We start from the raw sequence: 50,947 nt of genomic DNA, 5'->3' as shown, positions 1-50,947 counted from the left end.
GTCCCGGCTCAACCATCAACGGGTGGTTGCGGGTTCGGTCCCGGCTCAACCATCAACGGGTGGTGGGTGGTTGAGCCGCTGAGGAGCGTAGCGACGGGGGCGTGTGGAAACCTCTGTCGGCCGGGTTCGGTGGGTGAGCACCTCGGAGGTGGTTGCGGGTATTGGCGGCTCGCGGGGTTTCGACTCGGGTCCTCGCTGCGCTCGGTCCCGGCTCAACCATCAACGGGTGGTTGCGGGTTCGGTCCCGGCTCAACCATCAACGGGTGGTGGGTGGTTGAGCCGCTGAGGAGCGTAGCGACGAGACGTGTCGAAACCTCTGTCGGCCGGATGCACGGGTGACCACCACCCGACCGGCGGATGGGATCGGGGCGGACGGCGGTATGCCCCACACGCCGTCCGCCCCGATGTCTAACGAAAGGTGTTCTCCGCAGGGAGAACACCCCAGAACTAGAGAACGATCGTGACGGTCTTGGGCTCGGTGTAGGCGAGGATTCCCTCGTAGCCGAGCTCACGACCGATGCCGCTGGACTTCACTCCGCCCCAGGGCAACTGCGGGGCCAACGGCGACCAGCCGTTGACGCCGATGGCGCCGGACTCGATCTGGCCCGACACCGTATGTGCGCGAGACAGATCACGGGTCCAGATGGTGGCCGACAGCCCGTATTCGTTGTCGTTGGCCAACGCCACCGCCTGCTCGTCGGAGTCGAACGGGATCACGATGCCGACCGGGCCGAAGATCTCCTCGCGGGCGACGGTCATCTCGTTGGTCCCGGCGAACACCGTCGGCTCCACGAAATACCCCGGAACGTCGGGCACCGAACCGCCGGCGACCACCTGCGCACCCTCGTCGGCACCCTTCTTCAGGTACCCGGCGACCTTGTCGCGCTGGGTCGCGTTGACCAGCGGGCCCATCGTGGTGGCCGGATCGAAGGGATCGCCCACCACCTGCGCCTGGGCGGCACCCTTGAGACCGTCGACCACGGCGTCATAGACCGAACGGTGCGCCAGGATGCGGGTACCCGCGGCACACACCTCACCCTGGTTCATGAACAACCCGATCGCGCAACCCTGGATGGCCGCTTCGAGATTCGCGTCCTCGAAGACGATTTGCGGCGCCTTGCCGCCGAGTTCGAGGGCGGTGCGCTTGAACGTCGCCGCCGAGTTCTGCAGAATCCGGCGGCCGGTTGCGGTGGAACCGGTGAACGAGATCTTCTTGACGCCGGGATGCAGCGACAGCGCCTCACCGGCCACCGCGCCACGACCGGGCAGCACGTTGACGGTGCCGGCCGGGAAGCCGGCCTCGGCGACCAGCTCGGCGAACTTCAGGATCGACAGTGACGCGTCCTCGGCCGGCTTGATGATCACCGTGTTGCCGCAGGCGAGTGCCGGGCCCAGCTTCCATCCCAGGATCATCAGTGGTGCGTTCCACGGGATGATCGCCGCGACCACACCCAGCGGCTCCCGCTTGGTGTAGGCATGCGTGGGGGCCATCCCCATGTAGCCGTCGTTGGTGATCAACTCACCGTTGATCTTGTCTGCCCACCCGGCGTAGTACCGGAGTGACCCGATCAGGTTGGGCACCATCATGGCCGCGCTCACCCCGACCGGACGCCCCATGTCGATCGATTCCAGCGCGGCGAGCTCGTCGAGATCGCGCTCCACCAGATCGGCGAGCTTGTTGATCAGTGCGCCCTTGGCCGACGGTGCCGTGGCACCCCACTCACCACGGAAGGCTGCGGTGGCCGCGGCGACCGCGGCGTCGACGTCGGCGGTGCTCGCCGCACCCAACTCCACCAGCGGTGCGCCGGTGGCCGGGTTGTGGGTGGTGAAGGTGTCCTGGGCGGCGAGCCATTCGCCACCGATGAACAGGCCGGTCCGTACGCCTGAGATGTCGATCATGAACTGCTCCTCGATTCTGCCGGCTGGCTCAGCCGGCGATGATGATGTCGGCGGCACGTTCGGCGATCATCGCCGCCGGTGCGTTGGTGTTTCCGGTGGTGACGAACGGCATCACCGAGGCGTCGGCGATCATCAGGTTGTCCACCGCGTGGGCCTTCAGGCCGGGGGTCACGACGGCATCGGCGTCGACACCCATCCGGCAGGTGCTGGCCTGGTGGTGGTAGGTGTTGACCGCTCGGCGCACCCAGGTGGCGATCGCCTCATCGCTGTCGTCCACGTCGGGACCGGGCAGCGCCTCGGTGGCACCCCACTCGTCGGCGAGTGCGCCCTGGCGGGCCACCTCGCGGCACTGGCGCACCGACGCCACCAGCGCCGCGAGGTCGCGCTCGTCGTCGAAGAGGTTGAAGTCGATCACCGGTTCGGCGTCCGGGGCCGTACTCGACAGCGTCACGGTGCCGGTGGAGCGCGGCCGGATCAAGCCGGCATGAAGTGTGAAACCCGAAGCCGGACCGGTCATTCCCGGGTCGTAGTAGAACGGGATGCTGAAGTTGATCGGCTGGGTGTCGGGTACCGGCTGCGACGGATCGCTCTTCCAGAACCAGTGGGTCTGGGTGACCGGCTGGAACGGCTGTGGCGGATCGATCGGCTTCTCGGTGCCGAAGATCACCGGCACCAGGAAGTGATCCTGCAGGTTGCGACCCACCCCGGCCGCGTCGGCGACGACGTCGACGCCCAGCGACTCGAGCTCGGCGGCCGGACCGATGCCGCTGCGCAACAGGATGGCCGGGGAGCCCAGGGCACCGGCGGCCAAGACCACCTGGCCGGCGAGCAACTCGCGGCGGGATCCATCCGCACCGACCACCACCACACCGCGAACCGCACCGTCGGTGACGATCAGCGAGTCGATCAGCGAGTTCACCTCGAGGGTCAGCCGCGGATGGTCGAGCACCGGCCTCATGTACGCGGCCCATGTCGAAAGGCGCTTGCCGTCACGGAGATTCAGCTTCATCCGCGATGTGCCCTCCTGGACGCCGGAGTTGTAGTCCGGGTTCAGCGGAAGGCCATGGGAGACGGCGGAATCCAGGATCGCCTGCTGGATCGGCGAGAGGGTGGGCTCGACGACATCCATGTGGCTGTCGGCGTCGACCGCCTCGAGCCGCTTGAAGATCGGCGCCACCGACTCCCAGTCCCAGCCGGTGTTGCCGGCCGCGGCCCACTGGTCGTAGTCCCACGGTGAACCGTGGACCCAGATGGTGCCGTTGAGCTGATTGGAGCCGCCGACCACCTTGCCGCGCGGGATGTGGAGTCGACGGTCCTGAGCATTACGTTGTGGCGCTGAGAAATAGCCCCAGTCCTCGGGGCCGAGCCACAGTTCGCCGACCCGTGACATGTCGTGGATGGCCGGATTGGTGTCGTGTCCACCGGCCTCCACGAGGGTGACGGCCAGGCCGGCATCGAGGAGGCGGCGGGTGATGATGGAACCGGCTGTGCCCGCGCCCAGCACGAGAACATCGGGAGTCTGCATGGATTCTCCTTAGCGGTCGGGGCATGCGCGGACGAGAAGACGCCGGTGGGCGCCGACCGGGTGTAACTGGCCACAAGACATCGACCACGCTGTCAGGTCTCGGGATGGCGGCATGAGTGCCGTGCTCTCACGCTATCGGCCGAAAACACCGGCGACCACTGGGTGTTACCAACGCCGCGATAGGGGAATCCTTTACCGCGCAGCGTCGTCGGGGCCGGCCAGCGGCAGCGTTACCGCGACCGTGGTGCCGCGGGGTTCGTTCGGGAGGTACCGGATGGTACCGCCGTGTCGTTCGACGATGTGCTCGGAGATGATCAAGCCGATCCCCGAACCGTCCTGCTTGGCGCTGAACGCGCCCGAGGCCAACCGGTCCGACGGCTGGGCGGACTGCATGCCACCGCCCTGGTCACGGATGTAGACCACGGCATTGCCGTCATCGACGTCGGTGGTCACCGACAACTCTTTGACCTCGGTTCCCGGTTTGGCGATCTCGTCGATGGCGTTGACGCAGATGTTGATGATCACCTGCCCGATCAGAACGCTCTCACCCTCGATCAGCATGTCCCGGTCGAGGATGTCGGCGAAGACGCGTACGCCCTGCTCGGCGGCCCGAAGGCGCACGAAATACAAACTCTCCTCGACCGTTTCGTTGAGATCCATCAACGTCGAGGTGCTCTCGATCCGCCGCACATAGCGTTTCACCGAGCCCACGATGTCGGCGGCACGCTGCAACTGCTTCTCGATCTGGTCGATCCCGTACGCCAGGCGTTGCGGATCGGGATCGTCCCCACTCAGGCGGGCGCGCAGACCGCTGAGATAGTTGGTCGACGCGGCCAGGGGCTGACCCAGCTCGTGGGCGAGGATCATCGCCATGTCGCCCATCGCGTTGTACCTGCTCAGGTACTGCAGGTTGGCCTCCTGGTAGGCGTTTCGGCGTTCCCACTCGATCCGATCGGTGACATCACGCACGGTGAGCACCCGTGAACGCATTCCGTCGTGCGCGACGATCTCCAGCTCACCGGCCAACCACGATGTGGACCCGTCGGCCTTGGCCACCTCCTGCAGGATGCTCACCGAGCCGTGCCCGCTGCCCAGTCTGCCGATCACGTGATCGCTGGCGAGACGTGGTTCGCATCGGCCCAGATCCTCCAGATACACCCCCGACAACTCGGCGGGGGTACGCCCGAACAACTGGGCGGCCAGAGGGGAGATGTCGTCGATGCAGTTGTCCTCGTCGAGCACCACCACACCGGCCGCGGTGTGGGTCATGATGCGTTGCAGCGACGCCGACACCCAGGTCAGCTCCTCCTGTAGTTCCACCTCGTCATCGATGTTGCGGAACTCGACCATCACCACCGGTCCGTCCACGCAATGGACCAGGGTTGCCCGTGCATCGGTGAGGAACTCGGTGCCGTCCTTGGCACGGTATTTCCACTGCTTTCGGCTCGACCCGTGGACCACCGCCGACTGCAGCCACGCCACACCCACCTCGCGCCGGTATTGCCGCTCCTGCGCACTCATGTGGTGGGCCTTGAGCGGCTTCAGTTCCTCGATCGTGAACCCGAACATGCGGCAGGCGGCAGGATTGGCCCACAGGATGTTCTTCGACGCCGCCTCGTGGATGAGGATGCCGGTTCCGGTGTTGCGGATCATCTGTTCGAAGTCACGCCGCTCCGGGAACATCGCGTCTGACCTCCCATCTCGTCGCGGCCGAGGCCGACGACTAAAGGATCACTTACCCCCGGGGCAGATAATCCCGATACCGGTGGCCTCTGGATCTCCATAGTGTAGCGCTGGAGAGGAATTCCGAATCTGAACGGAGACAGTCAATGACCGCCGAGAGTATGACCGAGCGCGTGGTGGCCGAACCGGCGGGACCCGCCCGTGAGGCGGCGTTCGCCCACGCGCTCGACGTCCTGCGGGATCGGCGTGACGAGTTCGAGGCGCAGCGCCACGTCTCCCGCGACTTCATCGCCCTGCTCAAGCGGGCCGGTATGTACCGGGCGTCCACGCCCACCGAGTTCGGTGGCGAGCCGATGGCGCCGGCCGACTTCATGTCGATGGTCGAGCAGATCTCGGCAGTCGATCCGGCCACCGGGTGGGTGGCGAGCTTCGGGTCGTCGCTGGTGTACTTCGCCGCGCTGCCGCCGGCGAGCCAGGCCACGATCTACGCGTCCGGTCCCGACGTCGCCTACGCCGGCGGCCTGTTCCCGATGCAGGAGGCCGAGAAGGTCGACGGCGGCTACGTGTGCACCGGTGTGTGGCAGTTCGCCTCCGGTTGTATGGGAGCCGACATCCTCGGGATCGGCCTCGCGGGTGGACCCGACACCGCGGGCAAGCCGCTGACCGCGCTGGTCGATCCGGCCGACGTCGACATCGTCGAGAACTGGAATGTGGCCGGCATGAAGGCAACCGGTTCGCATTCGGTGCGAGCCGACAGGCTCTTCGTCCCCGACGAGATGGTGTTCGTGCGGGGCGGAACACCGCAGATCGACGAGCCCATCACCCGCTATCCGGGTCTGGCCTATGCGGCGCAGGTCCTCGCGGTGGTCACCCTCGGTGCCGCCCGCGGCGCCCTGGACTATGCCGTCGAGGTGGGTGCCGCCCGCACCTCGATCACCGGTGGACAGGTCAAGGGGAATCGGTCTTTCTACAAGACCGGCGTGGCGCGCGCCGAGGCCGAGCTGCGTTCGGCGCGTGCCTTCTTCTACGACACCACCACTCAGGTCTGGGCCAAGGCAGTTGCCGGGCAATCGATCTCGTCCTCCGACACCGCGATGCTGCGCCTGGCCGCCACCCACGCCGCCCACGTCGGACGACGCGTTGCGCTCGACGTGTTCGACCTCGCCGGCACCGGCGCCATCTACGACACCCATCCGCTGCAGCGCTATCTGCAGGACGCGATGGTGCCGGCCCAGCACGCCATGCTGCAGACCGGCACCTACGAGGCGGCCGGTGCCGTCCTGCTCGGCCTCGACGCCGGCATCCCCAGTTTTCCGTGATCGGCGTTGCACCGCCCGATCTCCGACCGCTTCAGTCCCACCATCCAGGAGAGCCCCACTCATGACATCCGAACCGTTACGCACTTTGTTCTGCGTCGGCAACAACCAGAACTTCTTCGACCTGCCCAAGGCCGAGATCGGTCCGGTGTGGGAGGCCACCCAGGAGTTCCTCGGTGCCCTCAAGGCCATGGATGGTGTCGAGGTGATCGGCACGATGGACGACGATGCCCACATGGTCGGTCCGTCGGCCGGATGGCCTTGGACGTTCTATGTGCTCGCCGACGTGGTGGATCAGCCCACCGTCAAGGCGGCGTGCAATCTGTTGCGTACCACCATGGTCGGCGAGTACGCGCTGTGGAAGTACTTCACGATCGAGGCACGGATGGGCCGTGAACTGACGATTCGCGACGACGTCGAACTCTGACTGTCGAACCCTGACAGCCCAAGTCAGGCCCGTCGAATTCCAGAACCACACCCACGGAACGCAATTCCGGTGCCAGCAAGGAAAGAACTGATCATGACAACCACCGAACGGCCCACCCGTCGATTCGCCGATCTCGCCGAGAACGATCGCGTCGCCGGACAGCTTTACACCGACCCCGAGATCTTCGCCGAGGAGATGCAGAAGATCTTCTACCGCACCTGGGTCTGGGTTGCCCACGAGAGCGAGATCCCGGAGGCGGGCTCGTTCAAGACCACCCAGGTCGGCGACCAGCCGGTGATCGTGGCGCGAGATCGCAAGGGCAACATCAATACCATGCTCAACCGGTGCCGCCATCGCGGTGCCACGGTGTGCGATCAGCGCAGTGGTAAGGCCAATGGCTTCACCTGCCCGTACCACAACTGGTCCTACACCCTCGACGGTCGGCTGCGCGGCATCCCCTACCCCGACGGCTACGAGGGCGTCGTGGACAAGAAGGACTACCCGCTGCAGACCCTGCGCACCGAGAGCTACCTCGGCATGGTCTTCGCGACATTCAACCCCGATATCGAGCCACTCGAGGACTACCTCGGTGACGCGAAGATCTGGATGGAGCGATTCCTCAAGCAGTCCAACGGATTCCCCACCAAGGTGATCGGCATCCACAAGTTCCGCTTCCGCGGGAACTGGAAGATCCAGTTGGAGAACACCACCGACGGCTACCACTTCCCGATGGTGCACAAGTCGTGGATGGCCTCGGTCGATGCCGAGACCGCCAACATGATGTCGTTCATGGACGATCCCAAAGCCGAGACGCATGCCCTCGGCAACGGTCACAGCGTGGCCGTCATGGCCGCCGCACACGCCGACCTCGACATCGACGACGGGGACGAGGAGATCCAGCCGCGATTCGCCCACCTCGTCGAAGAACTCGAGGCCGCCGGGGAGAGCCCCGAACGCATCCGCCGCTATATGCGCTCGATGCACGGCTGTGGGTTCAACCTCAACATGTTCCCCAACATCGCGATGTCGTCGTCGTTCTTCCGTCTGCTCATCCCGATCAGCGTGGACGTCACCGAGGTGTGGCACATGGCGATCGGCATGGACGGTGGCCCCGAGTCGATCAACCGTGAGCGCCTGCGTATCCACGAGCACTTCCAGGGGCCGTTCGGCTTCGGCAGCCCCGACGACGCCGAGGGCTGGGACCGGGTGCAGATCGGCGCCGGCGGCAACCCCAACATGCCGATCCTGGTGAACCGCGGGGAGAACCGCGAGTACCTCACCGAAGAAGGCTGGGCCACATCGCATGTCACCGACGAGACGGGTATGCGGGAGTCCTACGAGATGTGGAAGAAGATGATGACCGATGACTGAGGTGCTGACGTTCACCGACACCCGCGTGCAGCGGGCGATCGCCCTGATCTGGCGCGAGGCCGAGGTGCTCGACGCCAAGGACTACCCGGCATGGGAGGAGATGTACACCGACGACGCGATGTACGTCATCCCCATCGACCCGGACACCGACGACTTCGCGGCGTCGCTGAACATGGTCTACGACGACAAGCGGATGCGCCACCTGCGTGTGGAACGGATGATGCAGGGCTACGCCCCGTCGGCAGTTGCCGCGGCCCGCACGGTGCGGGTGGTCTCGCGGTTCACCGTCTCCGAGGTCAGCGACACGTCGGTGACGATCCGCTCGGCCCAGATCCTCAACGCGTTCAAGCGCAATGCCTTCTCGACGATCGGTGCGGAGATGACCCATACCATCGCGCTGTCCGACGACGGCGACAAGATCAGCCTCAAGGTGGCCCGCCTGATCGACAGCGAGGACGCCGTGAGCGCCTCCGGGTTCCTCCTGTGAGCGCCGTGATCACCGGCGAGACCGTCGCCGACACCGGACGGATCGCGGTGGTGACCGGTGCGGCCGGCGGACTCGGCGCTTTCGTGGCCCGTCGTCTGCACGCGCAGGGACATCGGGTGGTTCTGGCCGACATCGCGATCGAGGATGCCACCGCGGTGGCCGCCGAACTGTCGGCCGACGGCTCGACGGCCATGGCCCTCGAACTGGACGTATCCCACAAGGCGAACTTCGAGTCCGCCCTGGCGGAGATCGAGAAGGTCTGGGGCACACCGTCCATCGTCGTCAACAATGCTGCCCGCACCCAGACCGCGGACGTCCTGACCGTCGGTGAGGAAGAGTTCACCGAGGTGCTCAACACCAACGTGAACAGTATCTTCTTCGGCTGCCAGGTGTTCGGTTCGGCGATGGCCGACAACGGATTCGGTCGGATCGTCAACCTGGCCTCGCTGGCCGGCCAGAACGGCGGCACGGCCACCGGTGCGCACTATGCCGCGTCCAAGGGTGCGATCCTCACCGCCACCAAGGTGTTCGCCCGCGAACTCGCGGGCAGGGGGGTCACGGTGAACGCCATCGCCCCCGGCCCGCTGGATCTTCCGGTGTTCCGCAAGACCATCCCGGCCGACAAGGTGGACGCGATGATCGGCGGAATCCCGGTGGGACGCCTCGGCGACCCGGCCTTCGTCGCCGACATGGTGGCGTTGCTCACCGCAGAGAACGCCTACTTTGCCACTGGTGCGTGCTGGGACGTCAACGGCGGTCTCTACGTCCGCTGACGCACGCGCCCCGACCCCACGTGTCCTGACGATACGTGTGTACTGACCGCTGCCCCAGGAGAACTCACTCATGCCCCTCATCGACGTCGTCGTCTCACGGATCGTCCAGGAGACCCCCACGGTCAAGACGTTCTATCTGACGAAACCCGACGGCACCTCGATCGGTGCCTACACCCCGGGTGCACACATCGACGTGGTGGGGCCCACCGCGATCACCCGCCAGTACTCGCTGTGCTCGGCGCCCGACGGCCGGGAGCCGTTCGCGGTGGCAATCAAGCGTGAGGAGAACTCCCGGGGCGGGTCGGCGGCACTGCACGACGTCGCCGAGGGTGACGCACTGCAGATCAGCGAGCCCCGAAACCTGCTCGAGATCGACAGCAGTGCAGCCCATCATGTCCTGATCGCTGCCGGGATCGGGATCACCCCCATGCTCAGCATGGCGCGCCATCTCGACGTGGCCGGCGGATCGTTCGAACTGCACTACTTCGCCCGCTCGGAGCAGGAGGCGGCATTCCTGCCCCTACTGCGCGATCGGTGCCCGGACAAGGTGCACGCCCACCTCGGCGTGGGGCGTGACAGTCAGTCGCAACTGCTCGGTGACGCACTCATCTCGGCGCCGGCCGGATCGCACGTCTACGTCTGTGGCCCCGAGGCCTTCATGGACAAGATGGTGGCGGTGGCCGAGCAGTACGTGCCCGCCGAGGCCGTGCACATCGAGAACTTCCATGCCGCAGAACAACCCGACGCCTCGGCGAACACCGCCTTCGAGGTGGAACTCGACGGTGAGGTCTACCAGGTCCCGGCGGACAAGAGCATCGTCGAAGTCCTCAACGAGAACGGTTGTGACGTCGACACCTCCTGCCAGGAGGGGATCTGCGGTACCTGCATCATGTCGGTGCTCTCGGGCACCCCGGAACACCGTGACAACGTCTTGTCCAAGTCGGAGAAGGACTCCGGCGAGGTCATCGCGACCTGCGTGTCCCGCTCGCAGGGTGAACGGATGGTCCTCGACTACTACTGAGCCGGACCGCGCTCGACCTGATCGCCCGCATCCTCGATCACCCGCATCCCTGATCGCCCTCGTCCTTTGAGGGCACCGCCCTGAACGTCCGGATGCCCGGGTGCGGGCCGGATCAGGGACGGGGGTCGATCGGTACCGTCACGTCGTAGCGCAGGATGTCGCGGACCAGGGTGCTGATGCTGTCGGCGTCGGTCTTGCTCTTGATCCGGGCACGGTGCACGTCAACGGTTTTCACGCTCATGCCCAGCTTGCGGGCGATGTTCTGGCTGGGCAGTCCCTCCACCACCAGAGCGAGGATCTCGCGTTCGCGTGGGGTGAGTGACGCGACCTTCTCGGCCACCGAATGATGCGCCCGGTAGGAGTGGAAACGCTCGGCCGCCTTCTCCATCCCGGCCTGCACCGCGTCGAGCAGCCGCTGCGGATCGTAGGGCTTCTCCAGGAAGTCCAGTGCGCCGGCCTGCATCGTCGACACCGACATCCGGATGTCCCCGTGCGCCGAGACAAAGATGATCGCCACGTGCGGGGCGATCTCGTTGAGCTTCTCCTGTAGCCGGTTACCACTCATCTGCGGCATGCGCATGTCGAGCACGATGCATGCCGGGTGATCTCCGGTGTAGGTCTCCAGGAATGCGGCGGCGCTGTGACAGATCCGGGGCGAGATCCCGATGCTGCCGAGCAGCCAGTCCACCGAGTCGCACAGTTCAGGATCGTCGTCGACCACATAGACGACCGTGCCGGGGTCGGAATCGACCCCGGCATTCGGTGTTCGAGAGTCGGCCGTCATCCGGCCGGCGCCCAGTCGGTCGTCGCATCGGCGGCGACGTCATCCCAGGCCGCATCGGCCGTCCAATAGTTCATGCCGACCACGCTGACCCGGTGCTCCCACGGCGAGGTCCTCCGCAACCACGGTTCCTCGCGGCGAACCGATTCGTCGGCGGCCTCCGGGCCGTCGGCCTCCACCGTCCAGTGCACCCAGTTGACCTCGCGGCCGTACTCGTCGTGCACGAACAGGTCGACGTGATGCCACCCGTAGTTGAACGTGTCCTCGTAGCAGGTGAGGAACATGCGGTGGTGGGTGACCGGGCGTGGTTTCATGGCCATGTCGGCGCGTCCTTTCTGCTCACGCGGGTTGCTGAGCGCGATGTTCGGTGTGAGAGCGCAGCAGGGGTTCCAGCTTGCGGGCCACCTCGAAGAGGTGATCCTCGTGTCCTGGAAGTCCGATCAATTGGACTCCCAGCGGTAGTCCCTCGCGGCTCAGTGCTCCGGGCACGATCACGACCGGGCAGCCGAGCAGCTGCCACGGGCGGCTCAGGATGGGGGAGCCGGTCGCCGACAGTCCTGCGGGCGCGGGGCCGGGGGCTGCGGGGCCGATGACGATCGCGTTGTCGGCGAGCATCTCCCGGATCATCTGCTGGGACTGGTCACGTCGGACCAGCGCCGCGGAGCGTGCGTCGGCGGTGGTTCGGCGCCCCTGCTCGACCAACGCCTGCAATGGCTGACTCAGTTGTGCCGCATGATGATCGAACACGTCATGAAGGGTGGCCGCGGCCTCCACCGACATCACGGTCAGGTGGTCGTCGGCGAGCGTCCGGACGTGGTCGTCTCCGGCGAAGGTATCGGTTCGCACCCCGGCGTCGGCCAGCAGTGCGGGGAGGATCTGGAGGAGTTCGGTCATGTCGGGATGCAGCGTGTCGAGGCCGCTGCCTGCCCACAGATGGGCGGTGGTCACGGCACTCGACCCGACCGGGGCCACGGTCCGTCCGGTGAAGGCGCCGAACAGATATGCCAGATCGTCGGTGGTGCGGGTCAGGAAACCGAGCGAGTCGAGGGTTTCGCTGAGCCCGGAGATCCCCGCCATGCTGGTGGTTCCCTGGGCGAGCACCATGCCCGCCGCCCCACAATACGACGCGGGACGGGTCAGCGACCCCGCGGTCTGGGTTCCCAGGGCCACCGGGACGGTGCCGGCGCCCACCGCGGCGGCCGAACCGCTCGACGATCCGCCGGGAGTGTGGCCGGGGTCGTGAGGATTGCGCGTAGGGCCCGGTGCGAAGTATCCGAACTCGGTGGTGACCGTCTTGCCCTGGATCACGGCGCCCAGCTCACGGAGCCGCGTGATGCAGGGGGCGTCGGAGCCGGCAGGGTCGGCGGAGGTCACCACCGAACCCGATCGGGTGGGCAGGCCGGCGACGTCGATGAGGTCCTTGACCCCGACGGACACACCGCGCAGCGGGCGGGTGCCGGACGCGTGATCCTGAAGGTGCGCTTGGGTATCGAGATCGTCGGCCAGGCACACCCAGGCGTGCAGGTCGGGTTCGCGTCGTCTGATCTCCTCGCGCACCTGCAGGGCGAGCGTTTCTGCGGTCACCACACCGTCATGGACGGCGGTCACCTGATCGCCGATGGGCTGGTTCCACTGGGCCGGGGTCACCATTCCTCCTCTGATACGTACCGAACCAGTCTGCCCTTTTTGCGGCCGTCGCGACAGTAAAGATATCCCTGTCCCGATGGTAGTGAATCCCACGTCGGCGGCCTGGGCGTGACGTCGGACCGGAGGTGACGTCGGACGACCCGGGTGAGCACCCCGCGACCTCCGGCGCCCGGGTGTGGCAGGGGGTCTCACCGCGAGCCCGGTGGATTGTCCGGTCGCTCCAGACGAATTCCCGACCGAGCGGTAAAGATATCCCTTCTACCGTTGTTCTCCGGGCTGACTTAGGTTCGGTGACAGCGACATCCACACAGCGGGATGTCGGTGTCCACCGAGACCGAGGAAGCAACGTATGTCCGAGTCAGCAGTCAAGAACATCGACGGCCAGGTGTACCGCGAAGTGCTGGGGCACTATCCGACCGGCGTCGCCGTCGTCACCGGACGCGCCGACGACGGTGAGCACCTGGCACTGGTTGTCGGGACGTTCAGTTCCGTGTCGATGGATCCACCCCTGGTGTCGTTCATGCCGATGAAGTCCTCGCGCACCTTCGATCGCCTCCGTCGATGTGAATCGTTGTGCGTCAACGTCGTCGGTGAGGATCAGCAGGATGTGGTGCGCACCCTGGCCAAGCGTTGGGAGAACAAGCTCGACGGTATCGAGTGGTTTGCCTCACCGTCGGGCGACGCGGTGCTCTCCGACTCGGTGGCCTGGATCGACACCCGGATCCGCGAGACCGTCGAGGCCGGAGACCACTGGATCGTCCTGTGTGAGGTCCACGACATGGCGGTGACCAACCCGGTGTCGCCGTTGATCTTCCACCGTGGAGGTTACGGTGGAGTCGCCTGCTCCACGCCGGCCTGATACTCAGCCGCGAGCGCGCGGTGCGACGTTCTGCAGACGGAGTTTCCCGTGTGCCAAGGTCTTCCCGTCGGTCGCCCGTGTGATCAGCACCTGCCACAACTGGTGACTCGCGCCCTGCTGCAGCGGAGTGGCGAGGACGTCGGCTCGCCCGTCGTGGGCTCCACGGACGAAGTCGGTTCCGTTGTGCACACCCACCGCGATCAGTCCGCGGTCGGCGACGGCGGCACTGGCCCCGATACTGGCCGCGGACTCCACCGCGCTGAGGAACACCCCGCCGTGGACGACTCCCCACGGGGTGTGGTGCTGCGGCCCCAGGTCGATCCAGCCGACCACCCGCTCACCGTCGGCTTCGGTGATCCGTAGCCCGGCGGCCTGTACAAAGGCGCTTGCGTTCTCCAGATCGGGTGCTGGGGTGTCTGTTTCGGAACTCATCGATGTCTCCTCGTCTGCTGATGTGTGCTCACCGTGCGTTCAGTTGCGGGTAGAGCGTCTCGATCGGCGCGGCCAGTCCGGCCTTGACCCGCCTGCTGATCTCGTCGGCGAGGATCTCGGCGTCCCCGGCCTCGACGCCGTCGTAGGCGGTGCGCACGACGTCGGCCGGATCGTTCTTGGGTGCATCGACGCCGACGGTCATCGGGGTGTCGGTGTAGCCGAGATGGAGGGCTGCGACGTGAACACCCTGACGGGACAGGATGAGTCGCAGGGTGTTGGTTGCCGACCACAGTGCCGCCTTCGAGGCGCTGTAGCCGTCGCCGATCCCGATCCAGCTCAGCACCGACAGCACGTTCAGCAGTGTTCCGCCGTGGGCGCGCAACGCCGGGCTGAAGGCATCGGTGACGGTGAGGGCGCCGAAGAAGTTCGTCTCGAACATCGCCCGGAGATCATCCAGGTCGCCGGTCACGCCGGCGCCGTTGGAGATCCCCGCATTGTTGATCACGATCGTCACGTCCGGTGCCGACGCTGCCGCGGCGGCCACCGATTCGGGGTCGGTGACGTCGAGGCGCAGTGGTACCACACGGTTGTCCTCCCACTGCATCGGTCGGCGGGCCGCGGCGTAGACCCTGGTGGCGCCTCGGTCGAGTGCCTGATGGACGAAGTGGGTGCCGAGCCCGCCGTTGGCGCCGGTCACCAGGACCACGGAATCCTGCAGAGATGTCATGGTGATCAGATCCGTTCGATGATGGTGGCGTTGGCCAGGCCGCCGGCCTCGCACATGACCTGCAGTCCGTAGCGCCCGCCGCCCTGCTCGAGGTTGCCCAGCAAGGTGGTCATCAGCCGCGCCCCGGATGCGCCGAGGGGGTGTCCGATCGCGATGGCACCGCCGTTGATGTTGACCCTGGCGGGGTCGGCGCCGGTCTCACGGAGCCACGCGAGCACCACCGACGCGAACGCCTCGTTGACCTCGAACGCGTCGATGTCGCCGATCGTCAGACCAGCTCTGGCCAGCACCTTTGCTGTGGCCGGGATGATGCCGGTGAGCATCAGGACCGGGTCGTCACCGACCACGGCGAACGAGTGGATGCGTGCCCGCGGGGTCAGGCCCAGGCGGCCTGCGGCCTCCTCGCTCGTGATCAACACCGCCGCCGCACCGTCGTTGATCGGCGAACTGTTGCCCGCGGTGACGTTCCAGTCGAGGTCCGGATACCGCTGCGCCCAGTATTCGCTGCGGAACGCAGGCCGTAACCCACCCAGTGACGCCACCGTGGAGTCGGGCCGGATGGTCTCGTCGGTGCGCAGGTCGGTGACCTGGGTGACCTGCGAGTCGAATGCACCGTTCTTCCATGCGGTGGCGGCGCGCTGGTGTGAGCGAGCCGAGAAGTCGTCGAGTTCGGCGCGTGACAGCGACCACTTCTGTGCGATCAACTCGGCGCTGATCCCTTGGGGTACAAGACCTTCTGAGTATCGTTCGGACACCTTGGGGCCGGTGAAGTCGCGGCCGAGCGACTGCGACCCGATCGGGACGTGACTCATCGACTCGATACCCGAGGCGATCACCACGTCGTAGGCGCCGGCGATCACGCCTTGCGCCGCGAAGTGCAGGGCCTGCTGGCTGGAGCCGCACTGGCGGTCGACGGTCACGCCGGGGACGGACTCGGGGAAACCCGCTCCGAGCAGTGCCCACCGTGCGGTGTTCCCGGACTGCTCGCCGACCTGTCCGACCGCGCCGCTGATCACGTCCTCGACGATCGCCGGGTCGATACCGGTGCGGTCGACGAGGCTCGCGAGAACGTGGGCGTGCAGGTCGACGGGGTGGATGTGGGCGTAGGCGCCGCCGGGTTTGCCCTTGGCGACGGGGGTGCGGACGGCATCTGCGATGACCGCGGTGTTCATGGTGTTCCTCCCGGATCTCAGGTCGTGCGGAGCGACATTCTGGGGTAGGCGTAGGGCTGGCTATGCAATCCCATAGTCAGAACTGTACAGGCTGGCTATGGGATTGCAAAGTGAGCGGTACGATGGGGATATGTCACAGGGTGAACGGGGTGCAGGCGATCCGGTCGACGACGCGCGGCCGGAGGGAGCGCGCGAGGAGTCGGACGAGGTGCTGGAACTCCAGGGTGCCTACGCCGACCGTGATGCGTGGACGGCCAAGGGATTCTGCCGGATGGAGCGCGCCCTCGAGGTCATCGGAACTCGGTCGTCGATGGTCCTGGTGCGCGAATTGCTCTACGGTGCACACCGATTCGACGAGCTTGCGCGCCGGGCGGGCTTGAGCGAGGCCGTCGCCGCGGGGCGACTCAAGCAGCTCCATGCCGACGGCATCGTCGACCGTCGGCCGTATCGGGAGCCGGGCAGTCGAACACGCTTCGAGTACGTCCTCACCGAGCGCGGTCGCGAGCTGTACACGATCTTCGTGGCACTCGTCGACTGGGGCGACGGACTCCGGGACGACCACCGTACCGGTGTGCGACTGGTGCACCGCGGCTGTGGCGCACCGTTGTCGGCGGAGGTGCGGTGCGCGCACGGGCATCGGGTCCCGGTGGAGGAGGCCGCGGCCGGACTGCGCGACGAACCGTGGGCGTTGCGGCAACGCTCTCGCGCCCGGGACTGAACCGATCGGCGCCGTGCGAGCGGACCGGGAGGCTGTCTTGGTACCGCGGGGAGGAACCGGTCAGGGGAGGGCTGCGCCCATCTGGTCGGCGCGCACCGCCGCGTTCGGCCACATCGCCGGGCAGCCGACGCCCGGGATCGATGTCTCCTCGAAGTGCCACCACTCGTTGGTGAAGGTGCGACACAGTCCCCAGCGGTACCCGTAGCGTTCGAGCCAGGCCGCCCCGGCCTGTGGGCCGACGTCGATCGCCTGCCCGCTGACGTGCGTGGACTCGTGTGGCGGCAGCACCCACTTGCGGGCCTCGGCAGGACTCCCGTACTCGGCGAGCCCGTCACGCCACATCTGCTGCTGCTCGGCGTACGACCGCTTCCCCGACGTGATCCACAGGTCCACGCCGTCGGCATGTGCCGCGGTGGACGCCTGCTGGTAGGCGGTTGCCAGTGCGGGGTCGAGGCCGGCGGTCTCCGGTGCTGCGTGGGCCGGCGCGCCGGTCCACGCCGACAGCGCTCCCAGGCTGCTCAGGGCCATCGCGGCGATCAGGATGCGGATGCCGGCGGGGCGTCGGTCGGGTCGGAACACCTCGTCGACGATACCGCGCCCGGCTGCGGGGTCTCGCCCGCTTGCCGTGGTGATCGAAGCTCGGGGCGGCTGTTCGACAGCGAAGAATCTGGACACCGAGACCTGGGTTGACAGAATTACTCACCGGTAAGAAGATCTATGGCGCACATCACCGACACTCCCGTGATGGGCACCGGTCACACCCGGGGGCTGCTGTAACGGTGTGGGACACGACGCGGCGGGGTGTCGGATGGACCGAAGAACACGGGGGGTCGGGGTCAATGCACGCAGATCGGGGTTTGCGGACAGCGTCGGGGAGGTTCCGCCGTGGTGCGGTGCTCATCACCCTGCTGACGGTGGTGATCGCTGCGTTCGTTGTTCCGCCACCACCTGCCGATGCGGCACCATTGGGTCTGAATCCGTTGCAATGGGCCAAGACCCATGATTCCGAACGGCAGAGGTATGCGGGCATCTCGGTCACCCCGAGTGTGCCGATCACCATGTCGGACGGCACGATTCTCCGTGCGGACATCTACCGTCCGGCCGATGGTTCGGGACGGGCGACCCGGGACAAGAACCCCGTCATCGTCAACCTGACCCCGTACAACAAGCTGATCGCGATGATCGCGGCCGCCGGGTCGAACGTGCCGGGGCTCTCGCAGCCGATGTTCGACCTGCTCGCGAGCATCAACCTGTCCGGTACGCCGATCTCGGGCACCGAACGGCTGCTGAAGGTGGCCAACGGTGGACTGCCGAGCGTGTTCTCGGTGGACCCGAAGCTGGTGCGCAGCGGCTACACGCAGATCGTGGTCGACGTCCGCGGTACCGGTACCTCCCAGGGGGTCTGGGATGTCTTCGGCAACCGTGAGCAGAAGGACACCATCGAGGTTCTCGACTGGGTGCGCACCCTTCCCTACTCCAACGGAGACCTCGGCATGTCGGGGTACTCGTACTCCGCGATCAATCAGCTGCAGGCCGCGTCGAAGCGTCCCCAGGGGCTCAAGGCGATCTTCCCGGCCGCGCCGATGACCGACATCGTCGCCGACGTCGTCGCACCGGGCTCCGGATACGGGGCCGGCTTCCTGGCGCTGTGGCTGTTCGCGGTGAACGCCACCAAGGTGATCCCCGATGTACCGAGCCTGCTTCGCGGACAGTTCGATCCGGTCTGGTTGCGTGACCGCCTGAACAATCCGGCGGTGTTCGTCAAGGAATATCTCGAAGGGCTCACCGCCACCGACGTGAACTCGCTGAGCGGACGCACTCGTGAACTGGTGCAACTGGATTCGACCTATCGCAAGGCGCTGACCACCGACGCCGCACGGATCCGGATCCCCACCTTCGTGGTGGGTGGCTGGCAAGATCTGTTCACCAACATGGAGTGGCGTGCGCTGGACCAGCTCAGCGGTGTGCCGGCCGCGCAGAAGAAGCTGGTGATGAGCACCGGTGAGCACATGACCAACGGCTGGGACATGCGCGGCGCCCCCGGGCAACCGCCGTCGATGGCGGTGCTGCAGCGGACCTGGTTCGACCGCTGGATCAAGGGTGTTCCCAACCGCATCGACGAATATCCTTCGGCCACAAGCCATCAGCAGGGTGGCGGCTGGGTGCAGTCGCAGCAGTTCCCGCGTGGTGACCAGCAGCATCGTCGGCTCTATCTGACACCGGCACGCAGCGGCACGTCGCCGACCTCGGTGCGCGACGGCTCGCTGTCGGCGAGTGGCCCGAAGACCACTGCCCGGTGGACGGTCAGCCCCGGTGTCACCACGCTGTGCTCGGGCGACACCAACCGTGATCAGATCGGCTTCCTGAGTTCGTTCGACTTCTGCACCGGGGACAACCGGATCGCCGAGCGCGGTGCCCTGACCTTCACCTCACCGGCGGTCCCGCAGGCCACCTCGATCAACGGCCCGATCAACGTGCACCTGCGCACCCAGGTCGACGCCACCGACGGCTTCTACGTCGCCGTGGTGTCCGACGTGGCACCCGATGGAACGTCGAAGGTGCTCACCACCGGCTCGATGACGGTGTCGATCCGTAACCAGATCGACCGTGCCGCATCGCGATACGAGACCAACGGTGACCTCGTGGATCCGATCTACGCACTCGACGCCTATCGGCGCGACCTGGTGAAGCCGGGTGCTGTGCAGTACCTCGACATCGGGACCCTCGGCACCGATGCGCTGATCAAGCGTGGCCATCGGGTGCGGGTGAGCGTGTACGCGTTCAATGCGCCGCGGGCGGTGAGCTTCGGCCCGATCAGTCACGACAGTGGTCTGAAGCCCGAGCATGTGCTGCTCGATCCGGCCAACCCGAGCTGGGTGCAGTTGCCGAGTAGTCGACCCATCGGCTGAGCGGGGATCGTTCGAGAGGTGGCGGGTGCAGGTCGTGACGACTGTGGCCGCCACCGTCGGCGTCATGGGAACAGGTCGGGATTCCTCCGCGCGTCGGGAGGATCCGGCCGTGCCGACCACTCCGGTCGTGCCGACCATCCCGGGGATTCCCTCTGTGCCGGTGGAACTTCCGGTTGCGGACCTGCCCGAGGTGGGAATCGACATCCCGAGCACTCCCGCCGCGGGGCCGGACGGTGAAACCGTCCGCACGGTGCACAACACCACGGGTCAGACCGTGTACGGATACGAGAACGGATCCGGCGACTTCGTGCCGCTGTCCTACAGCGAAGGACTGACCGTCGAAACCGGCGGCGTCGACGACAACTCGGCGCCCGTGTGGGTCGCCGGTGCCGCTGCGGGCATGGCCGCGCTGGCCGGATTCGTGGCCTTCCGTCGTCGGCGGAAGTGAGCGTTCGCACCACTCGGTCCGCAGGCGGTTCTGACCGGGTGTGCGACTCCGGAACAGGCATCGATCCCTCTGGGTACCAATGCATCTGCTCCGGTAGTCGCGACCCTTGCGCGGAGTGCGGACGTACCCGCGGCCGTCCCCACCGCCATCGCGGTGCCGGCCGCGGGAATCGACACCCCGGTCACGGTGATGGACACCACGGAGTGCCCGGTCCTCGACCCGCCGGGAAGTGATGTCGCCTACCGGGTGGGATGTCGCTCTGAGGCCGGAACCGACTCCGATGGAACGGTATTCGTGATAGGTCACTCGATCGCCGGCGGCGACGCGGTGTTCGACGACCTCGGCCGGGCCCGTCCCGGGGACACGATCGTCCTGACCACCCGACGTGGCGTTCTGACCTACGAGATCGCCGAGACCGCGGTGTACGACAGGCACGGACAGGCGCAGCTGGAACCGCGCCTCCGTGGGCGGGTGCCGGGCAGACTGGTTCTGGTCACGTGCTATCTCGGACCCGACGGCACGACTCTCACCGATCAGAACTCCGTCGTCTACTCGACACTCGTCGGCGCCGTCCCCGCGTGAGAACAGGTATGACGCGGCCGGGTCAGGATACTTCGTGTCCGATCCGTGTCGTCAAGGCGATTGGTCGGTCGGAAGAGCGAATTCACCGTGGTATCAGATGATTTCACCGGAGGCTATGGTCTCGGCCAGCGAATGGACCCGACTCAGATGGTGTGCGCCGAAGAAGTCGGCCTCGGTCAGTCGTCGCCGATCGGCGGCGCCGAGTTCATCGCGGACGAGGGTGGCGCCGACGATCCGGCCATGGGCCCATCCGCCGGCGAGCAGCCCGAGGAGTTCGAGATAGGGAACGCCGACAGCGAACGCACCTCGCGGATCGGTCGAAGCATGTCCTACGAGTGCAGACGTGGCCTGTCGGGTGGCGGTGAGCGCTCGGTCGAGACGCTCGACGGTGCGCTGGGCGATCGGGTCGCTCGACGATCGCAGTGGCCGGAGGTCGTCGGCGACGAGTTGCGCGAACTTCATCACGGTGCGGGCCTGGTTCCGTAAGAGTTTGCGGCCGATCAGGTCGTTGGCCTGGATAGCGGTGGTGCCCTCGTAGATGGGGAAGATTCGCGCGTCCCGATAGTGTTGCGCGGCACCGGTTTCTTCGATGAATCCGAGACCGCCGTGAACCTGTACGGCATCCGAGGTGATCTTGACGGTCTCCTCGGTGACCCAACCCTTGAAGATCGGAACCAGGAAGTCGGCGAGTTCGCGTGCGTCGTCGGAGCCGGCGCGCTCGGCCTCGTCGAGCCACTGGGCGAGCTGGATCGACAGCGCGCGGAATGCCGAGATCCGACTCGACATCGAGAGCAACAGCCGTGTCACGTCGGGGTGCCCGGAGATCGGGGTTCCGTTGGGCCGGCCGAGTACCCGGCCCTGAACCCGATCGTCGGCATAGTCCCGGGCCTGCTGATAGGCGCGGTCGGCGACGCCCAGCCCTTGCAGGCCGATGCCGGTGCGGCTTGCGTTCATCATCACGAACATGGCGGAGAGGCCACCGTGTAGCTCGCCGACCAGGCGTCCGGTCGCTCCCTCGTATTGCAGTACGCAGGTGGGGCTGGAGTGGATGCCGAGCTTGTGTTCCAGCGACACTGTCGTGACCGCATTGTCTTCACCGACAGCGCCTTTCGCGTCGGGGATGAACTTCGGGACTGCAAACAGCGAGAGTCCGCGTAGGCCGGCGGGTGCATCCGGGGTCCGGGCCAGTACCAGGTGCACGATGTTGTCGGCGAGGTCGTGGTCGCCCCAGGTGATGAAGATCTTCTGGCCGCTGATCGCCCACGTGCCATCGGTATTCGGGCGGGCGGTGGTGCGGATCGCCGCGAGGTCGGTTCCGGCTTGGGGCTCGGTGAGGTTCATGGTGCCGGTCCAACGGCCTGCGACCATCGGCGGTAGGTAGATGGCGCGGACGTGATCGTCACCGGCGGCGTGAAGCGCGAGGATCGCGCCGACCGACAGCCCGGTGCACAGCGAGAATGCGGCATTGGCTGCGCTCCACAGTTCACTGAGAGCGTTGTGGACGGTCCACGGTACGCCCTCGCCGCCGATCTCGCGAGGCACCGTGATCGAGGTCCAGCCGCCATCGGTGTACGCACGGTAGGCCTTCTGATAGCCGGGCGGAGTGGTCACCTTTCCGTCGATGAGCTGTGCGCCGACACGATCACCCACCGCGTTGAGTGGATGGAGGGTCTCGACGGCGAGGTCGCCCGCCGCTGCGATCACGTCGCGGACATCGACGGCGGTGAGTTCGCCGTCGGTTGTGTCGGCGATGATGTCTCGGCCGAAGTAGTCGGAGTACAGGAAGTGGTAGTCGTCGGTGGGCACCCGGTACATATCGATCCTTGCGGTGTGATGGGAGTACTGCAGAAGTGGTTGTAGAACAACACTATTCGTGACTCTTGCGATCTGGGGCCCGGCAGGCGTTGCGGGCTCCGGAGGCGTGGGAACGCCACGATCCGACTAGACTAGAGCGTCTAAATCGGGTCGTCAATGGGTGTCGATGGGTAGCTGCGCAGCTGTTGACTAGTTCGTCTAGACGATCTAGTTTAGTGATCCACTGCACTACCAGTGCGGTACGCGACAACGCCCGGATGCAGACAAAGGAGCAGCCATGACGGAGAACACTGCGGGAACGGTGACCTTCCGGACCGAGGGTCACATCGCGATCATCATGGTGGAGAACGAGGCGAAGATGAACTCGTATACGCCCGACATGATGCGTGAGCTGGCCGGCCATCTGACCGCCTTCGACGAGGACGACTCGCTGTGGGTCGCCGTGTTCTGTTCGGCAGGAAAGCACACCACCGCAGGCCTGGACATGCCGAAGTTCTTCGGCCCCGATGCGGACGCAGAGATCGATCCGTCCCTGGTGGATCCGTTCGCCCTCGGTCGGCGCGCCACCAAACCTGTCGTGGCGGTCGTGCAGGGCAACACCTTCACCGTCGGGATCGAGATGATGCTGGCCGCCGATATCGCCGTGGCCGCCGACACCGCGGTGTTCGCACAGCTCGAGGTGGCGCGTGGAATCGCTCCGCTCGGTGGCGCACATTTTCGGTATCTCACCCGCACCGGGTGGGGAAATGCGATGTACCACCTGCTGCGTGCCGACACCTTCGATGCTCGGCGAGCACTGGAGCTGGGATTCGTTCAGGAGGTGGTTCCGTTCGGTGAGCACATCGAGCGAGGAATTGCCCTGGCCGGAGAGATCTGTGCCAACGCGCCGTTGGGCACCCGTGCCACCAAGGCCGCTGCTCGGCGCTTCCTGGAGCAGGGGGAGCAGGCCGCGATCGACGCGATCGACGAGGTCAAGCAGAGCGTCTTCGCCAGCGCGGACTTTCTCGAGGGCATCACCTCCTTCGTCGAACGACGCCCGGCTGTCTTCCAGGGCAAGTGAAGGGTCCGATCATGTCGATTCCGGCGATGATCCGAGATCGGGCGACGAGTGGCCCGACCGATCCGGCGATCTCCTGGCAGTCCGGGACCGATGCCACCACTCTCTCCTGGGCGGTATTTCGTGACCGAATCCTGACTGTGGCACAGGGATTCATCGCTCTGGGTGTCGGCCCGGATGCCGATGTGGCGATCCTGCTGCCGAACACCGTCGAGCACGTCCTCGCCGACCTCGCAGCAATCCACTGCGGCGCGGCCACGATCAGCATCTACCAGACGTTCTCCGACCATCAGATCGAACACGTGCTCACCGATGCGGGGCCTCACGTCCTGGTGGTCGCCGACGACGACACTACCCGACGCATCGAGGGACTGTCCTGGCCCGCCAAGGACGACTGCCTGGTCATCGCGGTACACAGTACGGGGACCGCCATGGACTGGGCCGAACTCGAACGCCTCGGGAAGTGTGCCCCCGGGGCCACCCGAACCGAGATCGATACCAGAATCGAAGAGTTACAACCGGATCGACCACTGACCTACATCTACACGTCCGGGACCACGGGACCGTCGAAAGGGGTGCCGCTGACAGGTGCCAACATCGCGGCCTCGCTCGAGTCGCTGGTGGGGTCGGCCACCCTCGACTTCGACTACCGCTCGATCTCCTACCTCCCGTTGGCGCACATCGTCGAACGGTTGTGGACCCTGTACCTGCCCGCACGAGTCGGCGGTCATGTCGTCTGCTGCCCGGACCCGGGCGACCTGGTTCCGTTGATGATCCGGTTCCGTCCGTCCTACTTGTTCGGTGTCCCTCGAACCTTCGCAAAGTTGCGAAGCGGCGTCGAGGCATACATGAGCACACCTGAACTCGACCAGGTGCGCCCCGAGATCGACCGCGCACGAACGGTGTTGGCGGAGGTGAGCCGACTGAACCGCGCCGGTGAGACGGTGCCGACGGTCCTGGCTGTGGAAGCGGGGCGTGCACGAGGTGGGGTGCTGCGCTCGGTACGTGAACGACTCGGCCTCGACCGGGTGATCACCGCCACCTGCGGTGCGGCGGCCATGCCCGAAGAGCTGCACGAGTTCTGGGCGTCGATGGGTATCGATGTCGTCCTCGGATACGGCATGACCGAGAACAGCGGCGTGGTGACGAGCGATCGGCCCGGAACCGGCGCCGTCGGGTCGGTGGGTGCACCGATGCCCGGATGGGAGGTACGAATCGGCGACCATGGTGAGATCCTGGTGCGCGGTGCAGGCAACGCGGCGGGTTATCGGAATCGGCGCGACGCCACCGCCGAGCTGTACCTCGATGAGGGGTGGATGCGGACCGGTGATCTCGGACGCCTCGACGACGCGGGGCGACTGTATGTGACGGGTCGTGCGAAGGACCTGCTGATCACATCGTCCGGCAAGAACATCGCACCGTCGTCGATCGAGGACAAACTGACCGGCCGATCCGTGATCGATCAGGTGATGGTCTTCGGTGAGGGCCGACCCTATGTGGTCGCGCTGATCACTCTCGATCCCGACGCCGTTGTCGAGTTCGCCCGACGACATGGGATCGTGGGTTCCGCGACCGAACTCCGGGGTCACCCGACGATAGCCACCGAGGTGGACCGTTTGGTGCGGGCTGCGAACCCACAACTCTCGAGGCCCGAGCAGATCAAGCGATATCGGATCGTCGATGCACACTGGACACCACTCACCGGTGAGCTCACCGCGACGATGAAGTTACGTCGCAGTGTGATCGGTAAACGCTATGGCGCCCTTGCGAACGCGCTCTACACCGACCCGATGCATCCCGTGTCAGACACCAGTCACCCCAACACAAGTGAGGAACAATGACCATACCACTCGATGCCTTCTCCATCGCTGGAAAGACCGCCCTGGTCACCGGGGGAACACGCGGAATCGGCTACATGATCGCCGAGGGACTGCTGAAGTCCGGTGCCCGCGTGTTCATCACCTCACGGAAGGCCGAGGCGTGCGCCGACGCCGAACGCACACTCGCCGAGTTCGGTGACGTGACCGCGATCCCGACCGACCTCAGCGATCCGGAGAAGTCGGCCGATCTCGCCGCGGCGATCGCCGAGCAGACCCCCGAGCTGCACATCCTCGTCAACAACGCCGGTGCCACCTGGGGCGCGCCCTTCGACGAGTTCCCGATCGCCGGCTGGGACAAGGTTCTCGACCTCAACCTCCGTGCACCGTTCGTACTCACCCAGCAACTGCATCCCCTGCTGCACAAGGCCAGTCGCGTCGACGACCCGGCCCGGGTGATCAACGTCGGGTCCATCGACGGCATCGCCGTGCCCGACTTCGACAACTTCTCGTACTCGGCCGCCAAGGCGGGTCTACATCACATGACGCGGCACATGGCCGCTGCGCTCGCGCCGGCGATCCTGGTCAACGCGATCGCGCCGGGACCGTTCCCGACCAAGATGCTCGAAGTCCCGCTCGCACAGCGGGGTGACGAGATCCGCTCGTCGAATCCGCTGAATCGCATCGGAAGTCCCGACGACGCAGCATCATTGGCGATCTTCCTGTCCGCGCGTGGTTCGTCGTTCATCACCGGCGCCACCATCCCGCTCGACGGTGGCCTGTCGACCACGATGAGGGTGGGGTGAGATCCGTTGGTTGAGCTCACTCTCGACGTCTACACCTGCCCAGCGATCGACCTGCCGAGTGGCGGTCGGTTCTCGCCCACCACGTCCACGCTGGTACTCGGCACCACCGAGGCATTGCTCGTCGACACCCAGTATCTCCCCGATGACGTGGCCGAGGTCCGACGTCGGATCGAGTCGTCGGGCCGGACACTGACCACCATTTTCATCACCCACGCGCACCCCGACCACTATTTCGGCCTGCAACGCCTGCTCGAGGCGTTCCCGACGGCGCGAGCGGTGGCCGCCTCGTCCGTCGCTGCGCATGCCGCGGCGGCCCTCGACGACGATCGGGCCCACAGCCGAGGGTTCTTCGCGGGCGCGGCTGTGGACAACACCGCGGTTCCTGCTGCACTCCAGGCCGGTGACCTATGGGTCGACGGTGAGCTCGTCCGGGTTCTCGAACTGCCGCAAGCAGATATTCATCCGACTGCAGCCCTGCATATTCCGGGCATCTCGGCAGTCATCGCGGGAGATGCGGTCTACAACGAGGTCCATCCCTTCCTCGCCGCGTCGGGTCCACGGGACTGGCCTCGGTGGATCGACAGTCTGGATATGATCGCGGCCCTTCGGCCGTCGATCGTCGTCGCCGGACACAAACAACCAGGTCTGCCGGACACCCCGGCAGCCCTGGCCGCCACCCGGGCCTACCTCGAGGCGTTCATCACGGGTGTCGAGACCCTGCCGGATTCCCGGACGCTCGTGGCGCACATGCAGAAGCTGTTCCCCGACCACGGGAACCCGTCGGCGCTGGTGATGTCGGCGGTGACCGCTTACAGGCAAATGAAGAACGGGTCGTGATGCGATCGATCGGTCCACCCCGACTCCCGACCGAGCGCAGCAGGGTCGAAGGGCTCACGAGCCAGGGCACGCTCCGGTCAGTCGCCGGTGATGACGTCGACGACGGCATCCGCCACGGACGAGAGTGACGCGTTGTCGCGGGTGGATGCGGCCACCACGAACGATCCGTCGATCAGGGCGTGGACGGCTGCACTGAGCTCGCCGACATCGGCGTCGGTGCGGACCTCTCCGCGTTCCTGCCCGTGGGCGAGAATCTCCTCCAGTTGCCGGCGCCAGTTGCCGACCAGTTCGGCAACCTTGTGCCGCAGTACATCCGACGACGTGGCCACCTCGGTGGCGAGCTTGCCGGCGAGATCGGTATTGCGAAATCCCGAGTCGACGAAGATCTGTGCCATCTCGGTGTAGTACCCGAACAGGACGTCCGCGGTGGTCGATTCGTCGAGTCGTGCCGACCAGGCCGACAGTCGTGCCCGGTGGAAGTCCCCATAGGCGTCCAGAACGGCGACCACGAACGACTCCTTGGAACCGAAGTGGTGATAGAAGGACCCTTTGGGGACGTGTGCGCGGTCGAGGATGCGATCGACGGTGGTCCCGTGGTATCCGCGGTCGAACAGCTCGTCGATCCCGGTGCGTAACAGTTGTTCCCGATGTGCGGTGCGGGCGTCGCCGTCCTTCGGGGATTGATCTGATCGACCGGACCTGCGGCGCCGCTTGGGTTGCCAGTTGTGGGAGGGTGCATGCGGTCCGGGACTCAGCAGGACCTGGAGCCCGCGGGTGGTGGCGTCGAGATAGTCCCGGTCTCGAAGGACGAGGGCGGCGACGAAGGAGCCGTCCACCATCGCGAGTACCGTGTCGGCCAGATGCTCGGTCGTGACATCGGTGCGGATCTCACCGTCGGACCGGCCCGTGTCCAGCATGGCGATCGTGACATCGCGCCAGTCGGTGTAGCTGTGGGCCAGACGTTTCCGGTAGGTCTCGGAGGTGGCCGCCAGTTCGTTGGACAGCTTGCCGATCAGGCACGATGCCTGCCAGTTCGAGGCAACCAGCCGCTCGACGAGGACCTCATGGAAGCCGGCGATCCGCTGTGGAACGGTCAGGTCGGTTCGTGCAGCCCACTGTCCGATGATCTCGTGCTGGATCCGATCGTAGGCGTCGAGGACGGCGAAGCCGAATGCCTCCTTGGAACCGAAATGGTGGTAGAAGGACCCTTTGGGGGCTTCGGAGGCAGCGAGGACCGCGTCGACGGTGGTGCCGTGGTAGCCGTCCGCATAGAGCAGTCGCAGGCCGGATTCCAGAAGGCGTTCCTTGTGTGTCGGACGCTTGCTGCTGGTCACGTTCCCTCTTCGAGCGATGGCGGGGTGGGTCTGGACCATCCAGTCTAGACCTCTGCCGGGGGTGTTGGACGACCTGCCCGGAGCGGGCCAAGTGGATCTCCGGATGTGCCAGGTCGGGGCCTTCTGATCCGCGATCGGAGCGGGCGTCACCACGGACTCGGCGGTCTCCGGTGGTGCGGTGGCCGGTCTGGCGGTGGCGTGGTTCGCGACGTTCAGATCTCCGGGCGGGGATGCGCGGCATAGAAGTCCAGATGCGCCCGCGCTGCGCGCTCCCAGGTGAGTGAACGGGCCAGTGCGTCGCCCCGGTCTCGACGTCCGACGTCCGGATTGCGCGCTGCACCCAACGCTGCCGCCAGGGCGTCGACGTCGGCGGCGTAGGTGACGGTGTCGCCGAAGACCTCTCGGAGGATCGGTAGGTCACGGGTGACGACGCGTCGGCCGGCCGCCAGCGCCTCCATCGCGGCCAGACCGAATCCCTCCTTGGTGGAGGGGAATGCGAACACCTCGCAGGCGGCGACGAGCGATGGCAGGTCGGACTCGTCGACGGTGCCCAATACGATGGGTGTGATACCCAGTTCGTGTTGCCGCCGTTCGAAATCCGCGCGATAGTCGCGATAGTCGAACAACGTCTCGCCGCCGGCGAACACCAGGTTCAGGCCGGGGTCCTCGCGCGCGCGGATCGCGAACGCCTCGAGGAGGTCGATGCTGCCCTTGCGGGGCTCGATCCCGCCGACCGCCAGGACATACCGGCCCAGCCGCTCCCGCCATGCGCCTCGGTCCGCTGCGGCCTCCACGGAATCGGCTGCGGCATCAGCGAATCGGTCATAGGCCACCCCGTTGGGGATCACCGTGGGGCGCAGCCCCCACCCGTCCTCCACCTCGTTGGCCACCGCCTGCGACACGCAGATCCGTGCGTAGGGGGTCGTCACCGCCTTCTCATGGCAGTCGACGAGCACAGGGGTGGTGAAGTGATCGAGGTGATGGATCGTGCGGATGCACATACCCACCGCATTGGCGCTGATGCAGTCCTGGGCGTGCACGATGTCGAAATCATCTGGCCGAAAACCGGATCGGAGTGTATCGATGGATCGGACGATGCGCCCGGTCACGTCCTCGCCCGGCACGTCGTCGAACGGGAGCAACTCGATGTGCACGCTCGGGTCGACGGGCCGGAAGAATCCCTGGTCGCCGCCGCGGGACAGGCTCCACACCGTGACATCGGCACCCAGACGGCTCAACGCCTCGGCCAGGTTCAGCGTGTGGACCACGCCGCCGCGCGGTTTGGTGGAATACGTCAGCAATGCGATCCGCAAGGTACATCACACCTTTCGATCGGTGGTGTAGATCTCTGGTCGCAGTTCCGCCAAGTGGTTGAGCACGCGTCGCGCCCGCTCGATCTCGGCGTCGATGTCCACCTGCACCTTGGCCAGTCCGCCCTTGGACCGGGTGGTGGCGAGCACATCGCCGCCCGGACCCACCACCTTCGCCTGCCCCAGGAACTGCAGTGAGCCGGTCACCCCGGTGAGATTCGACGACACCACGAACACCTGGTTCTCGGCAGCCCGGGCACAGTCGTAGAGATCGAACAGCCGGGACTGCCGATCGGCCGGAAGCCTCGCGGCCCGATCCGTGACGCTGGCCGGCCATGCCGACAACGCGGCGATCACGCGCGCGCCGTCGAGCGCGAGCGTACGAGCCGACTCCGGGAAGGTCTTGTCGTAGTCGATCAGCATGCCCAACCGCCCGATCGGCGTGTCGAAGGTGCGGAACGAGTCGCCGGCGGCGTACGCCAGCGATTCCCCGGCCGGCTGATGCACCTTGCGGTGGGTACCGAGCACACCGTCGCCGGACATGCAGATCGCGGCGTTGTACCGGGTGTCCCCGGCGGCCTCGGTGTATCCGATACACACGGTCATCGGCCCCGCCGCCTTCGTGATCGCCGCCAGCTCCGGGCCGTCCGGATCGAGTGCTGGTGGCAGGTCCTCGGGGTCGGGGGAGCGCAGGTCGCCGATGTAGCCACCCAGAGTGGCATCGGGAAAGACCAGCAGGTCGACGCCATCGCGGACAGCGGCCTCGACGATTCCCACGGCTTTGGCGACACCCCGTGCGACGTCGCGTCCGAAGTGTCCGGCGAGCGCGCCGAGGGTCACCGTCCTCATGTCACCGGACCCTACCGCTTCCGACGGTGCGACAGGTCATGCCGCCCCCAGCCCGGTGACCGAGGACGCCACCGCACCGGTGACCTCCCCGTCCGGCCAGCGCAGCCGGACGCCGACGTCGGCGGTGAGCCACCCGCACGGGGCGGCGGCGGCGGGTCCGGGAACGTCCCGCACGGGACGGTCGTCGGCGGTGAGCATCGCGAAGCCCGGGAAGCAGGTCAGCCATTCGCCGAGGGTCGCGGCGTCCGGCCGGGGAATCGCGGAGACCTCCAGCTCGGCGCCGGTGCCCGATGCCTCGGCGAGCATACCGAGGGTGCCGACCAGTCCGGCCATGCTCACATCCTTGGCCGCATGCGGGCGAAGATCACCGACGATCGAACCCATCGCCCGCAGCTGTTCCCCGGAACGTGAACTGGTGCTGTCCCATTGGCGACCGTGATACCCCGGCCGCCACGATCCACCGAGATCGGCGATCACCGAGACGACATCGCCTACGCGGCCGCCACCGGCCGCCACCGGGCACGTGGTCTGCCCCAGGGCGGTGACCGACAACGATGCGTGCACGCCGACCTGTGTGTGGCCACCGAGAACTGGTGTGCCCCAAGCCTGTGCGGCGGTCGAGATACCGCGGATGATCCGGGTGAGATGGGAGGTGGTGGGTGCCGCTATCGCGTCGAGCAGGCCCACGGGTGTGGCGCCCATCGCGGCGAGGTCGTTGAGATTGACCAGCACCGAACACCATCCGGCCCACTCGGGGTCGCGCTCCACCATGGCCGGCAGGACCGCATCACAGGCCGCGATCAGGTCTGCGCCGGGCACCGGTACCCCGTCGTCTCCGCGGAACCCGGCCGGCCCGAGACCGCCGGGCTGACGACCCAGCGGGGCCAGGACATCGGCGAGCATCGACTTGGTGGTGTCGGCGGCGCGCTGGATCTGATCGATGGGCCAGCCCATGCGGCGGTGGGCACAACCGCCGATGATCGGACCGGGCCCGCGGTCGGTCCAGCCCAGTGCGGTGAACAGCCGCAGATAGCGTTCCTGGATGGTGGCGTCGAAGCGGAGCACTCCGGCACCCTCGACGTGCGCGCAGGCCGCACGGATCAGGGCTCGGCCGATGCCGCCGGCGTGCACGGTGTCGGCAACCACGAGACGGCTACCGGCCCACCAGCCGATGTCGGTGGCGGTGCACGGGGCCACGCGTACTCCGCCGACCACATGGCCGTCGGCGGACAGTGCCACCAGCACGACGGTCCGCGGATCGTCGTCCACGTCGTCGTGGTCGGAGGCCGCGAAAAGGCCTTGCCGCTCGACGAACTCCGTGTGACGCAGTGCGTGGTAGCCGGCGAGTGCATGGGCGTCGTCGGCCACCGTGATCAGATGATCCGACGGTGTGGACGCGCGCGCACCGGCGAGAATCGACAGATCCCGGGTCCGCGATACGGGCGAGGAGATCGTGGAGTGTGGAAGGCCGTCGAGCATCGTCTCAGCCTCCCACGGTCTGCAGGATGCTGCAGGCCCCGCACGCCGCGCATCCCGCGCCCTGATCGGCGCCCGCCATGCCGATCAACTCCAGATGCCGCCCGACCTCCCGACTGATCTTCTCCACCACTGCGGGATCCGGGGCCGGAGCGCCGTCGACATCCACCGCGAGGGTGCCCGCGTGCGGACGGAACGGGACGACGAAGGGATACACCCCCATATCGGCGAGCTCGTTTGCGCCGGCGATCATCTCGTCCGGATTCTCGCCGAGTCCGACGAGCAGGTAGGTGGACACGCGGTTGCGGCCGAACACGCGCACCGCCTCGGCCCATGCCGCACGGTATTCCGACAACGGCACCGTCGACTTGCCCGGCATCCAGCGGCGCCGGACCTCGTCGTCGAGGGATTCGACGTGGATGCCGATCGCATCGGCGCCGGCATCGTGCAGTTCGGTGATGGTGGCGAGGTCGGCGGGCGGCTCACACTGCACCTGGATCGGCAGCTGCGGCACCGCGGCCTTCACCGCGCGGACGCAGCGAGCGAGATGCCGTGCACCGCGGTCCTTCCCGGCCGATGTGCCGGTGGTCATCACCATCTGCACGACGCCGTCCAGATCGACTGCGGCGCGGGCTACCTCGGCGAGCTGGTCGGGTCGCTTGACCGCGACGGTGGTCTCCGACCGCAGCGATTCCTCGATGGAGCAGAATCGGCAGCGCTGATCTTCTGCATACCGGATGCAGGTCTGCAGCACGGTGGTCGCCAGAACACTGCGGCCGTGGAGCTTTGCGATCTTCTCATACGACACCCCGTCGGCGGTGTGCAGATCGTAGAATCGCGGACGCCCGATCACCCCGATGTCGAGGCCGGTGTCGGCGCCGTCGCGGAACACCCGATTTCCGTCGAAGACAAAGGGACTGTTGGGGTTTCGTGGAATCGCGGCGTCGAATCCGTCGACGACGAGGTGGCCGTCGTCGGTGGGCCCGGCGCCGCCGGTGCGATTGAGTGGTGGTGTGCCCCGGAATCCCAGAAGAGCGAGGTCGACACGGGTGGAGGTGGTCATGATGCGTTCTCCAATCGGGTGCGGGCCGGGTCCGGCCGGCGGTCCGCTCCGCAGCCGGACAGCGCCCGTCGGCGGATCTTTCCCGCATCGTTGCGGATGGGACTGTGGGTCAACAGGATCTGGGTCGGGCCCAGGTCGTTGCCGAGTTGCTCGACGATGACCTGGTGGAGGTCGTCGGGGAGGTGATCGGCGTCTGCGATGTCGATCAGGACGGCCACACCGGAGGTGCCGTCGGTGGTGCCGGTGGGAAAGGCGACCGCACCCCGGACATCGGGGTGCGACTCGACGGCGGCCTCGACGTCGGCGGGATAGATCGTGCGATCCGGGAGTCGGATCACATCGGCGGCTCGCTCCACCACGTACAGCCAGCCGTCGTCGAGGTACCCGAGATCGCCGAGGGTATCCCATCCGTCCGTGGTGCGTCGGGATGGTGCACCGAGATATCGGTAGGTGGCGAGTTCACCACGGCGGAGCCAGATCTCGCCGATCTCGCCGTCGTCGGCGATGGTTCCGTCGGGCCGTCTGATGGTGATCTCGGTGTCTCCGGCGGCCCGGCCCGTGCTGCCGGGGTGGGCGAGCCAGTCGCGTCCACCGATCATGGTGAGCCCGTTGGACTCCGATCCGGCGTACACCTCGACCACGCGTTCGGGGCCCAGCCAGTCCAGCAGGGCACGTTTGTCGGGGATCGGACAGCGTCCGCCGATGTGCAGCACCGATGCCAGCGAGGACAGGTCGTGGCGGTCGCGTTCGGCGGTCGGGAGCCGGAGGAGCCGTCGGACGGACGGTGGTGACAGAACAGTCCAGGTGACCCGGTGCCGCTGCACGGCGGCGAGGAATCGGTACTCGTCGAAGCCCGGTTCGATGACCACGCGATGCCCCGAGGTCAGTCCCCGGAACGCGTAGGTGAAAGCGGTGGAGTGCCACAGCGGTGAGGTCACCAACTGTGTTGCCTCGCGGGGGATGAACGCGGCAACCGGGGAATCGGGGTCGATGAGCGCGGGGGCCGTGGAGAGCACCACCTTGGGGACTCCGGTACTACCCGACGACGCCAGGGCCTTCCAGCTCCCGGCCCAGCGATCGGGCAGCGGAAGCGGTGCGGCCGAGGCAGCGGACTCGGTGTCGACGAGGACGACACCAGGCCTGATCGCCGCACCGCCGATCACCGCCCGAGGGCGGGCATTGTCCTCGAGCAGGCGGCGTTCGGCATGATCGAGTGACGGATCGATCGGCATCGGGGTGGCACCGGCTCGCCAGATCGCGAAGCAGGCCACCACGAATGCCGTCGAGTTGGGCAGGAGTACTTCCACCAGGTCGTCACGCCGGACGCCCTCGTCGAGCAGGGTCCGCGCAAGGTGGGTGGCAGCGGTGTCCAGTTCACGGTAGGTCAGCGGACCGGTGGGGTCGACCACCACGACGTCGGACGGCCGGGCGGCCGCCTGATCGGCGAGCACCGATGAGATCGATCGACGGGGCACGGCGGATCACCTCCAGAGTCGGACGGTGGACTACTGGCCGGACGCCAGCAGATGGGTCGAGAGCAGATGGGGCTTACGCGAACTCAACGATTCGATGATGCTGTCGGCGACGTGTCGGGCGTCGCGGTCGACGCCCAGGAATCGGCCCGACCCCCACGTGTGCATCCACGGCAGGCCGATGAAGCTGAGACCATCCACCTGGGTGATACCCCGGGTCTGCATCGGGCGGCCGGCACCGTCGAAGGCCGAGGCCTCGATCCATCGGTAGTCGGGGTGATATCCGATGGCCCAGATGATGCCGGTGATCCCGGCGGCAGCGAGATCGAGTCGGGACGGCTCGTCGCCCGGAGTCCAGACCGGTTCGTACCGTGTCGGTTCCGGGGCGTCGATCCCGGCGGTCGCGATGTAGCGGTCGATGTCGGCGCAGATCGAGTTGTACACCGAGTCGGCATGGTCGAGGGACTCGGTCAACGTCGGTGCGAACTCGAGTGTCGAATCCTTGCCGCCGGTCAGGAGTCCGTAGAGTTGCATCCCCTCGAGAGCGAACTGTCGGAGGTCGACGTCACGGCCACCATCGCGTCCGGTCACATAGTGATTGGTCTTCTCCTGAGCGGCCTTTCCGCCCGGATACTCCTGGGCGGGGGTGTCGTAGAGACCCATGTCGGCCAGCCAGGTCATGCAGTCGCGGCCACGGTAGGTGCGGGCCACCCGAGGCGCGTTGCCGATCGCCAGATGCACCTCGCGGCCTGCCAGGTGGAGGTCCTCGGCGATCTGCGCACCGGACTGGCCGGACCCCACGACGAGCACCGCCCCGTCGGGTAGTTGCCCGGGATCGAAGTATTCCTCGGAATGGATCTGTGCCACAGACGGATCGAGCGCAGAGGCGTACGGCGGGATCACCGGCAGCGGATATCCACCCGTGGCGATGACGACCTGGTCGGCGGTGAGGATCTCGTCACCGTCGTCGGTGGTCAGGGTGAGCTCGAAACCGCCTGTGCCGGTCTGACGGAGACGCGAGACGGTGGTGTGTTCGCGCAGCGGTGGGGTGAACGTGGTGAGCCAGTCCTGTAGCCAGGCGACCACTTCGTCGCGGGTCATGAACCCGTCCGGTTCTGGCCCGTCGTAGACGTGGCCGGGAAGTCGGCAGTGCCAGTTGGGGGTGACGAGGGTGAAGTTGTCCCACCGCTTCGATGCCCAGGCGTGCATCGCGGTCTGCGACTCGATGACGACGTGGTCGACGTCGGCCTCGCCGAGGTACCAGCTGACCGCGAGACCGGCCTGGCCGCCGCCGATGACGGCAACCGGGAGGTGAGCAGGGGTATGAGCGGGTGTGCCCATGATGTCTCCAAGGAGGGAAGGGTTGTGTGGGAAGGGATGTCGACGAAAGTCGGAATCGGCGTCAGGAAGGCAGCGGCGGAAACATCGAGACGATGTCCACCGTGGCCCGATCGTCATAGCGTTTCGCGGAGATGCCGATCGCCTCGGCACTCGCCGCCGCCGACGTGCAGGCGAAGCCGAACTTCGCCCGCACGCGCTCGGCGGCCTCACCCAGTGCCGTGGTTGCGCGGGTGCGGAACTCCCCGACGGTGTAGGTACCGCCGACGTCGAGGTGGTCGTGGATCACCAGACTCGGCGAATAGCATTCCTGTACAACACCATCGGGCCACCGGACACTGAATGTCATCTCAGGCATGGGCGAGGGCCCGCCATTGTGTCCCGGTCGGGGCATCGGTGTCGGTTTCGGTGAGCAGTCCGTAGGCATCGGGTCGGCGGTCGCGTAGATGGAACATGCCCGCGCGCATGGTGCGGAATGTTCCGGCGATGTCGACCTCGGCGACGGCCATGCCCTCACCGAGGAGTGTGGTGTCGAGAATGTTCCCGCCGGGATCGACGATCTTGGCGTTGGCGACGTACCGTAGTGAGCCGAAGGTGCCGGATTGGTTGGATGCGACCCAGAAGACCTGGTTGTCGAGGGCGCGGGCGGTGTCGAAGAGGTTGAACCGGTAGGTCCATCGGTCGTCTTGCAGGTTCTCGGCGGTGGCGGTGCGTGCGGCCGGCCAGGCGGAGAGGCTGGCGATGATCTCGGCGCCTTTGAGTGCCATGACGCGTGCTGCTTCGGGGAATGCCTTGTCGTAGCAGATCTGGAGTCCGACGCGGCCGATGGGGGTGTCGAAGACGTCCCAGTCCGACCCGGACGAGTAGGACATGTTCTCGCCGAGTGGTTGGTGGACTTTGCGGTAGCTGCCGTAGATGTGGGTGCCGTCGAGGATGGCGGCCGCGTTGTAGCGGGTCTGGCCGTCGTCGGCGAGCTCACAGAATCCGATCGCGATGACCATGTCACCGATGATCGATTGCACGCGTGCGATTTCCGGTCCATCGAGCCGGATCGCGGGGGGCAGTGACCGACTCGTGTTCTTGATGGTGTCCCCATGATTGCCCAGCGACGAGAGGTAGCCGCCGATCGCGGCCTCGGGGAAGACGAGGAAGTCGACGTTGCGTGATCTGGCGAGGTCGACGAAGTCGGCGATCGTCTGATAGTTCTGTTCGAGGTCGCGGGTGAAGTTGGCTGCGACCGATCCGATTGTGGTCATGGTGTTCTCGATTCAGACCATGTAGGTGGAGTTGATGATCGCACCCTTGCGGGAGTAGTGGATGATCGCGTCCTGGACGTCGAGCGGGTGGGCGGGGATGACGCCTTCGATCAGGTCTTCTTCGCGGCCACCGTGGAGTGCGAGGCCGAAGCGGCAGCAGAAGACGGTTCCGCCTTCGGAGATGAAGGTCTCGAGTGAGTCGTTGATGTTCTGCTCGCCGGGGAATCCCGAGTCGCCGGTCTTCGGGAAGCCGCGTGTGGCGAGGCAGTTGATGGCGCCGGGGCCGTAGAAGTAGATGGCGGACTCGAATCCCTTGCGGAGGGCGCGAGTTGCCTGCAGGACGGCGACGAAGCTGACCGATGATTCGTGTGCGATGCCGTGGACGAGGGTGAAGTACGACTCGCCGTTCTCGGCCTTGTAGTCGGGGAAGATCTTGGTCCCGCCGTAGATGTTGGAACCCTTGGGCAGCGACGGGTGGGGGATCTCGGCCAGCGAGGCGGCGATGTTCTCGGTGATGGTCTCATCGAATGCAGACATGGATGCTCCTGTGCGTGGACAGCGTGGACGGGTGATAATGGGCCAGGCGACAGTGCCTGAGAGGCTCGATGTTCGGGGCATCGTCGGTCCGAACCGGGATAGCGTTTGCTACGTCCACTAGTTCACGCCCGGAGTATTTCGTAGTGGTTACGAGCGGAATAATTGGAGCGCCGATCTGCGTAACATGGCCGACGGGGTCTTTCGACACGTCTCGTCGCCATGCGGCCCATCAGCCCACCCGCTGTGTCGCACTCGATGACCGATCCGGGACCGCTCAACCACCGACGACCTCGTGCTGAGTGAGTGAGAATCCCCCGAACGATGATTGAGCGGGAAGTCCCCGAACGATGATTGAGCGAGAAGTCCCCGAACGATGATTGAGCCGGGACCGAGCGAAGCGAGGACCTGTGTCGAAATCTCTGCAGCGCGTGTCGGGTGGTGACCGCCTGCGGGGTGGTTGCGTTGGGGAGGTCGGCCGTCTGAGGTTTCGACTCGACTTGTCGCTACGCTCCTCGTCGGCTCAACCACCAACGACCGCTTGATGATTGAGCCGGGACCGAGCGAAGCGAGGACCCGTGTCGAAATCTCTGCAGCGCGTGTCGGGTGGTGACCGCCGGCGAGGTGGTTGCGTTGGGGAGGTCGGCCGTCTGAGGTTTCGACACGTCTCGTCGCTACGCTCCTCGTCGGCTCAACCACCAACAGCTGGTCGCCCCGCTCCTCGTTGGCTCAACCACCAACGACTGCTTGATGATTGAGCCGGGACCGAGCATCGTGAGGGCCCGTGTCGAAATCTCCGCAGCGTGCGCGGGAGGTGACCTACGGAGGTTTCGACCCGGGCGATCAATCCTCGATGAACTTCAGGATGTCGGCGTCGAGGGCGACCTGGTAGTCGCCGTAGATACCGTGCGGTGCACCGGGATACACCTTGAGGGTTCCGTCGGAGACCAAGTCGATGGACTTGAGCGCGGCTGCGGCGATCGGCACGATCTGGTCGTCGTCGCCCTGGGCGATCATGATCGGCACATCGAGTGCCTTGAGATCCTCGGTCTGGTCGGTCTCGGAGAAGGCCTTGACGCAGTCGTAGGCGGCGGCGAGATTGACCAGCATGCCCTGACGCCAGAAGTCGTCCTTGGCGCCCTGCGACACTGCCGATCCCTCCCGGTTGGCACCGAAGAATGTCTCGGCCAGATCCTGGTAGAACTGCGAGCGGTCCTTGAGCACACCCTCACGGATACCGTCGAACACCGAGATCGGGGTTCCCTCCGGATTGTCCTCGGTCCGGAGCATCAGCGGCGGCACCGCGCCGGCGGTGATGATCTTGGCGACGCGACCGGCCCCGTGGCGGGCTGCATAGCGGACCACCTCGCCACCGCCGGTGGAGTGGCCGATCAGCACCAGATCACGCAGGTCCAGAGCCTCGACGAGGTCACGCAGGTCGCGGGCGTAGGTGTCCATGTCGTTGCCGGTGTAGGTCTTCGCCGACCGCCCGTGACCGCGCCGGTCGTGGGCGATCGCCCGGTAGCCGGCGTCGGCGAGCAGCTTGAGCTCGACCTGCCAGGCATCCGATGACAGCGGCCAACCGTGGCTGAGCACGACGGGGCGCCCCGAACCCTGTTCGGTGTAGTAGATCTCGACGCCGTCGGTGGTGGTGATGAAAGGCATGGTGTACTCCTGGGAGAGTGGCGGTGGTGGAACGTCACCAACTCTCGTCGCCGACGGGCACGATGTCGTCAGGGTTGACCGCCGATCTCGGGCAGTGCTGTCGGTAGTGATCACTACCGGTCAGCCGGTAGTGCAGTCGGTGGTGGCAGTGGCACACGAACACTGATGCGGGTGCCGCCCCCGGGCGGGCTGATGATCTCGATGGTTCCGCCCGCGGAGTCGATGCGATCGTGCAGACCGATGAGTCCGCTACCGGCCTCCGGCCGCGCGCCACCGATGCCGTCGTCGGTGACCTCGATGGTGAGGACGCCGTCGGTGGCCGTGGCCGTCACCCGGACGAGTTCGGCATCGGCGTACTTGGCGGTGTTCGTGAGTGCCTCGGCGACAACGTAATACGCGGCCACCTCGACCGGCTCCGGCAGACGGCGGGGCACGGAGATGGTGGTCTCCACCGGGATCGGCGAGCGGCGTGCGAGGGTCTTCAGGGCAGCGGCCAGACCACCGCGGGACAGGATCGCGGGATGGATGCCGCGGGAGAGCTCCTGCAGGTCACCGTGGATCTGCGAGAGCATGTCGACGGCGCGATCGATGTCGTCGCGCACCTCTTCCGACCCGGCCGGGACATTCGCCTGGATGGCACGCAATTCCAGACCGAGCGATACGATCCGCTGCTGCGCGCCGTCGTGCAGGTCGCGCTCCAGTGCCCGGCGCGCCGCGTCGGTGGCGGCGATCACGCGTGCGCGGGATCGGGTGAGCTGGGTCCGGATCTCCTCGTTGACCACTGCGGTGGCCGCAAGATCGGCGAAGTCCGCGATGTGATCGACGATGTCGTCGTCGATCCGGCCGTGCGCAGTCGCGACGATCACCGCTCCCCACACGTCGTCGTCGACGACGATGGGAGCCCCCGCGGCAGCGACCAAGCCATGCTCACGGGCACGGCGGGAGACCGGATCGTCACCGTCGGCGTAGGACAGGGATACGGTGCCACCGCTGGATGCGATGTGGGTGGCGATGTTGTGGCCTCCGAGGGGAAGACGATCGCCCGGGCGAACCCCGGCAGCCCCTGCGTCATGGGCGGCGAGGACGGTGAACTGGTCGTCGTCGTAGCGGATCACCGAGATGTGTCGGGCGTCGGCACTCGTCGTGAGTTCACGAAGGAGGGCGGTATACGTGGGCTCGGGGTCGGCTCGCCGGGCGACCAGCGTGGCGACCCGGCGCAGCGCCGACTGACGGCGGGCGAGTGTCGCGATCTGGGCGTGACTACGTCGTTGGCTCTCGTCGAGCTCGGCGGTGAGCCGTTCACGTTCCCACACCGCCGACAAGAGAGCCTCGAGTGAGGGGATCATCCGGCGCACCCTGCGCAGCCGGTCATCGGACAGTCCGACGGGGACCAGTAGATATCCGACGAGGGTGTCGCCGTCGCGGAGCGGGATGGACGTGCAGATGCCGGAATCCGGGAGGGGAGTCGGTTCGGGGATGTGATCGGGGCCGGTGAGGATGGCGTGGGGCGGCGGGACATCCAGGACTCGCGAGAGGAGTCGGCCGGCGGCGTCGAGGGCCTCGCCGGTGGTGGCGGCGCGCAGCATCGACCGTGCCAGCGCGGCCGCCAGCTCCGACTCGGCACTGCGTTGGCGGGCCTCGAGCGCCCGGACACGCGATTGCCCGACGAGGAGATTGGTCAGCAGGGCCAGGGTGAGGAAGACCAGCGCCGAGGGGGCGAAGCTCTCGCTGCCCTCGCTGACATGGATCGTCACATATGCGGCGGCGCTGGCCAGCGACGTCGCCAGCGCCAGGTACATGCCCCAGCCGGCAGAGATCACCAGCACCCCGAGGAGGAAGACCGCACCGAAGGCGTTGTCGGGGGCGATCTGCTTGAGGGCCAGGACCGTCGCGATCTCCCCCGCGATCAGGCCGGCAGCGAGCGTGATCCCGACGGACAGGGGCGGTGACGTCGGCCGGAGGACCAAGGCGATCAGGCGTTCCATATGAGACATACGGCCTCCCTCCGAGGGGTCGTGGCACCATCGGCGACCGATTCGCCGTGGCGGATGTTCCGGGTAGCAGGGATGCCGGCACATCGGTGCATCTGACACCCTGACCAATATGGAACCGTCATCGGGGCACCTGACGTGTCTGATCGTCGATGACAGTGCCGCATTCAGGTCCGCGGTACGCGGGCTGCTCGATCGCGCCGGAATCCTGGTGGTCGCCGCGGCCATCGACCTCGATACGGCCGTGGACGGCTATCGGCGTGAGCATCCCGACGTGGTGCTGGTGGACATCGACCTCGGCGAACACAGCGGATTCGACGTGGTCGATGCGCTCCGGTCGGTCGACGCCGATGCCGGGGAGAAGATCATCATGGTGTCGACCCACGACCCCGACGACTTCGCCGACATGATCGCCGAGTCGCCGGCGCGCGGATTCATCCCGAAGTTCGCGTTGTCGGCGGAGCGGATCACCGCGATGCTCGGCCTCGGGCCACGCTGATCGGAGACCGTGGTCAGCCGGTGGCATCGAGGTAGGTGATGACCGCGCGGACCCGGCGGTTGTCGTCGGCCGTCTCGGGCAGATCCAACTTGGTCAGGATGCTGCGGACATGTTTTTCCACGGTGCCCTCGGTGATCCAGAGGCGCCCGCCGATCCCGGTGTTGGACAGGCCTTCTGCCATCAACGTCAGCACCTCGCGTTCGCGCGCGCTGAGCACCGCGAGGGGATCGGTACGGCGCCGCGTCGCCACCAGCTCGTGCACCAGGGCCGGGTCGATCACCGATCCGCCCGCGGCCACACGGTGGACGGAGTCGAGGAAGCCGGTGACGTCGGTGACGCGGCTCTTGAGCAGATATCCGATGGCATGCCCCTGGTCGAGCAGCTCGAGGGCGTGGTCGACCTCGATGTGCGCGGAGAGCAACAGGATCGACGTCCCGGGGGCCTCGCGGCGGATGCGGAGGGCTGCGTCGAGTCCCTCGGCCGTGTGCGTGGGGGGCATCCGGATGTCGACCACGGCGAGGTCGGGCTCGTGCCTGCGGACCGCGTCCAGCAGCTCCGTGCCGTCACCGGCCTGGCCCACCACCTCGAACCCGGAACCGGCGAGCAGACTCGCCAGTCCTTCGCGGAGCAGTACGTCGTCGTCGGCCACCACCACGCGCACCACGGTCATAGATCCTCTCGCCGGTCAGCCCTTCACCGGAGAAGTCTCTCATCTGAGGAGGGATCACGGCAGAGGTGTGCTCGGGTGGGCCGATCGCCGGTGCACGAGGTGCTCCGGCGAGGGATCCGGCGGGGTGTCACCAGAGGTCCGCCGATCACCACCGCGGCGAGGGCCCCCGATTGTCCTCGGCCAGGCAGAGCGACCGCAGTGCGTGGTGGTAGACGACGAGGCCATAGGTGTTGGGCGCGTTGACCAATCCGCCGATGTGGGGGATCACGTCGGCCCCGCCGAGGACGGTGCTCACGATCTGCTGAGCGATGGCATCGGAGACGATCCCGACCACCTGCGAGGTCAGGGCGTACACGTAGTAGGCGGCGGTGAGGGAGGTGCTCACACTGACATCGCCGAGTGGGATCAACTCACCTGGATCGCGGCCCTCGGCGATGTTGTGGCCGAGGCCGACCAGGGCGTCGGTCGCGGCGCCACCGACGGTGGGGAGCAGACCCAGGCCCATCGACGTGAGGTCTTCGAGGGTGCTGAAGTCGTCGGGATCGGCGGGGACCAGGTTGTGTGGCACCCGGGTGGTGCGCATGAACGACTGCAGGCGTGTGCCTGCTGCTGTGATGCGGGCAGCCGTCGCCTTGTCGGACGTGGTGGCCGCGAGGTAGCCGATGGTGCGGGCGGCGATCCGGGACAGCGGCAGGGTGCCGATCGCCGGGCACGTCGCCGGGTCGGCGATCATCACCTGACCGGCCATGTCAGCGATGATCGGGGGAACCTTCTGGCGGAAGTTCAAGTCGCGCAGCGGTTGTCCTGCTCGATCCCGCTCGTCGGCGGTCACCGAGACGATGCACGAGTCGACCAGGGCATCGCTGATGGCCTTGTACACACGCTTGACGACGGTGAGGCCGAGGGACAACGGGAAGGTGACCAGCGTGCCCACCGACACCGGGCCGACCGAGGCGATCCCCGGCATCGCGTCCTTGACCAGGGTCAGCGGGATGATGGTGGTGACGTACAGGTACAGCCACACCGACTCGACCGCCTGCGACAGGGTGAGCTGCTCTGCGGTGATCACCTGGCCGGACTGACCCTGCCGCACCAGCATCAGTTGGGTGACGATCCACTGTGACAACGGATCCCGGTAGTCGTTCATCGGGGCGTCGGGGCCGGCTCCCATCGCAGCCGGGTGGTTGGACACCCACAGCGACGAGATGCGGATGGCGTCCATGTCGTGATGTGCCTGCGCCTTGATCGTCGGTGCGTTCGCGCGCACCGATGCCGGTAGCGACGGTGCGAACGAGTCGAAGACCGCATCATAGATCGCACCGAACGTCGCGAAATGCGCTCCGACACAGGTCGTCTCGCCTGGTCGTGACATCGTCGCCGATCCGGTGGGCCGCGTTGAGGGTGCCGATCTGGTCGATGAAGGTGGTGTGGTCGACGGGGATGGTGGGGTCCTGGGAGTCGGCCGGGCAGAGGTGGTCGGCGCGCTCGACGGTGTGGCCGCCGCTGTCCCGGCGAGGCGTGCCGTCGGTCCCGCGGTGATCACCGCCAGGATGGCGACGACCGCGGCGATCCCGATCGTGAGTGCGCGACGCAGGCGCGCGATGGTGTGTCCCATGAATTCCCCAACCCGGTCGGTGCCGTGAACCGGGCTGTGGTTCACGGCGAACGGGGCCAACCTACGTAGTGGATCAACTGATCCACCATGCGCCGGGTCACATCTGGGCAGGATTCACCAGGGCGTCATCGGGTGGGGTCTCGCCGTTCACCGAAGCACCCCCGGGCCGACGCGATCGGGTCGGCGAGAGGACACTGGGGGCAGAGGTGATCGACGATCGGAGGAAGGTGTCTGCGCTGGAAATGGAACCCGGCCTGGCGCGGTCGTTGCGGCGGATCGAACGCCGGGTGCTCGCCGAGGTACGGCTCTCGCACAATGGCGTCCGCAGCATCTGGACGACCGTCGCGGCGCTGGCATGCGTCTGCCTGGCGTCCTGGGTGACCAGCGACGTCGACGGCCATCGCACGTTGCTGTCCCAACTCGCGGTCGGATTGGGTGTCGCAGCGGTCGTCGTGTCGTCGGCGGCGGTGACGATGCGCCGCTTCGGCTGGTGCTGGCTGGCCGCGGCGATCAGTGCGATCGCGGTACCGCTGTCGGTCCTCGGCTACTGGTCGGCGCAGACCGGCCTGGGCGTCGGGTCGTACTGGTTCCTGATCGGAACGTTGTGCCACGCGGTGCTGGTGGGCAACTGGGTGCGCTGCGGGCTCCCGCCCGAACACGGGCGCGGGCCGCGATAGCGCTCGCTGTGCACGACGACGGGCCACCGGTTCTCACCGGTGGCCCGTCTCATGCGTGGTGGATGTGTGTCAGATCGCGCCGACCGGTTCCACGGTGGGAACCTCCGCACCCGGACCGAAGTGCGCGAACCGCTCGATGTGCTGGTCCAGGCTCAGCGGACTCGGGGTGCCGTAGGTGAAGTAGGTCTCCCACGGCAGGTTCGCGCCGCCGATCGCGAGGCCGGTGTCGATGTCGGACATCTGCCAGGTCTGGGTCGGGCAGTCGGGGTCCATGTGCAGGTAGCCGGCTTCGCCGAACAGTTCGATCCGGTTGCCGCCGGGCTCGAAGACGTACAGGAACTGGCCCTGCGTGATGCCGTGTCGATCCGGGCCGGCCTCGATCTGGATGTCGTAGTCGCGGAACATCTCGGCCGCGTCGACATTGTGCTGGCCGTTGCCGTAGTAGAACGCCAGGTGATGCAGCTTGCCGGCGCCGCCGGTCATGTCCCGCATGCAGGCGACCTCGTGGCCGAGGATGTTGGAGCTCATCCAGGCGCCGATCTCGACGTCACCGTCGACGACCCGCTCGGTGGTGCGGAACCCCAGGTGACGCTCGAAGCCGTTCTTCACCGCGGTGACGTCCGACGCCATCAGGTTGAGATGGTCGATGCGCTTGACCGGGATGCCCTGCAGCGGCTTCTTGGACGGTCGGGTGAGGATCTTGCTGCGCAGCTCCGGCGGTGCCACGTACTTCTCGGCCTCCCACACCAGCGCCAGGTTGTGGCCGTCGGCCGACTGGAACGACAGCGTCTTGCCGAAACCGAACTCGTCCTCGTGCCAACGGGTGTCGACGTTGCCGTCCTTCAGCGACGCCGCACGCCGCTCGAGCGCCTCCGGCGAGGTGGTACGCAGGCCGGCGTGACCCATGCCGGCCTGCGGTGCCTCGGTGATCTTCAGGCTCCACTGGTACGGATCCTCGTAGGCCCGCAAGAACACCGACTGGCCCTCGCGCTTGGTGACGTACATGCCGAGGAATCGGGTGAAGAAGTCCTCCGTCTCCTGCGGCTTGGGGCTGAACAGTTCGCAGCGCGCCAGGTGTGCGACCTCGAAACGGTCGGAATTCTCGCTCATCGGTTCTCCTGTGGTGACTCGTCGGGCACCGGATCGGCGGTGCCGTTCGGTGGATGGCTGCCACGACAATGCCGCCCCGATGTGACTCCGGTCACCGCCGTTCCGAATAGCCGAACAACTGCCCCACATCGTCGGTTCCGATCCGGGCACACCGTCAACACCGCCCTGTCGGTGCCGCTGCTCCCTACCGTCGTCGGCATCGAGTCGGCAAGACCGTGCCGCAGGACAAGGGAGAACCACATGAGTCGGTTGACTGCCGCGATCGTCGGATCGGGCAACATCGGAACGGACCTGATGTACAAACTGCTCCGATCGTCGCACGTCGAGCCGGTGTCCATGGTCGGCATCGACCCGGAGAGCGAAGGGCTGCGCCGCGCCGAACGGGAAGGTCTGACCGCCTCCGCCGGCGGCGCCGACTGGCTGCTCGCCCAGTCGCAGCTCCCTGATCTGGTGTTCGAGGCGACGTCGGCCAAGATCCACGCGACCACCGCTCCGCGCTACGCCGAGGCGGGCATCACCGCCATCGATCTCACCCCGGCATCGGTCGGTCCGTACGTGGTTCCCGCGGTGAACCTCGACGACCACCTCGGCGCGCCGAATGTGAACATGGTCAGCTGCGCCGGTCAGGCCACCATCCCGATCCTGTACGCCATCAACCAGGTCGCGGACGCCTCCTACGGTGAGATCGTCGCCGCCATCGCCTCCAGGAGTGCAGGCCCCGGCACCCGCCAGAACCTCAGCGAGTTCAGCGAGAAGACCGGCCGCGCGCTCGCCCAGGTCGCCGGCGCCGACACCGCCAAGGCGATCTCGGTGATCAATCCCGCCGAACCGCCGATGAACATGCGCGACACCATCTACGCGAAGGTGCGTAACCCCGATGCCGCCGCCATCGAACGTGCGGTCGTCGACATGGTCGCCGAGGTCGCCGCGTACGTGCCCGGCTACTCGCTCAAGCTCGTCGACGTCGACGGCGACCTCGTCACCGTGATGGTCGAGGTGGTCGGCGCCGGCGACTACCTACCCACCTATGCCGGAAACCTCGACATCATCACCGCGGCTGCGGTGCGGGTCGCCGATGTGATGGCCCAGCAGAACCTCGTGACAGGAGCCCTCCAGTGACCACCCCGTCGAACAATCCCGACCGCAAGGTCACCCTCGTCGACACCACCCTGCGCGACGGTATGTCCAGCGTGTCGCACAAGTTCACCACCGACAACGTCGCCGCGATCGCCGCCGGCCTCGACCGGGCCGGCGTCTCGACCATCGAGGTGGCGCACGGTATCGGACTCGGCGCGTCGTCCATCCAGTACGGCTTTGCCGCCGCCACCGACCCCGAGTACGTGCGCGCCGCGGTCGACGCCGTCGACAACGCCGACATCGCGGTGCTCTACGTTCCGGGCATCGCCACCCTCACCGAGCTCCAGGGCGCCGTCGACGCCGGGATCAAGACGGTCCGCGTGGCCGTCCACTGCACCGAGGCGGACTGTGGTCAGCAGCCGATCGAGTGGGCCAAGGCGCAGGGCCTGACGGTGATGACCTTCCTGATGATGAGCCACAAGCTCGAGGCCGACGCGCTCGCCGAGCAGGCCGCCACGCTCGACTCGTACGGCGCCGACGTCGTCTACGTCGTCGACTCGGCCGGTGCGATGGTGCCCGATCAGGCGGGTGCGCGAGTCGCCGCGCTGCGGTCGGCGATCAACGCCGACATCGGTTTCCACGCACACAACAACCTGGGTGTGGGAATCGCGAATGCGTTGTCGGCGGCCGAGAACGGGGCGATCTTCATCGACGGATCGTTGCGGGGACTCGGCGCGAGCGCCGGCAACGCGCAGACCGAGGTACTCGCCGCGGCCTTCGAGCGCGCCGGCTGGGACACGGGCGTGGACCTGTTCGAATTGATCGACACCGCCGAGCATGTGGTCGCACCGCTGATGACCGAACCGCAGATCGTCGACGAGACCGCACTCGTGCTCGGCTATGCCGGTGTGTACTCGACGTTCTTCCATCCCACCAAGCGTGCGGCCAAGAAGTTCGGTGTCCCCACGCGTGAGATCCTCCTCGAACTGGGTCGCCGCGGAGTCATCGGCGGTCAGGAGGACATGATCATCGACGTCGCCTCCGAACTGGCCGGACGTACCTACGAGATCCCCGAGGCTGCAACGGTATGAGCACCGACACCACCCCCATCGCGATTCGTCATCTGATCGGCGACACCTGGACCGACGCCTCCGACGGGTCGACCTTCGAGTCTCGCGACCCGCACGACGGCACGCTGCTGGCGACCGTGGCGCAGGGCACCGCCGACGACGGCACCGCCGCGATCACCGCGGCGCGCACGGCCTTCGACGAGGGTCCGTGGCCGCAGATGTCCCCCAAGGAGCGGGCGGCCATCCTGCACGCCGTCGCCGACGCCGTCGACGACCATCGGGAAGAACTGGCGCAGTTGGAGACCCGGGACGGCGGCAAGACCATCACCCAGTCGCTGCACGCCGAGATCCCGCGTGTGGCACACAATCTCCGGTTCTTCGCCGACTATGTCGCGATGTCGGCCAACGAGGCCTACCCGGACGGCAACCTGTTCTCCTACGTGCTGTACCCGCCGGCCGGGGTGGTGTCGGCGATCAGTCCGTGGAATGCACCGCTGATGCTGGCGACCTGGAAGATAGCTCCCGCGCTGGCCTTCGGCAACACTGCCGTGCTCAAGCCGGCACCGCAGACCCCGTTGACCGCCAACCGGTTCGCCGAGATCGCGCTGGCGGCGGGACTGCCCGCCGGTGTCCTCAACGTGGTGCACGGCTTCGGCGGCGAGGCGGTGGCCGGTCCACTCACCGCCGACCCGCGCGTCGACCGCATCACCTTCACCGGGTCGAGTGCGACCGGGGTGAAGATTCTGCAGGCCGCCGCCGCCAACCACACCCCGGTGTCGGCGGAGATGGGCGGCAAGTCGGCCAATATCGTCTTCGCCGACGCCGATCTCGATGTGGCCGTGCCGATGTCGATCCGTGCGATCTTCGGTGGCAACGGGCAAGTGTGTCTGTCGGGGTCGCGTCTGCTGGTGCAGAACTCGATCCGAGAGGAGTTCCTGGAGCGGTTCACCGAGGAGGCGGCCAGACTCGTCGTCGGCGATCCGAAGGCCACGAGCACGTTCATGGGGCCGCTGATCGAGCAGCGCCATCTCGACAAGGTTGCAGGCTATGTCGAACTCGCGCAGGAGGAGGGCGGCAAGGTCCTCGTCGGCGGTGAGCGTCTGGCCGGTCCCGACCATGCCGGCGGGTTCTACTATCCGCCGACCGTCATCGCCGGGCTGACCAACGAGTCCCGCACTGCGCGCGAGGAGATCTTCGGTCCGGTCGAGACCGTCCTCGGTTTCGACACCGAGGACGAGGCGCTGCGCATCGCCAACGACTCACCGTACGGTCTCGCCGGAATCCTGTTCACCCAGAACCTCGATCGTGCACATCGCATGGCCGCCCGCTGGCGGGCCGGCACCGTGTGGATCAACACGTTCTTCGAACGCGACCTGCGGCTGCCGTTCGGCGGCGAGGGGAGCAGCGGCCTCGGCCGTGAGGGCGGACAGTACTCGCGCGACTTCTTCACCGAACCCCGAGCGGTGACGATGCGGTTGCGGGGCTGAGATGGCACCGCAGATCTCAGATACGTCGACGTGTGTGATCGTGGGCGCGACCGGGGCCATGGGCGCGGTCATCACCGCCCGGCTGGTCGACCGCGGGCACCGGGTGATCGCGGTCGGCCGGTCCGCCGATGACCTCGACAAGCTGGCCGCCACCAGCGAACTGATCACACCGTGCCGGGCCGACATCGCCGCCGACGAGGCGATCGAGATCATCGGTGCGGCCGTCGCCGGCCCGGTCGGCCTGGCGTTGTTCGCGGCGGGCCTGCCGGTGCGGGGATCGGTGGACACCATCGAACCGTCGGCGCTGGCCCTCGCGGCGAACATCAAGGTGGGCGGGGTCACCCGCCTGTTGCAGTCGGTCCGTGACCGGCTGGTGGAGGGGTCGCGGTTCGTGGCGATCGCCGGATCCCTGGGTATCGAGCCGGGACCGCTGGACGCCGGTCCCGGTACCGCGAATGCGGCTCTGCTCAACCTGATGCGTCAGATCGGCGCACTCTACGGTCCGCGCGGTGTCACCACACATACGATCGCGCCCGGACCGGTCGACACACCCCGGTTGCGTGCCCTGATCGAGACCCAGTCGGCCGAGACCGGGGTGCCGGAATCCGAGATCTGGGACCGGTACCGGTCGAAGACCGCCCTGGGCAGGTTGCCGACGCTCGACGAGATCGCCTGGCTCGTCGAGACCTTGCTGGCCCCCGAGGCCTGCGTCCTGCACGGTGCCGTGCTGACCGCCGACGGCGGTGTGCGGCATGGTGTCCTGTAACCGTCCCGTCCACGGAGGCCGAACATCATGCCCGTCGCCCACTTTCACCTCCCGGCCGATACCTTCACCACCGAGCAGGAGTCGACGCTGCTCCGCGATGCGTCGAAGGCCTATGCGCGTGTGCTGAGTTCTCCGGTGGACCGTGTCCGGGTGTTCCTCGTACACTACCCGCCATCGGCGATGGCCGTCGCCGGGGAACTGGTCTCGGACGCCGGTGTGGTGGCACCGTACTTCACCGCCATCGTGCTCGCCGGACGGCCCGCAGAACAACGGCAGGAGTTGTTGTCGGCGTTCACATCGTTGCTCGTCGAGACCCTGGATGTCGACCGAACCCACATCCGCGGGCAGATCATCGAGGTGAGTCCGGACAACTGGGGGATAGCCGGGGCTCCGGCGAGCGGTGTCCGTGCCACCGAGATCGCCGAGCGCGCATCGACCGTGTAGCTTCTCGCTGTTCGCATATGGTGCAACACGTTTCGGGCACTGCGGTCCCCGGGCCGCGGTCGGGTTGGTGTGCTTGGCTGACGGAGATTTCGACTCGGGTCCTCGCTGCGCTCGGTCCCGGCTCAATCATCGTGT

The 50,947-nt window shown here is 66.8% G+C and carries 47 protein-coding genes and 1 pseudogene; 22 read left to right on the top strand and 26 right to left on the bottom strand.

Translation table 11 applies throughout. The features are described from left to right. Window positions 1-447 precede the first annotated feature (447 nt). The 3 genes from ACWDUA_RS01925 to ACWDUA_RS01915 all read right to left on the bottom strand — a co-directional run bounded on the left by ACWDUA_RS01925 (window position 448) and on the right by ACWDUA_RS01915 (window position 5,107). Window positions 448-1,899 carry an aldehyde dehydrogenase family protein gene (locus tag ACWDUA_RS01925; RefSeq protein ID WP_449749310.1) on the bottom strand — a complete coding sequence of 484 codons (1,452 nt, stop codon included), beginning with the start codon at window positions 1,897-1,899 and terminating at the stop codon, window positions 448-450. Between the two features lie 28 nt (window positions 1,900-1,927). Continuing rightward, entirely contained in the window at window positions 1,928-3,424 is a 1,497-nt protein-coding gene (locus ACWDUA_RS01920) for a GMC family oxidoreductase (protein ID WP_449749309.1), read from the bottom strand. Window positions 3,425-3,616: 192 nt separating this feature from the next. Beyond that, on the bottom strand, window positions 3,617-5,107 hold the full coding sequence (locus tag ACWDUA_RS01915) for a PAS domain S-box protein (protein ID WP_449749308.1): 1,491 nt from the start codon (window positions 5,105-5,107) through the stop codon (window positions 3,617-3,619). Window positions 5,108-5,253: 146 nt separating this feature from the next. Here ACWDUA_RS01915 and ACWDUA_RS01910 point away from each other — a divergent pair, with 146 nt between their 5' ends. The 6 genes from ACWDUA_RS01910 (at window position 5,254) to ACWDUA_RS01885 (ending at window position 10,502) form a co-directional block, all read left to right on the top strand. Further along, window positions 5,254-6,426: an acyl-CoA dehydrogenase family protein gene (locus ACWDUA_RS01910; RefSeq protein ID WP_449749307.1), complete on the top strand. Its 1,173-nt coding sequence runs from the start codon at window positions 5,254-5,256 to the stop codon at window positions 6,424-6,426. Between the two features lie 61 nt (window positions 6,427-6,487). Next, a complete protein-coding gene (locus ACWDUA_RS01905; RefSeq protein ID WP_020789808.1) occupies window positions 6,488-6,850 on the top strand; it encodes a hypothetical protein in 363 nt (120 codons plus the stop codon). A 93-nt stretch (window positions 6,851-6,943) separates the two neighbouring features. After that, a complete protein-coding gene (locus ACWDUA_RS01900) occupies window positions 6,944-8,221 on the top strand; it encodes an aromatic ring-hydroxylating oxygenase subunit alpha (protein WP_449749306.1) in 1,278 nt (425 codons plus the stop codon). Next, window positions 8,214-8,708 carry an aromatic-ring-hydroxylating dioxygenase subunit beta gene (locus ACWDUA_RS01895; RefSeq protein ID WP_449749305.1) on the top strand — a complete coding sequence of 165 codons (495 nt, stop codon included), beginning with the start codon at window positions 8,214-8,216 and terminating at the stop codon, window positions 8,706-8,708. Before ACWDUA_RS01900 ends, ACWDUA_RS01895 begins: the two co-directional genes overlap by 8 nt. Continuing rightward, complete coding sequence (locus tag ACWDUA_RS01890) at window positions 8,705-9,481, top strand: SDR family NAD(P)-dependent oxidoreductase (protein WP_449749304.1); 777 nt, start codon at window positions 8,705-8,707, stop codon at window positions 9,479-9,481. The genes ACWDUA_RS01895 and ACWDUA_RS01890 overlap by 4 nt, the downstream gene beginning before the upstream one ends. 70 nt (window positions 9,482-9,551) lie before the next feature. Continuing rightward, a complete protein-coding gene (locus ACWDUA_RS01885) occupies window positions 9,552-10,502 on the top strand; it encodes a PDR/VanB family oxidoreductase (protein WP_449749303.1) in 951 nt (316 codons plus the stop codon). A 112-nt stretch (window positions 10,503-10,614) separates the two neighbouring features. Here the strand turns inward: ACWDUA_RS01885 and ACWDUA_RS01880 are convergent, their stop codons facing one another. Genes ACWDUA_RS01880 through ACWDUA_RS01870 form a run of 3 tightly spaced genes read right to left on the bottom strand, consistent with a single transcriptional unit; the run spans window position 10,615 to window position 12,930 of the window. Then, a complete protein-coding gene (locus ACWDUA_RS01880; RefSeq protein WP_449749302.1) occupies window positions 10,615-11,286 on the bottom strand; it encodes a response regulator transcription factor in 672 nt (223 codons plus the stop codon). Next, complete coding sequence (locus ACWDUA_RS01875; protein ID WP_020790480.1) at window positions 11,283-11,603, bottom strand: hypothetical protein; 321 nt, start codon at window positions 11,601-11,603, stop codon at window positions 11,283-11,285. Before ACWDUA_RS01875 ends, ACWDUA_RS01880 begins: the two co-directional genes overlap by 4 nt. Before the next feature lie 19 nt (window positions 11,604-11,622). After that, window positions 11,623-12,930, bottom strand: a complete 1,308-nt coding sequence (locus ACWDUA_RS01870) for an amidase (protein ID WP_449749301.1) — start codon at window positions 12,928-12,930, stop codon at window positions 11,623-11,625. Window positions 12,931-13,279: 349 nt separating this feature from the next. Here ACWDUA_RS01870 and ACWDUA_RS01865 point away from each other — a divergent pair. Further along, a pseudogene (locus tag ACWDUA_RS01865) lies at window positions 13,280-13,762 on the top strand (flavin reductase family protein); the annotation flags it as partial. 30 nt (window positions 13,763-13,792) lie between these two features. Here the strand turns inward: ACWDUA_RS01865 and ACWDUA_RS01860 are convergent. Genes ACWDUA_RS01860 through ACWDUA_RS01850 form a run of 3 tightly spaced genes read right to left on the bottom strand, consistent with a single transcriptional unit; the run spans window position 13,793 to window position 16,120 of the window. Beyond that, window positions 13,793-14,221, bottom strand: a complete 429-nt coding sequence (locus ACWDUA_RS01860) for a PaaI family thioesterase (protein ID WP_449749300.1) — start codon at window positions 14,219-14,221, stop codon at window positions 13,793-13,795. A gap of 28 nt (window positions 14,222-14,249) precedes the next feature. Beyond that, window positions 14,250-14,948, bottom strand: a complete 699-nt coding sequence (locus ACWDUA_RS01855) for an SDR family oxidoreductase (protein ID WP_449749299.1) — start codon at window positions 14,946-14,948, stop codon at window positions 14,250-14,252. 5 nt (window positions 14,949-14,953) lie between these two features. Continuing rightward, window positions 14,954-16,120 (bottom strand): thiolase family protein, encoded by a 1,167-nt coding sequence (locus ACWDUA_RS01850; RefSeq protein ID WP_449749298.1) that lies wholly within the window; start codon window positions 16,118-16,120, stop codon window positions 14,954-14,956. Window positions 16,121-16,250: 130 nt separating this feature from the next. On the opposite strand from ACWDUA_RS01850, the gene ACWDUA_RS01845 reads away from it, so the two are divergent. Next, window positions 16,251-16,838: a winged helix-turn-helix transcriptional regulator gene (locus ACWDUA_RS01845; protein WP_449749297.1), complete on the top strand. Its 588-nt coding sequence runs from the start codon at window positions 16,251-16,253 to the stop codon at window positions 16,836-16,838. A 60-nt stretch (window positions 16,839-16,898) separates the two neighbouring features. Here ACWDUA_RS01845 and ACWDUA_RS01840 read toward each other — a convergent pair whose 3' ends face one another. Further along, entirely contained in the window at window positions 16,899-17,366 is a 468-nt protein-coding gene (locus ACWDUA_RS01840) for a M15 family metallopeptidase (protein ID WP_053776603.1), read from the bottom strand. A gap of 365 nt (window positions 17,367-17,731) precedes the next feature. Between ACWDUA_RS01840 and ACWDUA_RS01835 the strand changes: the two genes are divergently transcribed. The 3 genes from ACWDUA_RS01835 to ACWDUA_RS01825 all read left to right on the top strand — a co-directional run bounded on the left by ACWDUA_RS01835 (window position 17,732) and on the right by ACWDUA_RS01825 (window position 20,777). Continuing rightward, complete coding sequence (locus ACWDUA_RS01835) at window positions 17,732-19,747, top strand: CocE/NonD family hydrolase (RefSeq protein WP_449749296.1); 2,016 nt, start codon at window positions 17,732-17,734, stop codon at window positions 19,745-19,747. Window positions 19,748-19,781: 34 nt separating this feature from the next. Beyond that, window positions 19,782-20,195 (top strand): LPXTG cell wall anchor domain-containing protein, encoded by a 414-nt coding sequence (locus tag ACWDUA_RS01830; protein WP_449749295.1) that lies wholly within the window; start codon window positions 19,782-19,784, stop codon window positions 20,193-20,195. A gap of 153 nt (window positions 20,196-20,348) precedes the next feature. After that, the gene (locus ACWDUA_RS01825; RefSeq protein ID WP_449749294.1) at window positions 20,349-20,777 is read left to right on the top strand and encodes a class F sortase; all 429 of its coding nucleotides are present in this window, start codon (window positions 20,349-20,351) and stop codon (window positions 20,775-20,777) included. 93 nt (window positions 20,778-20,870) lie between these two features. On the opposite strand, the gene ACWDUA_RS01820 is transcribed toward ACWDUA_RS01825, so the two are convergent. Next, window positions 20,871-22,592, bottom strand: a complete 1,722-nt coding sequence (locus ACWDUA_RS01820) for an acyl-CoA dehydrogenase (RefSeq protein ID WP_449749293.1) — start codon at window positions 22,590-22,592, stop codon at window positions 20,871-20,873. Window positions 22,593-22,869: 277 nt separating this feature from the next. Here ACWDUA_RS01820 and ACWDUA_RS01815 point away from each other — a divergent pair, with 277 nt between their 5' ends. Genes ACWDUA_RS01815 through ACWDUA_RS01800 form a run of 4 tightly spaced genes read left to right on the top strand, consistent with a single transcriptional unit; the run spans window position 22,870 to window position 27,109 of the window. Then, entirely contained in the window at window positions 22,870-23,652 is a 783-nt protein-coding gene (locus tag ACWDUA_RS01815; RefSeq protein WP_449749292.1) for a crotonase/enoyl-CoA hydratase family protein, read from the top strand. Window positions 23,653-23,663: 11 nt separating this feature from the next. Further along, window positions 23,664-25,490, top strand: a complete 1,827-nt coding sequence (locus ACWDUA_RS01810; protein WP_449749291.1) for an AMP-dependent synthetase/ligase — start codon at window positions 23,664-23,666, stop codon at window positions 25,488-25,490. After that, on the top strand, window positions 25,487-26,272 hold the full coding sequence (locus ACWDUA_RS01805) for an SDR family oxidoreductase (RefSeq protein WP_449749290.1): 786 nt from the start codon (window positions 25,487-25,489) through the stop codon (window positions 26,270-26,272). The genes ACWDUA_RS01810 and ACWDUA_RS01805 overlap by 4 nt, the downstream gene beginning before the upstream one ends. A gap of 6 nt (window positions 26,273-26,278) precedes the next feature. Further along, a complete protein-coding gene (locus ACWDUA_RS01800) occupies window positions 26,279-27,109 on the top strand; it encodes an MBL fold metallo-hydrolase (RefSeq protein ID WP_449749289.1) in 831 nt (276 codons plus the stop codon). Between the two features lie 77 nt (window positions 27,110-27,186). On the opposite strand, the gene ACWDUA_RS01795 is transcribed toward ACWDUA_RS01800, so the two are convergent. The 12 genes from ACWDUA_RS01795 to ACWDUA_RS01740 all read right to left on the bottom strand — a co-directional run bounded on the left by ACWDUA_RS01795 (window position 27,187) and on the right by ACWDUA_RS01740 (window position 41,400). Further along, a complete protein-coding gene (locus tag ACWDUA_RS01795; RefSeq protein ID WP_449749288.1) occupies window positions 27,187-28,443 on the bottom strand; it encodes a TetR/AcrR family transcriptional regulator in 1,257 nt (418 codons plus the stop codon). A gap of 212 nt (window positions 28,444-28,655) precedes the next feature. Then, a complete protein-coding gene (locus tag ACWDUA_RS01790) occupies window positions 28,656-29,756 on the bottom strand; it encodes an MSMEG_0565 family glycosyltransferase (RefSeq protein ID WP_449749287.1) in 1,101 nt (366 codons plus the stop codon). Window positions 29,757-29,762: 6 nt separating this feature from the next. Beyond that, window positions 29,763-30,602: a carbon-nitrogen hydrolase family protein gene (locus ACWDUA_RS01785; RefSeq protein ID WP_449749286.1), complete on the bottom strand. Its 840-nt coding sequence runs from the start codon at window positions 30,600-30,602 to the stop codon at window positions 29,763-29,765. A 36-nt stretch (window positions 30,603-30,638) separates the two neighbouring features. After that, window positions 30,639-32,081, bottom strand: coding sequence for an MSMEG_0567/sll0787 family protein (locus tag ACWDUA_RS01780; protein WP_449749285.1), 1,443 nt, complete (start codon window positions 32,079-32,081; stop codon window positions 30,639-30,641). Between the two features lie 4 nt (window positions 32,082-32,085). Next, window positions 32,086-33,141, bottom strand: a complete 1,056-nt coding sequence (locus ACWDUA_RS01775) for an MSMEG_0568 family radical SAM protein (protein WP_449749284.1) — start codon at window positions 33,139-33,141, stop codon at window positions 32,086-32,088. Further along, window positions 33,138-34,616 carry a class I adenylate-forming enzyme family protein gene (locus ACWDUA_RS01770; protein WP_449749283.1) on the bottom strand — a complete coding sequence of 493 codons (1,479 nt, stop codon included), beginning with the start codon at window positions 34,614-34,616 and terminating at the stop codon, window positions 33,138-33,140. The genes ACWDUA_RS01775 and ACWDUA_RS01770 overlap by 4 nt, the downstream gene beginning before the upstream one ends. A gap of 30 nt (window positions 34,617-34,646) precedes the next feature. Further along, a complete protein-coding gene (locus ACWDUA_RS01765) occupies window positions 34,647-35,954 on the bottom strand; it encodes an MSMEG_0569 family flavin-dependent oxidoreductase (protein WP_449749282.1) in 1,308 nt (435 codons plus the stop codon). A gap of 61 nt (window positions 35,955-36,015) precedes the next feature. Next, window positions 36,016-36,309, bottom strand: coding sequence for an MSMEG_0570 family nitrogen starvation response protein (locus tag ACWDUA_RS01760; RefSeq protein ID WP_449749281.1), 294 nt, complete (start codon window positions 36,307-36,309; stop codon window positions 36,016-36,018). After that, window positions 36,302-37,207, bottom strand: a complete 906-nt coding sequence (locus tag ACWDUA_RS01755) for a carbon-nitrogen hydrolase family protein (RefSeq protein WP_449749280.1) — start codon at window positions 37,205-37,207, stop codon at window positions 36,302-36,304. Before ACWDUA_RS01755 ends, ACWDUA_RS01760 begins: the two co-directional genes overlap by 8 nt. A 12-nt stretch (window positions 37,208-37,219) precedes the next feature. Further along, a complete protein-coding gene (locus ACWDUA_RS01750) occupies window positions 37,220-37,744 on the bottom strand; it encodes an MSMEG_0572/Sll0783 family nitrogen starvation response protein (RefSeq protein WP_449749279.1) in 525 nt (174 codons plus the stop codon). Between the two features lie 840 nt (window positions 37,745-38,584). After that, window positions 38,585-39,406, bottom strand: a complete 822-nt coding sequence (locus ACWDUA_RS01745; protein WP_449749278.1) for an alpha/beta fold hydrolase — start codon at window positions 39,404-39,406, stop codon at window positions 38,585-38,587. Window positions 39,407-39,519: 113 nt separating this feature from the next. Continuing rightward, window positions 39,520-41,400, bottom strand: coding sequence for a GAF domain-containing sensor histidine kinase (locus ACWDUA_RS01740; protein ID WP_449749277.1), 1,881 nt, complete (start codon window positions 41,398-41,400; stop codon window positions 39,520-39,522). Between the two features lie 109 nt (window positions 41,401-41,509). On the opposite strand from ACWDUA_RS01740, the gene ACWDUA_RS01735 reads away from it, so the two are divergent. Continuing rightward, a complete protein-coding gene (locus ACWDUA_RS01735) occupies window positions 41,510-41,896 on the top strand; it encodes a response regulator (protein ID WP_449749276.1) in 387 nt (128 codons plus the stop codon). A gap of 13 nt (window positions 41,897-41,909) precedes the next feature. On the opposite strand, the gene ACWDUA_RS01730 is transcribed toward ACWDUA_RS01735, so the two are convergent. Next, on the bottom strand, window positions 41,910-42,566 hold the full coding sequence (locus tag ACWDUA_RS01730; protein ID WP_449749275.1) for a response regulator: 657 nt from the start codon (window positions 42,564-42,566) through the stop codon (window positions 41,910-41,912). A 145-nt stretch (window positions 42,567-42,711) separates the two neighbouring features. Continuing rightward, the gene (locus ACWDUA_RS01725) at window positions 42,712-44,181 is read right to left on the bottom strand and encodes a hypothetical protein (RefSeq protein ID WP_449749274.1); all 1,470 of its coding nucleotides are present in this window, start codon (window positions 44,179-44,181) and stop codon (window positions 42,712-42,714) included. 227 nt (window positions 44,182-44,408) lie between these two features. Between ACWDUA_RS01725 and ACWDUA_RS01720 the strand changes: the two genes are divergently transcribed. Further along, window positions 44,409-44,858, top strand: coding sequence for a hypothetical protein (locus tag ACWDUA_RS01720; RefSeq protein WP_449749273.1), 450 nt, complete (start codon window positions 44,409-44,411; stop codon window positions 44,856-44,858). 69 nt (window positions 44,859-44,927) lie between these two features. Here ACWDUA_RS01720 and ACWDUA_RS01715 read toward each other — a convergent pair whose 3' ends face one another. Then, entirely contained in the window at window positions 44,928-45,968 is a 1,041-nt protein-coding gene (locus ACWDUA_RS01715) for a VOC family protein (protein ID WP_449749272.1), read from the bottom strand. 240 nt (window positions 45,969-46,208) lie between these two features. Here ACWDUA_RS01715 and ACWDUA_RS01710 point away from each other — a divergent pair, with 240 nt between their 5' ends. Genes ACWDUA_RS01710 through ACWDUA_RS01690 form a run of 5 tightly spaced genes read left to right on the top strand, consistent with a single transcriptional unit; the run spans window position 46,209 to window position 50,812 of the window. Further along, a complete protein-coding gene (locus ACWDUA_RS01710) occupies window positions 46,209-47,087 on the top strand; it encodes an acetaldehyde dehydrogenase (acetylating) (RefSeq protein WP_449749271.1) in 879 nt (292 codons plus the stop codon). Next, window positions 47,084-48,136, top strand: a complete 1,053-nt coding sequence (gene dmpG, locus ACWDUA_RS01705; protein ID WP_449749270.1) for a 4-hydroxy-2-oxovalerate aldolase — start codon at window positions 47,084-47,086, stop codon at window positions 48,134-48,136. The genes ACWDUA_RS01710 and dmpG overlap by 4 nt, the downstream gene beginning before the upstream one ends. Next, window positions 48,133-49,602, top strand: coding sequence for an aldehyde dehydrogenase (locus ACWDUA_RS01700; protein WP_449749269.1), 1,470 nt, complete (start codon window positions 48,133-48,135; stop codon window positions 49,600-49,602). Before dmpG ends, ACWDUA_RS01700 begins: the two co-directional genes overlap by 4 nt. 1 nt (window position 49,603) lies before the next feature. Next, on the top strand, window positions 49,604-50,368 hold the full coding sequence (locus tag ACWDUA_RS01695) for an SDR family NAD(P)-dependent oxidoreductase (RefSeq protein WP_449749268.1): 765 nt from the start codon (window positions 49,604-49,606) through the stop codon (window positions 50,366-50,368). 27 nt (window positions 50,369-50,395) lie between these two features. Further along, window positions 50,396-50,812 (top strand): tautomerase family protein, encoded by a 417-nt coding sequence (locus ACWDUA_RS01690; protein ID WP_449749267.1) that lies wholly within the window; start codon window positions 50,396-50,398, stop codon window positions 50,810-50,812. Window positions 50,813-50,947: the final 135 nt, after the last annotated feature.

Source organism: Gordonia sp. NPDC003376 (assembly GCF_053589235.1).
This window is presented reverse-complemented; position numbering and strand designations above follow the sequence as displayed.

Bases quoted from the DNA above. Each gene is read 5' to 3' on its own strand.
- ACWDUA_RS01925 (WP_449749310.1), bottom strand. From the start codon at position 1,899: ATGATCGACATCTCAGGCGTACGGACCGGCCTGTTCATCGGTGGCGAA.
- ACWDUA_RS01920 (WP_449749309.1), bottom strand. From the start codon at position 3,424: ATGCAGACTCCCGATGTTCTCGTGCTGGGCGCGGGCACAGCCGGTTCC.
- ACWDUA_RS01915 (WP_449749308.1), bottom strand. From the start codon at position 5,107: ATGTTCCCGGAGCGGCGTGACTTCGAACAGATGATCCGCAACACCGGA.
- ACWDUA_RS01910 (WP_449749307.1), top strand. From the start codon at position 5,254: ATGACCGCCGAGAGTATGACCGAGCGCGTGGTGGCCGAACCGGCGGGA.
- ACWDUA_RS01905 (WP_020789808.1), top strand. From the start codon at position 6,488: ATGACATCCGAACCGTTACGCACTTTGTTCTGCGTCGGCAACAACCAG.
- ACWDUA_RS01900 (WP_449749306.1), top strand. From the start codon at position 6,944: ATGACAACCACCGAACGGCCCACCCGTCGATTCGCCGATCTCGCCGAG.
- ACWDUA_RS01895 (WP_449749305.1), top strand. From the start codon at position 8,214: ATGACTGAGGTGCTGACGTTCACCGACACCCGCGTGCAGCGGGCGATC.
- ACWDUA_RS01885 (WP_449749303.1), top strand. From the start codon at position 9,552: ATGCCCCTCATCGACGTCGTCGTCTCACGGATCGTCCAGGAGACCCCC.
- ACWDUA_RS01880 (WP_449749302.1), bottom strand. From the start codon at position 11,286: ATGACGGCCGACTCTCGAACACCGAATGCCGGGGTCGATTCCGACCCC.
- ACWDUA_RS01875 (WP_020790480.1), bottom strand. From the start codon at position 11,603: ATGGCCATGAAACCACGCCCGGTCACCCACCACCGCATGTTCCTCACC.
- ACWDUA_RS01860 (WP_449749300.1), bottom strand. From the start codon at position 14,221: ATGAGTTCCGAAACAGACACCCCAGCACCCGATCTGGAGAACGCAAGC.
- ACWDUA_RS01855 (WP_449749299.1), bottom strand. From the start codon at position 14,948: ATGACATCTCTGCAGGATTCCGTGGTCCTGGTGACCGGCGCCAACGGC.
- ACWDUA_RS01850 (WP_449749298.1), bottom strand. From the start codon at position 16,120: ATGAACACCGCGGTCATCGCAGATGCCGTCCGCACCCCCGTCGCCAAG.
- ACWDUA_RS01845 (WP_449749297.1), top strand. From the start codon at position 16,251: ATGTCACAGGGTGAACGGGGTGCAGGCGATCCGGTCGACGACGCGCGG.
- ACWDUA_RS01840 (WP_053776603.1), bottom strand. From the start codon at position 17,366: ATGGCCCTGAGCAGCCTGGGAGCGCTGTCGGCGTGGACCGGCGCGCCG.
- ACWDUA_RS01820 (WP_449749293.1), bottom strand. From the start codon at position 22,592: ATGTACCGGGTGCCCACCGACGACTACCACTTCCTGTACTCCGACTAC.
- ACWDUA_RS01815 (WP_449749292.1), top strand. From the start codon at position 22,870: ATGACGGAGAACACTGCGGGAACGGTGACCTTCCGGACCGAGGGTCAC.
- ACWDUA_RS01810 (WP_449749291.1), top strand. From the start codon at position 23,664: ATGTCGATTCCGGCGATGATCCGAGATCGGGCGACGAGTGGCCCGACC.
- ACWDUA_RS01805 (WP_449749290.1), top strand. From the start codon at position 25,487: ATGACCATACCACTCGATGCCTTCTCCATCGCTGGAAAGACCGCCCTG.
- ACWDUA_RS01785 (WP_449749286.1), bottom strand. From the start codon at position 30,602: ATGAGGACGGTGACCCTCGGCGCGCTCGCCGGACACTTCGGACGCGAC.
- ACWDUA_RS01780 (WP_449749285.1), bottom strand. From the start codon at position 32,081: ATGCTCGACGGCCTTCCACACTCCACGATCTCCTCGCCCGTATCGCGG.
- ACWDUA_RS01775 (WP_449749284.1), bottom strand. From the start codon at position 33,141: ATGACCACCTCCACCCGTGTCGACCTCGCTCTTCTGGGATTCCGGGGC.
- ACWDUA_RS01765 (WP_449749282.1), bottom strand. From the start codon at position 35,954: ATGGGCACACCCGCTCATACCCCTGCTCACCTCCCGGTTGCCGTCATC.
- ACWDUA_RS01760 (WP_449749281.1), bottom strand. From the start codon at position 36,309: ATGCCTGAGATGACATTCAGTGTCCGGTGGCCCGATGGTGTTGTACAG.
- ACWDUA_RS01755 (WP_449749280.1), bottom strand. From the start codon at position 37,207: ATGACCACAATCGGATCGGTCGCAGCCAACTTCACCCGCGACCTCGAA.
- ACWDUA_RS01750 (WP_449749279.1), bottom strand. From the start codon at position 37,744: ATGTCTGCATTCGATGAGACCATCACCGAGAACATCGCCGCCTCGCTG.
- ACWDUA_RS01745 (WP_449749278.1), bottom strand. From the start codon at position 39,406: ATGCCTTTCATCACCACCACCGACGGCGTCGAGATCTACTACACCGAA.
- ACWDUA_RS01740 (WP_449749277.1), bottom strand. From the start codon at position 41,400: ATGTCTCATATGGAACGCCTGATCGCCTTGGTCCTCCGGCCGACGTCA.
- ACWDUA_RS01735 (WP_449749276.1), top strand. From the start codon at position 41,510: ATGGAACCGTCATCGGGGCACCTGACGTGTCTGATCGTCGATGACAGT.
- ACWDUA_RS01730 (WP_449749275.1), bottom strand. From the start codon at position 42,566: ATGACCGTGGTGCGCGTGGTGGTGGCCGACGACGACGTACTGCTCCGC.
- ACWDUA_RS01725 (WP_449749274.1), bottom strand. From the start codon at position 44,181: ATGGGACACACCATCGCGCGCCTGCGTCGCGCACTCACGATCGGGATC.
- ACWDUA_RS01715 (WP_449749272.1), bottom strand. From the start codon at position 45,968: ATGAGCGAGAATTCCGACCGTTTCGAGGTCGCACACCTGGCGCGCTGC.
- ACWDUA_RS01710 (WP_449749271.1), top strand. From the start codon at position 46,209: ATGAGTCGGTTGACTGCCGCGATCGTCGGATCGGGCAACATCGGAACG.
- ACWDUA_RS01700 (WP_449749269.1), top strand. From the start codon at position 48,133: ATGAGCACCGACACCACCCCCATCGCGATTCGTCATCTGATCGGCGAC.
- ACWDUA_RS01695 (WP_449749268.1), top strand. From the start codon at position 49,604: ATGGCACCGCAGATCTCAGATACGTCGACGTGTGTGATCGTGGGCGCG.
- ACWDUA_RS01690 (WP_449749267.1), top strand. From the start codon at position 50,396: ATGCCCGTCGCCCACTTTCACCTCCCGGCCGATACCTTCACCACCGAG.